54 protein-coding genes, 1 tRNA gene, 1 riboswitch and 2 other annotated features (2 of these 58 running past the window's edge) are annotated in these 57,671 nt (G+C 36.4%); of the genes, 9 read left to right on the forward strand and 46 right to left on the reverse strand.

Going from position 1 to position 57,671, the window contains the following annotated elements; genetic code table 11:
• Positions 1-61 carry the 5' portion of a nitroreductase family protein gene (locus tag AC4NPH_RS02735; protein WP_098196507.1) on the reverse strand. It extends 500 nt beyond the left edge of the window, so only the first 61 of its 561 coding nucleotides appear in the window; the start codon lies at positions 59-61; its stop codon lies beyond the left edge, outside the window.
• Between the two features lie 238 nt (positions 62-299).
• The gene (locus AC4NPH_RS02740) at positions 300-1,592 is read right to left on the reverse strand and encodes a Glu/Leu/Phe/Val family dehydrogenase (RefSeq protein ID WP_013057134.1); all 1,293 of its coding nucleotides are present in this window, start codon (positions 1,590-1,592) and stop codon (positions 300-302) included.
• A gap of 198 nt (positions 1,593-1,790) precedes the next feature.
• Between AC4NPH_RS02740 and AC4NPH_RS02745 the strand changes: the two genes are divergently transcribed.
• On the forward strand, positions 1,791-1,946 hold the full coding sequence (locus tag AC4NPH_RS02745) for a hypothetical protein (protein WP_013057133.1): 156 nt from the start codon (positions 1,791-1,793) through the stop codon (positions 1,944-1,946).
• 9 nt (positions 1,947-1,955) lie between these two features.
• Here AC4NPH_RS02745 and AC4NPH_RS02750 read toward each other — a convergent pair whose 3' ends face one another.
• The 5 genes from AC4NPH_RS02750 to pdxR all read right to left on the reverse strand — a co-directional run bounded on the left by AC4NPH_RS02750 (position 1,956) and on the right by pdxR (position 8,111).
• A complete protein-coding gene (locus AC4NPH_RS02750) occupies positions 1,956-3,890 on the reverse strand; it encodes an alkyl/aryl-sulfatase (RefSeq protein WP_098314952.1) in 1,935 nt (644 codons plus the stop codon).
• 394 nt (positions 3,891-4,284) lie between these two features.
• Positions 4,285-4,482, reverse strand: coding sequence for a ChaB family protein (locus tag AC4NPH_RS02755; RefSeq protein ID WP_013057131.1), 198 nt, complete (start codon positions 4,480-4,482; stop codon positions 4,285-4,287).
• A gap of 65 nt (positions 4,483-4,547) precedes the next feature.
• Complete coding sequence (locus AC4NPH_RS02760; protein WP_013057130.1) at positions 4,548-5,393, reverse strand: DUF2971 domain-containing protein; 846 nt, start codon at positions 5,391-5,393, stop codon at positions 4,548-4,550.
• Positions 5,394-5,531: 138 nt separating this feature from the next.
• Positions 5,532-6,164, reverse strand: a complete 633-nt coding sequence (locus AC4NPH_RS02765; RefSeq protein WP_013057129.1) for a hypothetical protein — start codon at positions 6,162-6,164, stop codon at positions 5,532-5,534.
• Between the two features lie 513 nt (positions 6,165-6,677).
• Positions 6,678-8,111, reverse strand: a complete 1,434-nt coding sequence (gene pdxR / locus AC4NPH_RS02770) for a MocR-like pyridoxine biosynthesis transcription factor PdxR (RefSeq protein WP_098196505.1) — start codon at positions 8,109-8,111, stop codon at positions 6,678-6,680.
• A gap of 136 nt (positions 8,112-8,247) precedes the next feature.
• Between pdxR and AC4NPH_RS02775 the strand changes: the two genes are divergently transcribed.
• The gene (locus AC4NPH_RS02775; RefSeq protein WP_029321870.1) at positions 8,248-9,147 is read left to right on the forward strand and encodes a DMT family transporter; all 900 of its coding nucleotides are present in this window, start codon (positions 8,248-8,250) and stop codon (positions 9,145-9,147) included.
• A gap of 160 nt (positions 9,148-9,307) precedes the next feature.
• Here the strand turns inward: AC4NPH_RS02775 and AC4NPH_RS02780 are convergent, their stop codons facing one another.
• Positions 9,308-9,538, reverse strand: coding sequence for a hypothetical protein (locus tag AC4NPH_RS02780; protein WP_255286321.1), 231 nt, complete (start codon positions 9,536-9,538; stop codon positions 9,308-9,310).
• 179 nt (positions 9,539-9,717) lie between these two features.
• Positions 9,718-11,019: a GH25 family lysozyme gene (locus AC4NPH_RS02785; RefSeq protein WP_013057124.1), complete on the reverse strand. Its 1,302-nt coding sequence runs from the start codon at positions 11,017-11,019 to the stop codon at positions 9,718-9,720.
• A 229-nt stretch (positions 11,020-11,248) separates the two neighbouring features.
• Here AC4NPH_RS02785 and AC4NPH_RS02790 point away from each other — a divergent pair, with 229 nt between their 5' ends.
• Positions 11,249-11,797 (forward strand): HD domain-containing protein, encoded by a 549-nt coding sequence (locus AC4NPH_RS02790; RefSeq protein ID WP_063671633.1) that lies wholly within the window; start codon positions 11,249-11,251, stop codon positions 11,795-11,797.
• 106 nt (positions 11,798-11,903) lie between these two features.
• Positions 11,904-11,975: transfer RNA gene (locus tag AC4NPH_RS02795), tRNA-Ala, on the forward strand.
• A 117-nt stretch (positions 11,976-12,092) separates the two neighbouring features.
• Here AC4NPH_RS02795 and AC4NPH_RS02800 read toward each other — a convergent pair.
• The 4 genes from AC4NPH_RS02800 to AC4NPH_RS02815 all read right to left on the reverse strand — a co-directional run bounded on the left by AC4NPH_RS02800 (position 12,093) and on the right by AC4NPH_RS02815 (position 15,131).
• Entirely contained in the window at positions 12,093-12,242 is a 150-nt protein-coding gene (locus AC4NPH_RS02800; protein ID WP_013057122.1) for a hypothetical protein, read from the reverse strand.
• An 863-nt stretch (positions 12,243-13,105) separates the two neighbouring features.
• A complete protein-coding gene (locus tag AC4NPH_RS02805) occupies positions 13,106-13,327 on the reverse strand; it encodes a DUF6143 family protein (protein ID WP_041816565.1) in 222 nt (73 codons plus the stop codon).
• 19 nt (positions 13,328-13,346) lie between these two features.
• On the reverse strand, positions 13,347-13,799 hold the full coding sequence (locus AC4NPH_RS02810; RefSeq protein ID WP_013057120.1) for a hypothetical protein: 453 nt from the start codon (positions 13,797-13,799) through the stop codon (positions 13,347-13,349).
• 132 nt (positions 13,800-13,931) lie between these two features.
• Entirely contained in the window at positions 13,932-15,131 is a 1,200-nt protein-coding gene (locus tag AC4NPH_RS02815) for a phosphoglycerate dehydrogenase (RefSeq protein WP_013057119.1), read from the reverse strand.
• A 168-nt stretch (positions 15,132-15,299) separates the two neighbouring features.
• Positions 15,300-15,378, reverse strand: a riboswitch (ZMP/ZTP riboswitch).
• A 210-nt stretch (positions 15,379-15,588) separates the two neighbouring features.
• Here AC4NPH_RS02815 and htpG point away from each other — a divergent pair.
• Positions 15,589-17,466 (forward strand): molecular chaperone HtpG, encoded by a 1,878-nt coding sequence (htpG, locus tag AC4NPH_RS02820; RefSeq protein ID WP_063671631.1) that lies wholly within the window; start codon positions 15,589-15,591, stop codon positions 17,464-17,466.
• Between the two features lie 107 nt (positions 17,467-17,573).
• Here htpG and AC4NPH_RS02825 read toward each other — a convergent pair whose 3' ends face one another.
• The 6 genes from AC4NPH_RS02825 to trhO form a co-directional block, all read right to left on the reverse strand.
• The gene (locus AC4NPH_RS02825) at positions 17,574-18,056 is read right to left on the reverse strand and encodes a tubby C-terminal domain-like protein (protein WP_255286322.1); all 483 of its coding nucleotides are present in this window, start codon (positions 18,054-18,056) and stop codon (positions 17,574-17,576) included.
• A gap of 55 nt (positions 18,057-18,111) precedes the next feature.
• Entirely contained in the window at positions 18,112-18,918 is an 807-nt protein-coding gene (locus tag AC4NPH_RS02830; RefSeq protein ID WP_063671629.1) for a DUF817 domain-containing protein, read from the reverse strand.
• Positions 18,919-19,066: 148 nt separating this feature from the next.
• Positions 19,067-20,503 (reverse strand): 4-hydroxyphenylacetate 3-monooxygenase, oxygenase component, encoded by a 1,437-nt coding sequence (hpaB, locus tag AC4NPH_RS02835; protein WP_098196503.1) that lies wholly within the window; start codon positions 20,501-20,503, stop codon positions 19,067-19,069.
• A 139-nt stretch (positions 20,504-20,642) separates the two neighbouring features.
• Positions 20,643-21,005 carry a group I truncated hemoglobin gene (locus AC4NPH_RS02840; protein ID WP_025751868.1) on the reverse strand — a complete coding sequence of 121 codons (363 nt, stop codon included), beginning with the start codon at positions 21,003-21,005 and terminating at the stop codon, positions 20,643-20,645.
• 224 nt (positions 21,006-21,229) lie between these two features.
• Positions 21,230-22,087: an SMP-30/gluconolactonase/LRE family protein gene (locus AC4NPH_RS02845; protein ID WP_053487279.1), complete on the reverse strand. Its 858-nt coding sequence runs from the start codon at positions 22,085-22,087 to the stop codon at positions 21,230-21,232.
• A gap of 208 nt (positions 22,088-22,295) precedes the next feature.
• Complete coding sequence (gene trhO, locus AC4NPH_RS02850) at positions 22,296-23,264, reverse strand: oxygen-dependent tRNA uridine(34) hydroxylase TrhO (RefSeq protein WP_055990891.1); 969 nt, start codon at positions 23,262-23,264, stop codon at positions 22,296-22,298.
• Between the two features lie 334 nt (positions 23,265-23,598).
• On the opposite strand from trhO, the gene AC4NPH_RS02855 reads away from it, so the two are divergent.
• Positions 23,599-24,402, forward strand: coding sequence for an alpha/beta fold hydrolase (locus AC4NPH_RS02855; protein WP_176519031.1), 804 nt, complete (start codon positions 23,599-23,601; stop codon positions 24,400-24,402).
• Between the two features lie 80 nt (positions 24,403-24,482).
• On the opposite strand, the gene AC4NPH_RS02860 is transcribed toward AC4NPH_RS02855, so the two are convergent.
• The 4 genes from AC4NPH_RS02860 to AC4NPH_RS02875 all read right to left on the reverse strand — a co-directional run bounded on the left by AC4NPH_RS02860 (position 24,483) and on the right by AC4NPH_RS02875 (position 27,418).
• Positions 24,483-25,262: an MBL fold metallo-hydrolase gene (locus AC4NPH_RS02860; RefSeq protein ID WP_013057110.1), complete on the reverse strand. Its 780-nt coding sequence runs from the start codon at positions 25,260-25,262 to the stop codon at positions 24,483-24,485.
• A gap of 183 nt (positions 25,263-25,445) precedes the next feature.
• On the reverse strand, positions 25,446-25,781 hold the full coding sequence (locus AC4NPH_RS02865) for an ArsR/SmtB family transcription factor (RefSeq protein ID WP_013057109.1): 336 nt from the start codon (positions 25,779-25,781) through the stop codon (positions 25,446-25,448).
• Positions 25,782-26,210 carry an SRPBCC family protein gene (locus tag AC4NPH_RS02870; RefSeq protein WP_491938555.1) on the reverse strand — a complete coding sequence of 143 codons (429 nt, stop codon included), beginning with the start codon at positions 26,208-26,210 and terminating at the stop codon, positions 25,782-25,784. It abuts the gene before it with no gap.
• 188 nt (positions 26,211-26,398) lie between these two features.
• Positions 26,399-27,418 (reverse strand): STAS domain-containing protein, encoded by a 1,020-nt coding sequence (locus AC4NPH_RS02875; protein WP_098314949.1) that lies wholly within the window; start codon positions 27,416-27,418, stop codon positions 26,399-26,401.
• Between the two features lie 294 nt (positions 27,419-27,712).
• On the opposite strand from AC4NPH_RS02875, the gene AC4NPH_RS02880 reads away from it, so the two are divergent.
• A complete protein-coding gene (locus AC4NPH_RS02880; protein ID WP_063671622.1) occupies positions 27,713-28,444 on the forward strand; it encodes a GntR family transcriptional regulator in 732 nt (243 codons plus the stop codon).
• Positions 28,445-28,485: 41 nt separating this feature from the next.
• Here AC4NPH_RS02880 and AC4NPH_RS02885 read toward each other — a convergent pair whose 3' ends face one another.
• The 9 genes from AC4NPH_RS02885 to AC4NPH_RS02925 form a co-directional block, all read right to left on the reverse strand.
• Positions 28,486-29,328, reverse strand: a complete 843-nt coding sequence (locus AC4NPH_RS02885) for a fructoselysine 6-kinase (protein WP_491938556.1) — start codon at positions 29,326-29,328, stop codon at positions 28,486-28,488.
• A 15-nt stretch (positions 29,329-29,343) separates the two neighbouring features.
• Complete coding sequence (locus AC4NPH_RS02890) at positions 29,344-30,228, reverse strand: carbohydrate ABC transporter permease (protein WP_491938557.1); 885 nt, start codon at positions 30,226-30,228, stop codon at positions 29,344-29,346.
• Positions 30,228-31,109, reverse strand: a complete 882-nt coding sequence (locus AC4NPH_RS02895; RefSeq protein ID WP_098196498.1) for a carbohydrate ABC transporter permease — start codon at positions 31,107-31,109, stop codon at positions 30,228-30,230. Before AC4NPH_RS02895 ends, AC4NPH_RS02890 begins: the two co-directional genes overlap by 1 nt.
• A 15-nt stretch (positions 31,110-31,124) precedes the next feature.
• Positions 31,125-32,411 (reverse strand): ABC transporter substrate-binding protein, encoded by a 1,287-nt coding sequence (locus AC4NPH_RS02900; protein ID WP_491938558.1) that lies wholly within the window; start codon positions 32,409-32,411, stop codon positions 31,125-31,127.
• A 116-nt stretch (positions 32,412-32,527) separates the two neighbouring features.
• Positions 32,528-33,514 carry an SIS domain-containing protein gene (locus tag AC4NPH_RS02905; RefSeq protein ID WP_029714330.1) on the reverse strand — a complete coding sequence of 329 codons (987 nt, stop codon included), beginning with the start codon at positions 33,512-33,514 and terminating at the stop codon, positions 32,528-32,530.
• A gap of 79 nt (positions 33,515-33,593) precedes the next feature.
• Positions 33,594-34,742 carry an ABC transporter ATP-binding protein gene (locus AC4NPH_RS02910; protein WP_098314948.1) on the reverse strand — a complete coding sequence of 383 codons (1,149 nt, stop codon included), beginning with the start codon at positions 34,740-34,742 and terminating at the stop codon, positions 33,594-33,596.
• Positions 34,743-35,036: 294 nt separating this feature from the next.
• On the reverse strand, positions 35,037-35,201 hold the full coding sequence (locus AC4NPH_RS02915; RefSeq protein ID WP_170959518.1) for a hypothetical protein: 165 nt from the start codon (positions 35,199-35,201) through the stop codon (positions 35,037-35,039).
• Between the two features lie 264 nt (positions 35,202-35,465).
• Positions 35,466-38,135 (reverse strand): MMPL family transporter, encoded by a 2,670-nt coding sequence (locus AC4NPH_RS02920; protein ID WP_335448376.1) that lies wholly within the window; start codon positions 38,133-38,135, stop codon positions 35,466-35,468.
• A complete protein-coding gene (locus tag AC4NPH_RS02925) occupies positions 38,132-38,593 on the reverse strand; it encodes a MarR family winged helix-turn-helix transcriptional regulator (RefSeq protein ID WP_013057096.1) in 462 nt (153 codons plus the stop codon). Before AC4NPH_RS02925 ends, AC4NPH_RS02920 begins: the two co-directional genes overlap by 4 nt.
• A gap of 256 nt (positions 38,594-38,849) precedes the next feature.
• Here AC4NPH_RS02925 and AC4NPH_RS02930 point away from each other — a divergent pair, with 256 nt between their 5' ends.
• Positions 38,850-40,058 carry an MFS transporter gene (locus tag AC4NPH_RS02930; RefSeq protein ID WP_013057095.1) on the forward strand — a complete coding sequence of 403 codons (1,209 nt, stop codon included), beginning with the start codon at positions 38,850-38,852 and terminating at the stop codon, positions 40,056-40,058.
• Positions 40,059-40,124: 66 nt separating this feature from the next.
• Here the strand turns inward: AC4NPH_RS02930 and AC4NPH_RS02935 are convergent, their stop codons facing one another.
• On the reverse strand, positions 40,125-41,525 hold the full coding sequence (locus AC4NPH_RS02935; RefSeq protein WP_013057094.1) for an amino acid permease: 1,401 nt from the start codon (positions 41,523-41,525) through the stop codon (positions 40,125-40,127).
• A gap of 385 nt (positions 41,526-41,910) precedes the next feature.
• On the opposite strand from AC4NPH_RS02935, the gene AC4NPH_RS02940 reads away from it, so the two are divergent.
• The gene (locus tag AC4NPH_RS02940; RefSeq protein WP_098314946.1) at positions 41,911-42,117 is read left to right on the forward strand and encodes a hypothetical protein; all 207 of its coding nucleotides are present in this window, start codon (positions 41,911-41,913) and stop codon (positions 42,115-42,117) included.
• A gap of 172 nt (positions 42,118-42,289) precedes the next feature.
• Here the strand turns inward: AC4NPH_RS02940 and thrS are convergent, their stop codons facing one another.
• From thrS to AC4NPH_RS03005, 13 genes are all read right to left on the reverse strand, one after another.
• Positions 42,290-43,507 (reverse strand): threonine--tRNA ligase, encoded by a 1,218-nt coding sequence (gene thrS / locus AC4NPH_RS02945; RefSeq protein ID WP_053487274.1) that lies wholly within the window; start codon positions 43,505-43,507, stop codon positions 42,290-42,292.
• 54 nt (positions 43,508-43,561) lie between these two features.
• Positions 43,562-43,790, reverse strand: a binding site (T-box leader).
• Positions 43,791-43,829: 39 nt separating this feature from the next.
• Positions 43,830-44,055 (reverse strand) — a binding site (T-box leader).
• 1,232 nt (positions 44,056-45,287) lie between these two features.
• Positions 45,288-45,746: a cell wall hydrolase gene (locus AC4NPH_RS02950; RefSeq protein ID WP_029321830.1), complete on the reverse strand. Its 459-nt coding sequence runs from the start codon at positions 45,744-45,746 to the stop codon at positions 45,288-45,290.
• Between the two features lie 192 nt (positions 45,747-45,938).
• The gene (locus AC4NPH_RS02955) at positions 45,939-47,240 is read right to left on the reverse strand and encodes a valine--pyruvate transaminase (RefSeq protein ID WP_013057088.1); all 1,302 of its coding nucleotides are present in this window, start codon (positions 47,238-47,240) and stop codon (positions 45,939-45,941) included.
• A 15-nt stretch (positions 47,241-47,255) separates the two neighbouring features.
• Positions 47,256-48,491, reverse strand: a complete 1,236-nt coding sequence (locus tag AC4NPH_RS02960) for a DUF6421 family protein (protein ID WP_098196495.1) — start codon at positions 48,489-48,491, stop codon at positions 47,256-47,258.
• Between the two features lie 27 nt (positions 48,492-48,518).
• Positions 48,519-49,457 carry a DMT family transporter gene (locus AC4NPH_RS02965; protein ID WP_013057086.1) on the reverse strand — a complete coding sequence of 313 codons (939 nt, stop codon included), beginning with the start codon at positions 49,455-49,457 and terminating at the stop codon, positions 48,519-48,521.
• Positions 49,458-49,489: 32 nt separating this feature from the next.
• Positions 49,490-50,050, reverse strand: coding sequence for a hypothetical protein (locus AC4NPH_RS02970; protein ID WP_028408503.1), 561 nt, complete (start codon positions 50,048-50,050; stop codon positions 49,490-49,492).
• Between the two features lie 15 nt (positions 50,051-50,065).
• On the reverse strand, positions 50,066-51,328 hold the full coding sequence (locus AC4NPH_RS02975) for an ATP-grasp domain-containing protein (RefSeq protein ID WP_063671604.1): 1,263 nt from the start codon (positions 51,326-51,328) through the stop codon (positions 50,066-50,068).
• Between the two features lie 550 nt (positions 51,329-51,878).
• Entirely contained in the window at positions 51,879-53,084 is a 1,206-nt protein-coding gene (locus tag AC4NPH_RS02980) for an MFS transporter (protein WP_097812477.1), read from the reverse strand.
• A gap of 180 nt (positions 53,085-53,264) precedes the next feature.
• A complete protein-coding gene (locus tag AC4NPH_RS02985) occupies positions 53,265-54,437 on the reverse strand; it encodes an iron-containing alcohol dehydrogenase (RefSeq protein WP_098794096.1) in 1,173 nt (390 codons plus the stop codon).
• Positions 54,438-54,627: 190 nt separating this feature from the next.
• A complete protein-coding gene (locus AC4NPH_RS02990; RefSeq protein WP_013057080.1) occupies positions 54,628-55,089 on the reverse strand; it encodes a GNAT family N-acetyltransferase in 462 nt (153 codons plus the stop codon).
• Positions 55,090-55,128: 39 nt separating this feature from the next.
• Complete coding sequence (locus AC4NPH_RS02995) at positions 55,129-55,386, reverse strand: SunI/YnzG family protein (protein ID WP_098794097.1); 258 nt, start codon at positions 55,384-55,386, stop codon at positions 55,129-55,131.
• 66 nt (positions 55,387-55,452) lie between these two features.
• Positions 55,453-56,199 (reverse strand): MBL fold metallo-hydrolase, encoded by a 747-nt coding sequence (locus AC4NPH_RS03000; RefSeq protein ID WP_279824572.1) that lies wholly within the window; start codon positions 56,197-56,199, stop codon positions 55,453-55,455.
• Positions 56,200-56,437: 238 nt separating this feature from the next.
• Positions 56,438-57,671 carry the 3' portion of an amino acid permease gene (locus tag AC4NPH_RS03005; protein ID WP_029321808.1) on the reverse strand. 248 nt of this gene lie beyond the right edge of the window, so only the last 1,234 of its 1,482 coding nucleotides appear in the window; the start codon falls outside the window, past its right edge; its stop codon occupies positions 56,438-56,440.

Raw genomic sequence — 57,671 nt, forward strand, 5'->3', positions numbered from 1 at the left:
CGTCTTTGTCTTGCATAGCCCCAATCGTTCTTCTGGCTTTAATAATATCTAATACGCTCATGCTTTTTGTCTCCTTTTCTACATTCAATTTATTAGTATAGGTATGTATATATCTTATATATAGAATAATTGAAAATCATTCTCACTGTCAATTGTTTTGCCCTCATTCAGGTCGCGATAAATAAATATGCCAATTTTTTAAGCGTGTTTGTTTTTTTAGCAGGTTTTCTTTTAATTATTTGGCAGTTCCGGTAAATAAAAAACGATTTGGAACATAGAGTCCAAATCGTTTTTTCATCTTATACCCAGCCGCGGAAACGAGAAGCTTCAGCTGATTTTTTGATTCCTGCCATGTAAGCAGCAAGTCTCATATCTACGTCATTTTCTTGAGAGATTTGATAGATCGTCTCAAATGAATCCACCATTACCTTGCGTAATTTGTAAGCTACTTCCTCTTCAGACCAGTAGTAGCCTTGATTATTTTGCACCCATTCGAAGTATGAAACCGTTACACCTCCAGCACTCGCTAAAATATCTGGCACTAAAAGCACGCCTTTTTCATCTAAAATACGCGTGGCCTCAAGCGTAGTCGGTCCGTTCGCTGCTTCGACTACAATAGAAGCTTTAATGCGATGAGCGTTGCGAACCGTAATTTGATTCGAAATGGCTGCGGGCACTAAAATATCACATTCTTTTTCTAATAGTTCTTCGTTTGTCATTACATTTGTAAATAAATTCGTTACGGTACCAAAACTGTCGCGTCGATCAAGCAGGTAATCAATATCAAGACCAAGCGGATCATAAAGAGCTCCGTATGCATCTGAAATGCCAATTACTTTTGCTCCTGCATCATGCATGAACTTAGCGAGAAAACTGCCGGCATTTCCGAAGCCTTGAATAATAATTCGCGCTTCTTGCAAGTTAAGGTTTTTCTTTTTAACAGCTTCTTCTATACAAATGGTTACTCCTTTAGCCGTTGCAGTTTCGCGTCCTTGAGATCCTCCGAGTACGATAGGTTTTCCGGTAATAAAACCAGGAGAATCGAACTCACGCAGTCGGCTATATTCATCCATCATCCACGCCATAATTTGAGAGTTTGTATAGACATCCGGTGCAGGAATATCTTTAGTAGGCCCAACTATTTGACTGATGGCTCTTACATAGCCGCGGCTGAGTCGTTCTAGTTCACCAAAAGACATGTTTCTTGGGTCGCATACAATTCCGCCTTTACCGCCGCCGTACGGAAGGTCGACAATTCCGCATTTTAAGCTCATCCAAATAGATAATGCCTTCACTTCCTCTTCATTTACTTCAGGATGAAAGCGTACGCCTCCTTTAGTAGGCCCGACAGCATCATTATGCTGAGAGCGGTAGCCGGTGAAGACTTTTACCGATCCGTTATCCATTTTAACCGGAATGCGAACCGTCATCATGCGCAGCGGTTCTTTCAATAAATGGTATACTTCTTCACCATAGCCTAGCTTTTGAAGCGCTTCTTGAATAACCGTTTGAGTAGATAAAAATAAATTAAGTGATTCCTGTTCTTGCTGCTGTTCTTTTTTTAATTCACTAGCTGTTTTTGTAATGGACATTCTGTTCACCCCATATTAATCATTGAATTTTCTCAACGATTTAACATGCAATTCCTGTGCCAATTTCTGCTGCTTAACAACGCTTTTATATTATAAATAATCTGTATTAGCAAGCCTTATATTCCCTGCATAGGCTGATATTAGTATATACTTAAAGAAATAAGACAAACTATTTATACTGCAAAGGAGGAAAGTGCTATGTTAAATGAAAGAAAAGAACAAGAGCGAAACAATCACTGTATAGAATGCTGTTCCATCTGCGGAGAAAGGCTAACATCTTTTCAAGAAAAAGAAATATTCACATGCGACAGCTGCTTTGAACAAAAAGTCAACGATGTGCTTTCTGAGCTGTAATCAGATACTCTATTTTTCAGAAACAGGTGTCACAATATTAAAGTTTGGATCGACAGAATCCTGACAAGACAAAAAGAAATCCCATTTTGATTTATCTCCTTGAACAAATATGACCGAGCTATAAGAGTGATCATTTGTAGTTGTGAGTCGATATAAGGTATCTTGCCACATCGTTACCGTCACCTCAGCTTTCTTTCGCGTATCTCCGAGATACCTAAAGATTCCATGCTTAAGTTCTGTGAGAGCTACTTCATTACGATCTGGTATTACAAACAATATACGATAGTTACATGCACCTACCTTTAATCCATCTACGCGAATGCTAAATAGTTCTAAAATATTTTTTAAAGGAAGTGTATCCCATACTTCTTTTGTGATAATGTTGGCAGGCAGCGGTATATTACCTAAACGAAGTTCTTTGGCTCCTGTTAAATATTCATTTCGCCAAGGGCCAGATTCCGCTATATACCCTAATTGTTCAAGCGCGTCTGCACATAAAAGTTTTGCCTTTACATGGTGAGGATCAGCATAAATAACTTGTTTGGTCACTTCAGCTACCCATTGATAGTCGCCTTGTTGAAAACAGCGCTGCGCTTTTTTGACAATGTTGTCCGCTCCACCCATATACTCTACATACTTCTTAGCTGACTCTTCAGGAAACAGTTTATTTAAATCTACAGGATTGCTGTTATACCAGCCCATATAGCGCTGATAAACCGCTTTTGCGTTGTGGTTAACCGTTCCATAAAAACCGTTGGTATACCACTCGTGAGATAGGCTTTCTGGCAGCTTCATCATTCGGCCGACGTGATCAATGGTATATCCTTGATTCATGAGCCTTAATGTTTGATCATGAATATATTGATAAACATCTCGTTGATTTTCGATATAGGTAATACACGACTCGTTTCCGAACCTTGGCCAATTATGTACCCCAAATACAGTTGTTAGTTCTTGGCCAAATAAATCGATTGCTTGCTGCAAGTATCTTGCCCATGCTGCTGCGTCTCTTACTTTTGCTCCTCTGAGCGTATAGAGGTTGTGCTGAGTGGCCGTACAGTTTTCTGCAATACACAGAGACTTTTCACTAGGAATATAGATGTTCATTTCAGCAGGCGCTTCCGTTCCGGGCGTAAGCTGAAACTGAAATGAAACGCCGTCAATTTCTTTACTTACATAAGAATGATGTTGGGAAGGGCGAATTTCTTCTATTCCTTTAATAAGCGTAATTGTTCCAAACGAAATTTCTTTTCCGATACCGTTGTCAATTAAGCCTTTTTCATCGCGTCGCAGTCGAATACCGTACATGTATTGACTTCTTCGTGTCATTGCTGTTGCCGCCGTGACGTTTTCATCGATAACTGCGTCCATAAACCCAGCAGGAGCATAAACTTTACTATTTTTATTTTGTGTTGAGTCAGGTAATATCCCTAGAACTCCGCCGTAATGGTCTATATGCGAATGAGAGAAGATAACGGCTTTGATAGAGTGTTTACCGCAGTGCTGGTTTACTAGTTTAAGTGCTTCTTCTGCTGTTTCTTTTGACGTCAAGCAATCAATAACAATCCATCCCGTTTTCCCTTTAACAAATGTAATATTAGCCATATCAAAGCCTCTTACTTGAAAGATATATTCAGTTACTTGATATAAGCCGGCTTGTACATTTAATTTTCCTTGTTCCCACAGTTTAGGGTGGACAGTAGCAGGTGTAGATTGTTCAAATAAAAAAGCGTACTTTCTTAAATCCCATACAGGATACAGCTGATTTTTTTTGAAAATCAGAGGAAAAGGTACGCCCACAAGAGCTTGGTAATCCGCAAGATTTTGTTCTACTTTCACTTGTTCCCAGTCTATGTTTTTATAAGTCTCAGCATTAGTCGCTGCAGTCTTTTGAGTAGCATCTTTTCTGTGAATCGTTAACTCCTGTTCATAATCAAACAGCATAACCCCCTCCTTTTTATTACTTTATGCGTAAAAATAAGACGAAGTACAAAAAGGGAGGGAAAATAGAGTCAATAAAAAAGAAGATGCGCTTAGCACGCATCTTCTTTTTATACTGAATGTTATGTTTGAATAGTCGAGTATTCTGTCTGAATTAGACAGCCTAGCACTTAGTATAACGATTGTTTACCAGTGTGCCTTTTGTAATCAAAACAAATCTTCCTTCTAAGGTGCTCAATACGTTTCTTGAAGTCGCTGTAAAACAATGCATGTGTACAGTCTCTCCTTTCTTGTATTGGCCTTACATAGAATGTATACCCTCGAAAAAATAATTGAAACCTAATTGGGAGATTTTTTCAAAAAATAATAATTCCATTATGGTTAGGCTCTTTTGTCACTATTTTTTCACCCAGTTGTCATTATCATCTTTTTTGTACTTCGTTTTCACCGCGTTCCAAGCAACTTTGTGAGCGGTAGCTTCTTCTTGGTATTCATCACTTGCTGAATTGAATGCTTCTTTATAAATTTCCTGAGCGTGATGAGGAAGATTATCTCTTACTCCATCCGGCAGTTCTTTTAATGAATTGTAAGGCATGATAGTATTCCTCCTTGAAAACATCTTTTACTACTGATTTACCTGTTTTCAAATAACATAAACATTTAATAAATATAGTCCCTATACAAGTCGGACTGAGTGACCTTTTTATAAGCGAGTCCGTGTTTTTTAGCAAGGGCTTTTACTTCATCTACACAGCTTTGAGCGCTTCTTGGGGACACGTAAATTTCATTGATAAGCTGATGTAAATTACATGTAAGGAGGTTACCATGCTCATGAGAAAACTCATACGATCTTTTTTCAAGGATATCCATTCGTTTTTGCCATTGATTTGCGGAAATACCTTGAATTTCGAATAGCTTTTGCAGTTTCCAAGCGTGTATACGACTTGCTACAATAACAAGCCTCAATTCATTTTCATGCTGATAGGATTTACGCTTGTAAAATAACGTGTCATATACAGAGTGACTGACCATTTCTTTTTGGAAGTCTATGTACTGCACTTTGCCAGAGAAGATTTTATAGCGTAAATCTTTAATACTGCACAATAAATTTTCATAGGTGGTTTTAATAGCTACGCCATCATTCCCCTTTAAATATAGATCCCACATTCCAGCGGCTTCGTAATCATTGATATGCCAGGATGAAACAGCAGAAAATTCATGGATTTTTCTTATATAGGTTCTAGAGGTACGGTTATGACGTTCGCCTTTTTTTCTTAACTCTTCTATGTTCCACATTGAAGAGCATCCTTCAAGGGGGTCCGAAAATGCATCAGGTTTTGCGAAAAAAAGCGCATTGGTTTCCAGTAAATCTTGAAAATCAGACAGCGGCATAAATCGCCACACCGTCGGATTATTGTGCAACTTATACCGTTCATCATAATCGTCATAGCTAGATTCGAATCTTTTGGCATATTCGTAAGCTTTATCTCTATAAGCTAAATCCATTGATTTTCCTCCTCTGAATGCATATTCATACTTGAATTATAGCACTTAATTGTTGTAATTTTCAAAATTATCCACCTGTATTAAGAGAGTTCTGTTATCAGAAAAGAAGACACGCCTCAACATCTACAGCGTGTCTTCTTATTTAATGAAATGAATGTTTTGCTTAACACTTTCACTTTCTGGCTGATTTAATTCCAATAAATAAATTTCATCCGCTCGAAAATCAGTATTCTTCATTTCTTTTTTTAAGGTACGAATAAAGGCAGCTGAACTTTTTCCGTAGGCTTCAAAATAATGAAACGTGTGTACAACAAATAGAATGGATGCTCCACTGTAATCTTTTTTGCTCTTTTTTTGGATGTTTTCTAGCACTTTTTCTATATACTCTTCTACAGAACCTTCCGTCTGGATACGGGGTAGAGCAAAATTTCCTGAATTCACCCTCTGTGCATCTTCAAATTCCAGTTTCCCATCTTTGTAAGAAGTAATTTCAATTCGTTTTTCAGTACCATCCGGCTGAAGAATTAATCCGTCGTATCCTTGACTTCCAATAATAAGCTTCAATTTTGAATTCCTCGGACAATAGGAAGATTGGCTGAAGCAATAAAGCGGATAAAACTCTTCAAAAAACTTTTTGAAACGCCCTTTTTTAAGTCGAGCTAATTTTATATATTCTCTGTTTTGATGAATCATTTGCTGCGTATGTTCAAAATACTGCTTCATTTCTTCTTGCGTCCTGTACACATCAAGATCTTTAAATAATTCATCCATCTTTTTCACCTTCAATCCCACCAACTAAAAAAGTCTTCTTACTTAGTAGATACATATTCATAAATGTGTGTGACAATTTTCTTTTTTTAAAGATATAGCTTTTTTAAAACAAAACGTGCACACTTTTCATTTTTTTGCATATCCTGTTATTCGTGCGTTCAATCATGAGCGTAAATTTCAGCCTTTAGTTGTAAAAGATGAACCGCAAAGTTACAGCTGATGGCGGATGATATGCGTCTGATTATTTCATAAACTATAACAAAAAGAAAATTTAACAATAATTGAGGTGTTGAAAATGTTTGATAATGATTACGTAGTTAAAACCATTCACGATTTACATGTAAAACGTGCAGAAAGCAAATTAAAAGTCTTCTTAACTTATTTTTATCATAAAAAATAACATGTATTTATAGACGGTAATATATAGTCAGCTGTTAGTTGGAGTTTTTTATAGGAAGAAGAGTTTGATACAAATAAAAAGGAATAGTGGGTAATCCACTACTCCTTTTTTTACTATACTTGCAATTCCCGAATAAGTTCAGCAAGAATTTTAATGCTTCTATCGATATCTGGTAAAGAAGCATAGGCGTAAGAAAGCCGAAGATAACTGCCGGTTTCTTGTGCATAGATACTCCCAGAATTAAGCAATATTCCTCTTTTTAAAGCACGAGAGTATAAAGATTTCATTGAAATAGAAGGTTGAATATGCACCCATATAAAAAAACCTCCTTCAGGATTCGTCCATGTTGCTATATCTTCTGCATATGTTTCTAAAGCATTCAGCATAACTTTTCTTCTTGTTCGCAATTCCGTTCGTACCGTTTCCATATGCAGTTGATATAAGCCATTTTCAAACCATTCTGCTGCCACTCTTTGAGACAATGAGCTGGATCCATAATCTGTTTGCATTTTAATATCCGCCAAACGCTCAATGACTGGTTCTGGGCCGACTATCCATCCGATACGTAATCCCGGGCTTAATGTTTTAGAAAGACTGCTAACATATAACACGTGTCCATTTTTATCTAAAGCTTTTAATGGCAACGGAGGCTGTTTATTTAGCCATAATTCGCGGTATAAATCATCTTCAATAACAGGAAGCTGATGTTCCTCACATTCTTTCAGCAAATCGTAACGCCTTTTTTGGGACATTAATGTTCCCGTTGGGTTATGGAAACATGGATTTGTATATAAAATAGCTTGCCCTTCTTGAGGGTCGGCGCGTTTTATAGCTGTTACTTTTATTCCTTCCTCATCCATAGAAAGACCTTTGAGTTTCATTCCAGCTGATTGAAATACATGTAAGGAGTATAGATAAGAAGGTTTTTCTAGCAAAACCGAAGAGTTCTTTTGCAGCAGTCCAATTGAAATAAGCTGAAGAGCTTGAAGAGCGCCGGAAACAATTAAAATAGAATCTGGAGAAGATTCAATCCCCATTGTTTTCATATACGCACTTAACTCTTTTCGTAAAGGAAAATACCCCTTTGGTTCTTCGTATCCCAGAACCTCCATGTTTTTTGCTACTTTTTCCATAGCGTATTTCATTTTATCTTTAGGGAATATGTCAGGTGAAAGCTCTCCTTTGCTTAATTGAATAAGGTTTGAGTTAAATTCGGATTCATTAATATCTTGTACCATTGCTTGACTCGGACGATGCATACCTGATTTCACATGAACATTCCAATCGGGCGGAGTCGTAGCCAAAAGCGTCCATGTATTATTTATAACGATTGTTCCCTTTCCCATCTTACCTTCAATTAAACCGTCCGCTGTTAATTCCTCTAATGCCGTGATGACCGTACTTCGGTTAACATCGAACATAGAAGCAAGCTTTCGCTGACTAGGAATTTTACTTCCAATCGGCCATTCTCCACGCGCAATTTTCTCTTTCATAAAATCAATGATTTGCTTGTATTTTGGATAACTCGCACTGTTCTCTTGATTCATACATTTACTCCTGTTTTTAAAGTGGTTGGGTTAATTGCTTTTAAACTGGTTGAAGACATTTTATCAAATGTTTATTAACATGGGAACCGCAATAGATACTGGTTGGATTAAAAATAAAAAATGGAGATGAATAGACATGAAATTAACGTTTAGTCTGGTGTTCTTACATATACTGATGATTAGCTTATGGGCTTCAGCATTTCCAGTTATTCAAATAGGGCTAGAATCGTTTTCTCCTCAGCACCTCGCTTTTGTTCGGTTAAGTATTGCTTCTTTAGTGCTGTTAGTTATTGCAATAGCCACACACATGCGCTTGCCTGATATAAAAGATATTCCATTTCTTTTAGCACTCGGTTTTTTAGGTTTTACCGTATATCACACGGCATTAAACATTGGGGAAAAAACGGTGAGTGCGGGTATTGCGAGTTTACTGGTCTCGACTACTCCTATTTTTTCTTCGCTTTTAGCTATTTTTCTTTTTCAGGAGGAGTTCGGAAAAAGAAAATGGGTTGGATCTGCAGTAAGCTTTGCAGGTGTTGCACTTTTAACCTTCAGCAAAGAGAATTTTGTACACTCAGTTAATGGAATCTTACTGATTCTGCTAGCTGCCCTTGCAGAAAGCATCTATATAGTATGTCAAAAAAATTTATTGAAAAAGTATGGTTTCCTTTCTTTTGTGACGTACAGTATTTGGGGAGCTACAATTTCTATGCTTGTTTTTTTACCTGGGTTAGAAACGGAACTTGCACATATCTCTGTCAGATCAGCAATAAGCGTGATATATTTAGGATTATTTCCAACCGTTATTCCCTATATGGTACTCGCTTATCTGACATCGCGTATAGGTTCTGCTGAGGCTGCCATTTCTCTTTACTTAACTCCTGCGCTGTCCTTTTTCTTAGCGTGGCTGCTTTTAAAAGATATCCCGAGTGCAGCTTCCATTGTTGGAAGCATCATTACGTTATGCGGCGTGTTGCTTACACATAGTAAAAGAAAAGTAGTGGTAAAAGAGACAAAGTTCACAATGCAAAGGTAATGTGTATGTTTTAAGGAATTCTCTTAGATGCTATGTGTTTTATTTATATATTTTATTTAGAACATACTTTAATTTCTTCTTTTTGCAGTTTAATTAATAATTAATAAAAAAGCGCCTTTCTTTAATCTTGGTTTAAGATTTAAAGAAAGGCGCTGCTTTTTTATGTAGTTTCTAATTCTGCTTTTATTTTCCCAGCCACTGCGTGAGTCAGCTGCTGAAGATCGTAAATCTCTTCTCCTGAAAGTACTACATGTCCGTTTAAAACATGGTTATGTTTATATACTCGATACGTCACTTCAATATTTTTTATCGCACGCTCTACTTCGTCATTCACCATAATGCTTTCGTAGTGGTAGGACAGTGTTTCAATTCGAATCTGCGTATTTTTCATATTCATTCACCCTCCATGAGCTGTTGACTAAAAATATGACTGCTACAGGTGAACTATACATAGAATCTTTTTGGTTACCACTTCTTTTATTATTTAGAACATATTTTAATTACTTAATTGATGTCTGCTATCTTTTTTATTAAATCCCAAGACAAAATCCCACTCCGAAGAGCGGGGTTTTATTGTTTATAATACCAGCCTTTTTTATCTAAAAACTGCTTAACTTTTACAAAATCTAGTCCAGCTGCTGTGATTTTAGCTGATGGATTACCTATTGCATTTACATGTAATTCACTGTCAATTCCTTCATTTTTTAAGAAAGCACGAAATTCCGCTTCCATGTCTTTACTTAATCCACCTGTTTTAATTGTAACTGAGATAGGTTCTACATCTTTTATTTGCACAAATCCACCTGGCACAGCCCATGCTGCATACGTATAGCCATATACGCTAAATATCGTATCTTTTTTTATAGTTCTGAAATTCTCTGTTACATTCGCATACTTATAGACCTCAATATCCTTCTTCGCCTTTACTTGGAAAGAATATTTATCTCCCAGTGAAGTAACCTTCGGTAATGATTCTTCTATAGGATTACTTATACCTTTAAGCAATTCCATCATTTTAGCCAATGTTCTTTCATCAGCTTTTCCAGTTGACGTTAATCCATACTTTTCTTGAAAAGCTTTAACAGCTGCAGTAGTTTCATTTCCATATTGACCATCGGTTCCGTGTTGAGAAAGGTCAAATCCTAATTTAGTTAAATTTTGCTGCAGTTCTTTTACAGCTAGTCCGCTATCACCTTGCTGTAATTGTGCTGATGGCTTATTATTTTCCACCACCGTAACACCTGTATTAATACTATTAAAGAAATCGAGATCCATTTCGTTAATATCAACATTTCCGTTAATTCCTTTTACCTTTCCTTGATCTGTATATTGGAACATAGCCCATCTATTCCAAATCGCTGTATTCCCCGGATTAGCAAACCCCTTAGAACGGTTACTTCCACTGTACCGGGCTACCCATAGCGGATATTTTGCTACAGCGCTTGTAAAGTTGGATTTAATAAAACTATATCCCGTGTAAAGAATAGGTGTAATGCTTGTTTTCTTTTCAATATACTCCATCCATCTAACTGCAAAGGCTGTGACCTGCGCTTTTGTTTTCCCTTTGTTTTCTTCCAAATCTAAGCAATGAGGCAAATCAACCTTCATGCTGCCCAACTTATTTAAAAAGAAATTAACTTCTGCAATAGGATCATTATCAGCATGAGCAAAGTGATAAAAGCCTACACGTAGACCTGCATTTTTTGCTCCTATATAATTATCATATGATTTTTTATCTAAGAAGGTTGTGCCTTCTGTTAATTTAATATACGCGCCTTTTACACCATCCGACGCCACTTTTGCCCAATCAATTGTTCCGTTGTGATGAGAAACATCAATGACCTTAATATTTTGATTATTACGGTTTTGCATTGCTATCACTCCTTCATACAAACTATGAATAAAAAAGGAAATGGCAACTGATACAGGCCTATTAAATAGATATTAGGCTTTATAAAAAACCGTACAATAACAAGGGCTTTTAATAGCCTTACCTTATTATGAGAAATGAATTTGCGCAATTTTATAAAGTGAGGAGAGCTATATTCGTTTATACTAATAATATGAAGATATACTGTATAAAAAAAAGTGGAGGAATATGATGTCTTTAATAAAAGAAGCACTTAGATATGCAGAACACGCTCATAGCGGCCAAATGCGCAAGCTGTCCGATACACCTTATATTGTTCACCCTATTAACGTAGGTAATATTTTAGAAAAAGCGGGTTTTAGTGAAGAAGTAATTGCAGCAGCTTATCTGCATGATGCTGTAGAAGATACAAGTGTAACACTCGAAGAAATTGTACAAAGATTTGGTTTAGAGGTAGCGGGGATTGTTGAAGCTCATACAGAAAACAAATCAAAAAGCTGGGAAGAACGTAAACAGCATACAATTCAAATTGTGAAAACTGGTTCTCTTGAAGTGAAATCTTTAATTGTAGCAGATAAATTAGACAATTTACGGTCTTTAAAAGAAAGCTACGATCAGCAAGGAGATACGATTTGGAATAGCTTTAAAAGAGGATTCGAAAAGCAGAAATGGTACTACGAATCCATCAGCAAATACGCTGCAAAAGGATTGGAACCAAGCCAAATTCCAAGCTTTTTTTATACGTACAAACAAGAAGTAAATGATTTTTTTAGAAGTTAATATTCATATGAAGAAATTAGAAAACACTGAAAATAACTATTGCGAACGCGCGGCATACGTATTAAAATATAGTAGAGTCAACACGCAATAAAGGCTCTACATAATCGGGACTGTAGTTCAGTGGGAGAATACTTGTCTGGCAGACAAGGGGTCGTGGGTTCGAATCCCATCAGTTCCATAAAACCAGTCGTATCAAGAGTTTAAAATACTTTAAAACTCTGCAGGATGGAATGGTTGCAATACTATTTCATCTGACCTCTTCATGATTTCCATGAAGAGGTTTTTTATTTTCTTTTTACGATTGATCCTCATGATTTTTATGATTATTCTTTTCACTGCTCCTGCTGACAATTTCTCTAAGTTCGCCCTCGTCGCCTTTTGCATTGATGATTTCAAAAAGCTGATTCAGCCCTTCACTTGTTTCATCATTTGGTTCTTTGCCCATTCTATCCCCTCCTTTTGCTTCTAGGATGCCCATTTTTTTCACATTGTTTCATGTGAAAAGCAATTCATCAATATTAATCGGCCGTAAAAGTATACCTTTACGGCCCTTGTGCAATTACTGGTTATACAGATATACTCAATCAATTTCTTAAATTTTGCAGCATTTTATAGGGTTTCTAATACTCATCTATAATGAAATGATCATCACAAACTTCGTTAAAATCGTTCTCTTCGGGGAGATCTACTTCTTTATCTTTAGATATCTCGGTTTCTTGTGTAAATAGTTTAAAAAGCTTGTTTAGCATTATTCCACCTCATATCTTTCATTAATACATTCAGTATGATTAATTTATATGAAGCCAGTATGAATTGAAACTTAAGATAATGTGAATTTAGACATTAACGTGAGATGTTAAGGATGCTTACCCTTACCTGGACAAAAAGGTTACTTCATTCTACAAAGAGGTGATTAGTATATCAGCTGTATTTGGCATTCGTTCTATAACAGTCGTCTTTTTGCTTCCTCCCTGCTGCTATATAAAAAATACGGCATTCGTTTTTTATACAGTGTTAATCGATTTACTATTGTACTAGGTGGCTTAGTTTTATGTATTATCGCTTTAATCCTTGAGTCCTCAACATCCTTAAATACCATTCAAATCGCTTATTTAGTCGGAATTATACTTTTGCTTGCTTTGTTTTTCTTTGGTTATATCCACAATCGAACGAAAAAACGCAAGCTATAAAAAAGAACTTTGTATGCTGCTGCAAAGTTCTTTTCATAAACACTTACTGTTTGTTAAGAACTGTACTAAATATGAAATAGCTCATACACTTCTCATACAATCGCTAAGACCTATTCAGTTAACATTCCTTCTTACGTTTTTTTTCAAAACATCTATATGCAATTTCAGCTTTAATTTCTTTATTTCCCGGAGAAACTAGAAAAATAACGTAGGAACCGTTATTTGAAAAGATAAATTTACCGTCTTCATTACTTACTAATGTCCTCGTCGGCTGCTGGTATATAAACGGATTGTTTTGTAATTTTATATTCCAATGCTTTTTTAATATTTCTACTATCACTTCTTAAAGTAGTAATCACCTATTCTTTTGTGGTCATAAAATGAAGAATCCTTACCTTTTTTTCACAATATTCAACAATTTTATAACAGGTTGTGAGGATATCATGTCTAGACAGTTCTATTTCATCAAATACAAACTTTGAAAGCTGCTTCTGCAGAACCTCCAACTTTTTGCTGTCTTCTTCATCGATCCATAGTCCTTCCGTAATACACACATCTGCTAGTTTATTAATAGATTGAGCCGTCCAGTTTAAGCCGGATGAAGAAACGGTTTTTGTAAGTAAATCATTTTTTATAGCTAGAATAACTTGACACACATGGGTATAGGCATCAACTTTCTTTTGGATAAATGCTTTGCGAAGCTCTTGTTTGTATTGCTCTTTCGACATCACTATAGCTACGACAGACGTAATGAATGTTCCTGCCAGCGCGATGAGCGACCCTATCAAAATTCCTATCAGTTCTCCTGACAAAACGTTCACCTCTTTAAAGGTATTTCTATATGCTATGAGAATAAAGGAAATGATATGAGGTAAACACCATGTAAAAACAGCCCTAACTTAGAAAAGTTAGGGCTGAAACACTAAAATATGATGGGAACCAAATTAGATAATACGACTTGTAATAATTCCTTCAATTTGACCAATTTTTTCTTCTAGCTCAGGCACAATCTCGTCACTTACTTGATTGTCAATATCGATCATTGTATACGCATATTCACCGCGGCTTCTGTTCACCATATCTGCGATGTTTAAATTGTAGTTTGAGAATACTTGCGTAAGTTGTCCTACCATATTCGGCACGTTGTGATGGAAAGCAGCTACGCGTTTTTTCCCAGTGTAAGGAAGAGATGCATTCGGGAAGTTCACTGAGTTTTTAACGTTTCCTGTTTCCAAGAAATTTTTCACTTGACGTGCTGCCATTACCGCGCAGTTTTCTTCTGATTCTTGAGTTGATGCCCCTAAATGAGGAATTGGCACAACATTTTTCATGTTCAAGACATTTTGATTTGGGAAATCTGTAATGTATCGGCCAACTTTTCCACTTTCAAGAGCAGCTTTCATATCTTCTTCGTTTACAAGCTCACCGCGTGAGAAGTTCAAGATATGAACATCTGGTTTCATGATGCTAAACGTTTCTTTATTGAAAACACCTTTTGTATCGTCCGTTAATGGAACGTGAACCGTAATATAGTCAGATGCTGCAAATAGTTCTTCTAGAGACATTGCACGCTGTACGTTGCGAGACAAATTCCAAGCTGTATTAACAGAAATGAATGGATCAAAACCAATTACGTCCATATCTAAATCAAGCGCATCGTTTGCTACAAGAGCACCAATTGCACCTAAACCAATAACGCCTAACGTTTTACCTTTGATTTCTTTTCCAACAAACTGTTTTTTGCCTGCTTCAACTAACTTAGGAATTTGATCACCTTGGCCGTCTAATCCTTTTGTCCATTCAACTCCAGCAAATAAGTTACGAGAAGAAGCCATAATTGTAGTTAAAACCATTTCTTTTACTGCGTTTGCATTAGCTCCTGGCGTATTAAATACAACGATACCTTGCTCCGTGCAAGCGTCCACTGGTATATTATTAACCCCTGCTCCAGCTCGTGCAATAGCTTTTAAATTTTGGTCAAATGCCATGCTGTGCATGTTAAAGCTACGCACGACAATCGCATCTGGGTTTTCGCTGTCATTGTCAATTTGATAACCTTCTTGATTAAAAACATTTAGACCTTTTTGTGCAATGTTGTTTAATGTTTTGATTGTTTGTACTTTTTCCAATGTTAATGTGCTCATTTTGTACTCTCCTCTGATTATCATCGTAGTTTTACATGTTTTTACCTTTGAATAAAGGAACTTCGTTTTTAATTTTTTTAAAAGTCTGGTTTTTTAGCCTACATGTCTGGTAACTTCTATATCCTCTCCCCCTAAACAGAAAGAGGTAAGAGATATGTATTAATCCCTTACCTCTGCCCAGGCGAACGGCTACGTCACTATATGCTTCCTCACGGTTATCCGCGTTTCGCCAGTCACACATAGTCTTTGAAATTAAGTATATTCTAGCAAACTCTTTCAGAACGTTCAACCTTTTTTTAAAAGTTTGCTTTTTTCAGTCTAATTTTTAATCTCTTTAGTGAATCTCCTAATATATTGACAAATATCCTAATACATGTTAAATAAGAAGAGTGATTAGCACTCTATCCACTCAAGTGCTAATTGTTTTACAAGCCCTATTTGGAAAGGAGAACTTCTTATGTCAAAAAAAGAATTCAAAGCCGAATCAAAGCGATTATTAGAGATGATGATTAATTCCATCTATTCTCAAAAAGAAGTATTTTTGAGAGAACTTCTATCAAATTCAAGCGATGCAATCGATAAAATTTATTACAAAGCTTTAACAGACGAGTCCTTGCGTTTTAACAAAGAAAGCTATTACATAAAAGTAACACCAGATAAAACTAACCGTATCTTAACCATTACGGATACTGGGATTGGCATGACGCAAGAAGAGCTTGAAAGCAGCTTGGGCACAATTGCGCGAAGCGGTTCCCTTGCGTTTAAAAACGAAAATGAAACAAAGGACGGGCACACGATTATCGGCCAATTCGGCGTTGGGTTTTACGCAGCGTTTATGGTGGCAGATGTCGTAACGGTGATTAGTAAAGCGTTAGGCAGCGGTGAAGCCTATAAATGGGAATCTACTGGTGCCGATGGTTATACAATCGAACCTTGCGAAAAAGAAACGGTTGGGACTCAAATCATTTTAAAAATTAAAGAAAATACAGAAGATGAAACATATGATGAGTATCTAGAAGAGTATCGTTTAAAAGAGATCATTAAAAAGTATTCAGACTTTATCCGCTACCCGATTAAAATGGACATAACGGAAAAACGTCCTAAAGAAGGTTCTGATAACGAGCTAGAAGATTATACAGAAGAGCAAGTTATCAACAGTATGGTACCGATCTGGAAGAAAAACAAAAATGAATTGACTTCAGAAGACTATGAGCAGTTTTATTCAGAAAAGCGCTACGGATTTGATAAACCGCTCACTCACCTTCATATTAATGTGGATGGAACGATTCGCTACAATGCCATTTTATTTATTCCAGAAAATAGTCCGTTTGACTACTACTCAAAAGAATTTGAAAAAGGGCTTGAACTGTATTCAAACGGCGTCTTAATTATGAATAAATGTGCAGACCTTCTTCCAGATTACTTTAGCTTTGTAAAAGGTATGGTAGATTCTGAAGATTTATCTCTTAATATTTCACGTGAAATTTTGCAGCAAGACCGCCAGCTTCAGCTGATTGCCAAAAACATCGGCAAGAAAATCAAAAATGAATTAAAAAGCTTGCTTAAAAACGAACGTGAAAAGTTCGAGAAGTTTTATAAATCATTTGGCCGCCAGCTGAAGTACGGCGTTTACAGTGACTTTGGCAGCAACAAAGACGTATTAAAAGACCTGCTTTTATTCTATTCTTCTACAGAGAAAAAGCTCGTAACACTAGATGAGTATGTATCGCGCATGCCTGAGGATCAAAAGTATATCTATTATGCATCAGGCGAATCGTACGACCGAATTGAAAAACTTCCTCAAGCAGAATTGGTTGCAGATAAAGGGTACGAAATTCTGTATTTTACAGAAGATATCGATGAATTTGCCATTAAAATGTTAATGACGTACGAAGAAAAAGAATTTAAATCTGTTTCAAGCAGTAACTTAGGGATTGAAGCAGAAGAAGAACAGATCAATGAGTCTGAGGAAAGAGAAAATAAAGAGCTATTTGACTATATGAAAAAAGCTTTGGCGGGAAAAGTAGGAGATGTCCGCGCGTCTAAACGTTTAAAAACACATCCCGTTTGCTTATCAGCTGATGGTGAAGTAACGATTGAAATGGAGAAAATTTTAAGTGCTATGCCTGATAATCAGCATGTAAAAGCAGAAAAAGTGTTAGAAATTAACGTAAATCATGATGTATTCGCTTCTTTAAAAGATGCATTTGAAAATGATAAAGGGAAATTAGACCTTTATACAAATTTATTATATAACCAAGCTCTTCTAATTGAAGGCTTATCTATTAGTGATCCCGTTGAATTCACAAATGATATTTGTAAAATCATGATATAAAAATCAGGCGCAGAATCATTCTGCGCCTGATTATATGTATGGCATAATAAAAGTAGTTATATAGTAAGAAGCGATAAAAATGGGTACGGGCAGTTCTTCTATTACTCTTATTGAGTGTTTGCCTTCTTTAAAATGAAAAAGGTCTGTTTTAAACTCTGCGACTTTTTCTCTTTTTTGATTAAAATACACGCTTCCTCTACGGCTTCATGACTGCTTAACATGTAGACGTTATTTCCCCATCTAATTTCTTGTTGTCCTTCGTTTTTAATTATTCCTTTACCTAATAGATCCCCCACTGTTTTTCCATTTTCTTTTATCACCCACCGGTGTTTTTTCACGTGATCAATAAGCACCGTTCTTCCTTCCCATTGAACTTGTAAATGTACCTTTAAGCCGCAGGAAAAGATAGGAAACCAAGAAATAGAATCTAAAACTGGAAGTCCATCACGAGTTAAAAAATCAATACTTTTAGTCCACATATTTTTATGCATTCTCTTAAGTTGTCCGACGTTTTCTCCATTTTCATTTGTAACTGCTACGGTCTTCCCCGCTGATTTAAAATAGGGAAGATAAAAAATATATTCTTGCATATAAGCCTCCAAAGATTCTGCACTTCATATTAACAGCGTGTACATAGTTATGTTTCTATCTTTCATATATTTCGTTTGTTTCTTTTGATTTCTTCCTTTGTTTAAATTGGCTTTGATTTTCTTTTAAATGCTTTAGTAAAGCAACAATCAAGAAACTAACAATCACAAGAAGAAGCCAAGAGCTAATTTTACTTATATGAACCATTGTCCACTGCTGCTGTTGATCTGGATACTGCCATGCCCCGAAAAATGTTGCGATATTTTCAGCGATCCAAATGAAAAAGCCAATCAGTATAAAAGACAGTGCTACAGGCATGCGATATGTACGTTTGTTAACCGTAAAATATACAAAAGTTCGATAAAAAATAAGTAAAGTAAAAAGTTTTAAAAACCAGCGGAAGTCGTAAATAAAATGATGCGTGAAAAAATTAAGATAAATAGCCATACTTAGTATACTGACGATCCACGTAGAAGGCCAATTCGTAAGCTTTAATTCAAGCCTTCTCCACACTTGGCACATGTAGCTGGCTACACTAGCATACATAAATCCGCTGTACAGCGGAACACCCCAGACTTTAGTGAAAGCTTTTTCTGGATAGCTCCATGATCCCATATGAACTTTGTAGAGTTCTAACGCTAGTCCAATTAAATGAAATACTGCGATGACTTTTACTTCATCAAGCGTTTCTCGTTTAAACATCACCATTAAAACTTGAGTTCCTAGACAGACTAATAAAATAAGGTCATATCTGGAAATAAACGGTACTTCAATTATTTTTGTCATGGCCAATGTAAGAAAAATGATAACAGGAAAAACACAAGATTTTGCTTGTTCTAAACCAAAATAGATTAATTGCTTCATTGTAACATCCTATCTTTATGGTATTCCTTAGTATTTTCACAGAAATGATTCCCTGAAAATTATTGCAGATTTTTCAAATTTATTCAATAAGCATCTCCGCTGTTTTTGTAACTAAACTATCATACCCAGCGGAGATTCGTTTTCTCCGTTAACTTTTCAAAAAATCGGTTACTCTCTGTACATAGCGCTCTTTATCATAAGATAAGTACAGATAACTGGTTAACTGTACAGGCTCCCCAAAGAAAAAACGTTCATACAGCGTTTCTCTTGTGCCAAACGGACTCATAGTTAAATCCCACGCTAGTCGAAAAAGCTTAATTCGATCTTCTGCCCCTCTTGTTTTAGCTTGCAAATAACGCGTAATATCTTCTTTAACCAATGAGCGGCTCGTATTTTCTGTTGGTATTGCCATTAGTCCGCTTGCACCTAAAAGCTGGATAATCTCTGTAAAGGTAGGATATGTTTTTGAAAATATATTTGCGGCAATACGAAGTGTAGTTTCATTCGGACGCATGTATCCCCATGGATCAATCTCCGCTTCTTCTTCTGCTTTCATCACGAGGGCTTTCATCGTTTCTAACGCAATAATAAGCTCCGTTGCTTTTTCTCGCACATGCGGATAGTCCGTAATGTTAATGGTCTCAATCAGAGATTGTACAATCCCTAATACAAACTCTGTTTTGACAATTCTCCTTGAACTTACTTGATGCAGAGCAAAAGCTGAGAAGGAACTAGAAGAAAGAAATGTATTTGATACGTCTACATTTTCATAGAAAAACACGCGGTTCCACGGTACTAATACATGGTCAAAGACAACAATTGTATCCATTTCTTCAAATCTAGAACTTAATGGATAATCAAACGTCGAATCTTTTCCTGCAAATGATTCTCTACAAATAAATTTAATTCCTTTTGTATTACTTGGAATCGAAAAAGCAAATCCTTTTTCTTTTCCTTGAATGCCCCCTGAAGACAGTACGAGTAGCTCATCCGTCATTCCACCCTGTGTAGCAAGCAGTTTCGCGCCTTGGATAACGATTCCCTCATTGTTTTTATCAACTATTTTTGCTGCTATCGGTTCGTCGTTTTGCTCGTAATAAAATTGGATTCGATTGACTTGAGGATCGATGAATGTATGAGTGAGCGATAAGTCGTGCTCTCTCACATATTCATAATAAGAAATGATGTTTTCAGGAAAGCAATTTTCTGTTCCTCTCAGGAGTTCTGCAGAGGATGCAAAAGCCATCAATACGGTATTCATATAATCTGGACTTCTTCCCATCATGCCATGGGTTAATTGCGCCCATTGCTGAGTCATCTCTCGTCTTTTTTTTAACTCTTCTTTTGTTTTAGGCTGTAAATAAGATGTACCAACGAATTTCTTAGAAGCCGGAGATTGGTATGTCATGATATCTTTGATTTTTTTATCATGCTGAAGATCATAAAGCTTAGCTTGACTGTTAATGGCTCCTTTAAAAGCCGGATGTTCTGATATATCGCCTGTTACGAGCTTGCCATCAACCCATACATTTGCTTTTAATTGATTAATTCTCTCTACGTATTGCTTCCCATTAATTGCTGACATACTCCCACTCCCAGACTTTCGATGAATATTTTCACCTATTGCATTTTTATCATATTACGATGTCTTTTCCATGTTTCCTTCCTACATCACAGCTTTGAGCATAAAAAAAGAAGGTCACAGTAACCTTCTTTTTTATGATTTATTTATATTGAATATCATTTCTTAGGGATTCAACTTTACTTAATGCTTGGTCAATATCAGGCTCTTCAACATTAAAGTGAGCAAGTGCATCGTGAAGATGCTTAGCAATTGCATTAAAATGTTCGGGTTGAATATTCATATTTGCATGTGCTTTGGCCATGGACTTTCCTGAATATTGATTCGGGCCACCTAAGGCAAAACTTATAAACTTGGCTTGATGTCGACGCTGTTTATCCATGTCCGTATGCTCGAAAAAGTGACTGACCGTTTCGTCTTTTAATACGAGTTCAGAATAAAAATAATCAACTACTTTTTCAATAGCTTCTTGTCCGCCCACTTTTTCATACAATGTTTGTTCCAAAACAATTCCTCCTTTTGTACCTTTCCCCATTATTACCCAACAGAAGTGTTCATATTCTTTAAAAGGCTTCTTTATGGAAATTCGTTGTCCCCATATTTTATTCCTCTTCCACATAAAGAATAAAATGTAAAGAAGTGAACACAATGTAAAGGAATTGTAGAAGCTGCATGTAAAATCTCTCGTTACTGGTCTTTAGGAATCATTACATTTTGATAAGCGCTTATCTAATATACGTAAGTATAAGCCGGCACGCCTTTTACTCCTACTCGGCATGAAAAAAGAGAGCCGGCAGCTTCTTCGTATTTTTCTTCTTCCTTAGCTGTGGTGATAAATAAGGTTTGTAAATCGTCTCCTCCAAATGTACAGCAGGTTACATTGGAAACAGGAAGATGAATAGATTCTATAATTTCTCCTTTATCTGGATCTACACAAATAACTTTGGAACCTCCCCAAAGCGCTACCCATAATCGGTCGTGTTCATCAATTGTCATTCCATCAGGAAACCCGTCCATATCTGAAAGGTCAATCACCACTTTTTCATCTTCGAGCCTTGTTGTTTCTTTCGAAAATGAATAAGACATAATTTTATTTTTCGGTGAATCGACTAGAAAGAATTTGTCTCCTGTTCGATTCCAAGCTAGCCCGTTTGACACGCTTAATCCTTCTTTAGCACTCTTAATTACACCTTTTTCATCTACTACGTACAGCTGGGCTTTTCCTTCTTCATCTTCTTCACTCATCGTTCCAATCCAAAAGCGATTATATGGATCACATTTCCCGTCATTAAAACGCATGGTTTTTTCAAGAGTATCTAAACGGATATACTCTTCATGATTCTTTTTGTTTTTATCAACTAAAAGCAGCTGATTATGGGTGGAGACAATCAATTTTGAATGATTGGTTTTAGAAACGCTTGTAACGACTGAAGGAAGAGTAATATCTTCTAAGGTTGTCGTTTTTGGATCGTACGTAAGAAGCTTTTTATCTAAGATGTCTACTAGTACTAATTTTTGATTTTCTTCATCCCATAGGGGTCCTTCAAGCAAACGGCCATCGTACTTTTTTTCAATTTTTGCTTCCATTTTTAAGCTCCTTTTTCGTTTTTATGTACAACCATTTTTTTTATAATCGCTTTCTCAAAAAAATATTCTTTTAAACAAATTAAAAAAGCTAGGAATATCTTTCCTTTTTCATAAATACCCGTTGTATGACATTCTTTAAACACGAGGTTCTAAGAGAATCTTTTCATAAAAAAAGCAGCACGCTTTGTATAGCGTGCTGCTTTTTTTATTATAAAGTTACGTGTTCTTTTTCAAGCTCTTTAACACGTGCTGCAAACTCTTCTTCTGTTAAACCGTGTTCTTTTACATAGCGGTTACGAGGGCTCACTCGGCATTCATGTGAACAAGCGCGTAAATATTTGTGTTCATTTTCTTCAGAAGCTAAGATTTTCTTATTGCATTCTGGGTTTGCGCAGTTAACATAGCGTTCACAAGGCTCGCCGGTAAAGTGGTCTTTTCCGACAATCACATGCTCTTTTTGGTTAACTGGTACGCTGATGCGCTCATCAAATACATAGCACTGACCGTCCCATAGTTCACCTTGTACTTCAGGATCTTTTCCGTATGTTACAATACCTCCGTGAAGCTGGCTTACATCTTCGAAACCTTCTTCAAGAAGCCATCCAGAGAATTTTTCACAGCGAATACCGCCTGTGCAGTACGTTAAGATTTTTTTATCTTCAAACTGATCTTTGTTGTCGCGAATCCATTCAGGAAGCTCACGGAAGTTTCGAATATCCGGACGAACAGCTCCTCGGAAGTGACCTAAATCGTATTCATAATCGTTTCTTGCATCAATTACGACCGTATTCTCATCTTGCATCGCTTCATAAAATTCTTTTGGGCTTAAGTAATTACCCGTTACGCGAAGAGGATTCACATCTTCTTCTAGTCGAAGAGTTACTAATTCTTTGCGGTGACGCACGTGCATTTTTTTGAACGCATGTTCATCTGCTTCGTCTATTTTAAATACAATACCTTCAAAACGAGGATCATTTTTCATCGTTTCCATGTATTTATCTGTTTGTTCAACTGTTCCTGATACCGTTCCATTGATCCCTTCAGCCGCAATTAAAATGCGTCCTTTCAATTCAAGCTCTTTACAAAATGCCAAGTGCTGAGCTGTGAACTCTTCAGGATTTTCAATTGGTGTGTACAAATAATATAGTAGTACTTGATATGGTTTTCTTTCAGTCATGTTGCTTCTTCCACCTATCTGTTTATATTTGCAAGATATAATGCATGTAGGTCGGTTATTGTGAACCGAATTGATGGTAACAATTCATTACTTAAAGGTACATTACGACAAAAACAACATCCTTTTTATAAGGATGCTTCTATCTAAAAAGTATTACAGTGAATGATTGTTTCAAAAACATACAGTATTTAAGCCTGTAATAGTATAACATATCAAAGCGTTCACTTCTAGGATTTGTTCTTCAATAAAAATTTTATTGACTCGATACGTTCTACATGAATTTTCCCGCGCATACATGATGAGATATAAATCTTTGAGGTGGGGGGCGAAAATGATGCCTTTTTATACATTAAAAGACGGTGCAACGTTGTACTATGAACAACAAGGGGGAGGAACACCTATTATTTTCATTCACGGAGTTTGGATGAGCAGTCGTTTTTTTCATAACCAGCTTTCTTTTTTTTCAAAGCAGTATCTAACTATTCTTTTGGATTTAAGAGGACATGGAAATTCAAGTCATACTCCATATGGCCATACAATTTCCACTTATGCTCGTGATGTGCATGAGTTTATAACCACTCATCAATTAAAAGACGTCATATTAGTAGGCTGGTCGATGGGTGCTTTTGTTGTGTGGGAATATTTGGAACAATTTGGTCAAGAAAATGTAAAAGGGAATATTATTGTAGATGAAATGGCTTCAGATTTTAAATGGCCCGACTTTCCGATCGGTGCATTTGATTTACCTGCGCTTATTTCGCTTATGCAGGGTATTCAGCTTGATCGAACAAGTACATTAAAAAATTTTATTCCGCTTATGTTTAAGGATGAATTAACTGAAGAAGATAAACATTGGATTATGAAAGAAGTAACGAAAATGCCTGAGTCAATAGCCAGTGCTATTTTGTTTGATCAATCCATTGTGGACTATCGAGATTTTCTCCCGTTTATTACAATCCCTACCTTACTGTGCTTTGGAAAAGAAGAAAAACTCATTCCGGTAGCAGCTGGAAGACATATTCAAAAGCTGGTTTCAGGTTCTGTACTTGAAGTTTTTGAGAACAGCTGCCACTGCCCTTTTCTCGAAGAAAGCGATCGGTTTAACAAAGTTGTGATCGACTTTATCGAACATATCTAATTTACAAGTTTAAAGAAGCAGCGCTTTACCTCCGCTGCTTCTTTAAATGAAACCTTTTATGCGTTTATGTATTACTATACTTAGGGTAATAAAATCTCGCGTCCGTCATAGGCAAAGCTTACGTTTTCATCTGAGAGCATCTCGGCGTGCTTTCGGATATCGATATCATGTGATAAATGAGTAAACACCATGTTTTTTGCCTGTAGCTTCGCTTTGATCTCCATTGCCTCTGTCACGTCATATACGGATCTTTTTTCTTTTTGAAGATATTCTTTCCAGAAAGATGTACCAAATATCAGTAAATCTAAGTGGTAAAAGGGCTGCCACTGTTCTTTTGTCACATTAAAAGAATCGGATACATACGCCCAGCGTTCGCCTTGTTTTTGATGAACCACAATGCCGTAGGAATGACCGTTAAATCCGTGATTTACTTTATGAAACGTAATGGTTGTTTCTCTACTATCCCATTTTAACGTTCCTTTAAAGGTAAGCCCTTTTCTTTTTGCGAGATAAGGAAATCTTTCGGTTAACTCGCTGATGACTTCAGGCGCTCCTACGACTTCTGTATTTACATTATTCCAATAGCATAAATCAGCTAAATCTCCTAAACCAGCCACATGGTCATTGTGAGGATGAGTAATAAAAACGGTAGAAGGGATTTTTTTGTTATTGTATAAATGAAATTGATGTTTAAAATCAGGTGATACGTCAATCAAAAACACGTTACCGTCCATTGTAAACTGTGCACTAGGCCTTGTGCGCTGATTTAATTGATCTTTTTGTGTACATACTTTACAGTCACATAATAATCGAGGCACTCCTTGAGCATCGCTCGTCCCGTAAAATAAAAGCTTGTTCATTGCTCTGTTTCCCCCTTTTTTCTTCTAAAGGTCTATCTTTTTATTTCAAGAAATGTCCTATGTTGTTCTGCATCTTTCTTTTATTTATCCTTCTAGAATAAAACCAGCTTTTATGTAAAACAGCCAGTCTTTTTAACGACTGGCTTTGCTATATTCCCTATAAAAAACGTTTTTATGCTTTTTCTATTGATTTCCTTCTTCATCTCTTTCAACAATATGCTGAAGAATAGATAATTTGTTCGTCCAAAATTGCTCGTAGTAAGAAAGCCAATCTTGTACTTCTTTTAAAGGCTCTGGCTGAAGATAATACACTTTTTCTCTGCCTTTTTTCTGTCCATGGACTAAGTCTGCTTCTGAAAGTATATGAAGATGCTTGACAATAGCGGTACGGCTTATTGAAAAATGAGACGTTATTTCTGAAATAGGCAATTCTTTTTCAGAAAGCAGCTCAAGTACTTTTCTTCGAGTAGGATCAGCAATGGCTTGAAAGATATCATGCTTGGGAGCTGATGAAGTCATTTAGTTTTCAACAACCTTTCGAAGTTTTTCATTTACGAGACTAATCCACCCGTAGCTCATTCTATCTCGTACTACTGAACTCTTTTCGTTTGCTTTTTCAAGAAGTGTTTCAGCTTCTTTCCACCCGCTATGAATAAGCGTAAATTCAGTTCGATTACCCATTTCTTTTAAGGTAAACGAAACGACCCATCCATCCGTATCCCAAGAGAAAGAAAGATAGTTTGGTGCATCTATTTCTAACACTTTACACGGAGATGGTCCAAAAGGCGATTGCAAATGAAATTCACATCCTACCTGAGGCTGAAAATCATTAGGCATGAACCATTGTTGGAGCCCTTCTGCGGTTGCTACTTTATCCCAAACTTTTTGAATCGGCGCGTTAAATATTATCGTCTGTTTTACATCTTCTACTACACTTTTATCATTCATCGTTATCTTCATTCTCCTTTTTAAAAAATAACACCAAAAAGTTTTATATAAAAATAATATAACACCTTTTGGTTTCATGTCAATTCCTCTTTTGAAAAATAAAATCCTTCAATACATTTCCGTTCTTTGATAAAGAGATTTGTTATAATGCTGAATGAGTGCATTTTGTTATATTTCAAATATATCTTTTAAACGATGCTTCGTCCGCTTTGTGCCAATGCATAATGAATGCCGTGCTGCAATGTTTGAAAACAATCATATTTTGATAAATCAATATGGGTCTCTGATATAACTAACCCTAAGTCAGCAGAAATTCCTACTAAAATTGTTTTCGTACCAATCAGGGACGCTGCTGCACCTAATTTTTCAATAAGACTTGCCGTATATTCAGTAAGTTCTTTATCCAATCCGGTTAAATCCAGCACAAGATAATTAGCCTGATGTTTTGGGAGGTTATTTAATGTATTGACAATCAAATCTTCCGTTCGATCCTCGTCGTATTTGCCAATCAAAGGAACGACGACTATGCCTTCCAAAACCGGAATAATAGGAGAAGAAAGCTTTTTAATAAGATCTTTTAACTCTGCTGTTTTTTCTGCTACAACGTTTTGCAAATATTCTATTTTCTGCGCTTCTTTTCTTCTGGCTAATTGATGAATATTTTGATTGATATCAATGTTGGAAGGGAAGTATTCTACTGTGGTGCATTCATGCCCTTCTATTTGATGTTGAATCACCTTGTACCAAATATTTGTTCCGAATAGTCCTGTAAAAATCCCTGCATAATGGGCCGGAAGAAAATTTCCTCCCTTTGTTTTCTTTTGCGCAACGTTAATTTTATGTTCCCAACTGTCTTTTAATTCAGCAGATAGAGTTTTACTTTCAGGATTTAAATATTTGATAGTGGTTTTTCCCCATCCAGCCGAAGCATATGTATCTGTAATTAACTCAGCCGCTTCAAAAACCGTTACGCCTTTCATATTTTGAAAGTACTCTCCTACTACTAATCCCTGTCGGAAACCAGTGGTTTCCAGTACTATAGAAGCTGCCTCTTCTCCAGATATTTCTTCGATTGTGTCAAACAATGTTTTCATCGCAGAAGAAATCCAAAAAAGGATTGCATCTTCTCCTTCAAAGCTAAATTGTCCTTTTTCTAAATCCCAAGCAAAACTAAGACCACCTATATCAATATTCTTTTTTTCACCCATGGCGGAATCTCCTTTTTATAAAGTTCTTACCTTCTTTATATTTTATCTTATGTTGAAGAAGCTGGTAATAAAAATTGTTGCATATTTTCTATTGCTTGTCTAACCATTACCCATGTTTTCAATTAATAGAAAAGAAAGGTAAATGCTATAGAACTTTGAATTCGCCAACCTTTCTTTCTTTTGTATCAAACATACATGATAAAAAGGAATAAAAGCAAATTGTAATATAACATCACATTACGTTATAATATAATTATATTCAAAAGAAAGTATTTAGAAAAGAGGAGGAAAAAGATGAAGCTAAATACTCATAGCTCTACGCCTTTATATATGCAGTTAAAACAGGCTATTACAGAAGATATTAATAAAGGAGTTTATACTCCGGGTGAAAAACTTCCAATTGAAACAGATTTGTGCGATATATACGGAGTAAGTCGGATTACGGTAAGAAAAGCCGTATTAGATTTAGTAGAAGAAGGCCTTCTAATACGTCAGCAAGGAAAAGGAACCTTTGTTCAATATCCAAAAGCTAAAAGAGAGCTGTTTGCTGTTAATGGGCATACAGAGTATATGTCGGAATTAGGGAAAGTACCGCAGACTAAAATTTTGTCTTTTGGTATAAAAACTGTAAAAGCTCATGTGGCAAAGATGTTATCAATCCCTCCAGAAAGTGAAGTCCTTGAACTGCAGCGCATCCTGTATTATGACGACCAGCCTCTTACCTTAGAAATTTCTCACTACTCCTTAGAATTGTTACCACACTTAGATCAGCACGTCCATAATTCAGTTTCAATGTACGATACTATAAAAAATAAGTACAATATTGCTCCGGTTCATAATAAAAAATTATTGAACATGGTATTTGCAAACGTGGATGAAGCAAAACATTTAGAATGTGAAGTCGGAGAGCCGCTGTTTAAAGTGGAAAAAGTGGCGTATGATGCACAAAAAAGACCGATTCATTCATCTTTTCTACACTACCCTGCGAATCGCGTTACGTTCACTATAGACAGTTCTAATTCTTAATAAAATAGCGCCTTGCTTTAAAAGCAAAGGCGCTATTTTATTCATTTTAAAACCATCGCACAGTCTGCATTATATTCTTTTCCATATCCAAATGCTCCGTAATTCTGACAGGTTTGTGATGCCACCAATGATCCATTATGGAGGGCTTTGGCTATGTTTTTTTCTGGTAGGTAAGAAGAAAGAAAACCAGCTATAAAAGAATCTCCAGCCCCAAGCGTATCCACTACATTTGTAGGAATTATAGGCTGTTTAAATAATTGGTTTTCGACTGATAATAAAGCTCCCTCTTCTCCTCTTGTCACGCATACGACACTGGTTCCTAACAAGTGTACTCGCTTTATTAAATTCATACACTCTTCTTCTGGCAGGCTGCTTCCTGAGAAAAATGCATAGCTGATATATGGACATACTTGCTGTAAATATTCCTCATCGTATCTCGTAGAAAAATCAAAGGAAATATCAACAACTTTATGTAACAGTGGAAGGTCAGATTCTAAATGACTAAAAATGCTCGTATGAAGAAGATCGTGCTGACCAATATAGGTTAAATCCGATTCATTCAGCATTAGTTTTAATCTAGATTGAACGCCCCCTTTATTTGATCCTACAAAAATCCGATCACCTTGTTCATCAAGTGTTACAACCGCCATTCCATTCTCTCCTACAGCTCTTCTTACTCTGCTAATATCCATCTTTTCTTGCTGCAGAGTATTGACTACATGCTCTGCCGATTCGTCATTCCCCACGATTCCCATATAGGAAGACTGATGATTGCTCAATCTATTATAAAATACGGCCACATTTAGTGCGTTGCCGCCTGGATAGATCTTTCCTTGGTCTTTATAGTAATCTACTACATTATCCCCTACTCCAATTAGTTTCATCTGCTTATCCTCCTATTATTTAACACTCCCGTTAGCAATGCCACGGATAAAATATTTTTGCATAAATAAAAACAACATAACAATCGGTGCTGCTGAAATGGTCAGTCCAGCTAGTAATACCCCCCAATCTGTTTGCAAAGCGTCTCTGAATTGCATTAATCCTGCTGGGATTGTACGCAAACTGTCGTCGTCGATAAAGATAATGGCAAACATAAATTCATTCCATGTGTAGTAAGCTGTCAAAATTGTCGTTGTTAATAAAATGGGCGTGCTCATTGGAATGAAAATCCGAAATAAAATCCCCAAGCTTGTACATCCATCTAACCGAGCTGCTTCCTCCAGTTCTTTTGGAATCGAAAGAAAATAAGCTCGAATTAACAAGATGGTTAAAGGAATTCGATAAGCAACATAAGGCAGAATCAGTGCCAAGTGTGTATTATAGATTCCAAGTTTTTGAATAATGCTATACAAAGGAATTAAACTTACCTGAGGAGAAAGCATAAGTCCTCCGAGACATATAATAAGGACAAAAGCTTTTCCTTGAAACTCAAAGCGTGATAGCCCATAAGCTCCTAACGCACTGACCAGGACCGTCAAAAAACAAGACGCGCCCGTGACGATCACACTGTTTAAAAAGTAAGAAGATATTCCGCTTTTCCACGCTGTCACGTAATTTTCAATTAGCCAAGTATGGGGCATAGACCAGCTGTGAGTAAAGATTTCATCCGTGCTTTTAAAAGAACTTATAATCATCCAAAGCAAGGGATACGCAATGACGATAAAATAGATGATTAATCCGACATATACTATCGTTACACCTGTGTACCTCTTCTTTTTTCTTTCTTTATTGGCTGTATTGACAACATTAGGTAAGGTGACATTTGTTTTAGGCATCTGCATCAAGCGTCTTCCTTTCCTGTTTTAAATGCTTTCATTTGAACAAGAGAAATCAACAGCGTAATAATTAAAATGACAGTAGCAATTGAGGAAGCGTAGCCCATCATATCTTTCGAAAAGGCTGTTTTGTATAAATACGTACTTAGGACTTCAGATGATGTACCCGGTCCGCCTCCAGTTAAAATATAAGGTTCATTAAATACTGTAAAAGCACCAGTGAGCGTTAAAATAACAGCAACAAATGTCATTTCTTTTGTTTGCGGTACAGTAATATGAAAGAACATTTTAAATTTATTAGCGCCGTCTATTTCAGCTGCTTCATACAATTCAGGTGAGATTTTTTGTATCGCTACAATATACAGCATGGCGATATAGCCGATAGACTGCCACTGAGATACAGCAATAACTGCATAAATAGCTGTATTACTGTCTCCTAGCCAAGGTTTTGCCAATGAGTCTAATCCGATCATTTTAAGCACTTGATTTAGAAGCCCTACTTCAGGGTTGTAAAAAAAAGTAAACAACAAGGCAATAACGGTCATCGAGACGACTACTGGTAAAAAATAAACCGTTCGAAAAAAAGGAGAAAACTTTCGAATAAGTTTATCTTCTAAAACGGCAGCCACAATTAGACCGCCTCCCACTTGAAAAATAATTGAAATGACCGCATAAAGAATATTATTTTTGAGTGCCTGATAAAAAACAGGGTCTTTAAATAAGTGCACATAATTATCTATTCCTACAAAAACTTTGTCTGGTGAAAATGTGCTCCACTCATAAAGACTATCCCAAATATTCTGAAAAATAGGGATATACACAAGTAGTAAAAAAGCAAAAGCAGGAAAAAGATATAAATAAGGGGTTAGCTTATTGCGTTTTAACATCGCTTTTTCACTTCCTTACTTTTTAGATTCAGCACGAACACTCGCTGCAGCTTTTTGCACATCTTTCATTACTTCTTTAGGGGTTTTATCACCATTTAGCATAAGCTGAGCCCCTGTTAAATAAGCATCTGCAATTCGAGCATCGATTGCCATATCAAACCATGGAGCCATCTCTTTGGCTTGTAAAATATTATCTACTGCTTCTAATTGCTCCGGTGTTGAATTACTGCTGTTAGCTGTATCATTTACTGCACTGTATTTCCCTACTTCTTTTACTAGCTTTTCACCCATTTGTTTTGATGTTAAAAATTCAAGAAATTCCATCGCTTCTTTTGGATGCTTTGTTTTAGAAGAAATCATAAACCCTTCAGGTGATCCTGTTAAATTAGTAGCATTTCCTTTTCCATCCTCTACTTTAGGAAAATTAAACATGCCAATCTTAAATTTCGTTGGACCGAAAAGCTTAATTTCAGCGGTTTCAGCATAAAACATAGCTGCTTTTCCATTTGAAAATTGTTGTCTTGCATATTCATGATCAATCGAATTTGTATTTTTATTAAAGTAAGGAACTAATTCTTCTAATTTTTCTAGAGCTTTTACATAGCCTTTATCCGTGAATGTCCCAGTTTTTGAATTATAGTCTTTTGAAAGAACGTCAGGCTTTATCATGCGCTGATTTAAGGTTCCTACGTAGTGAGAAATGGTCCATGTATCCTGGCTTCCAAATTCTAAAGCTGTATAATGCTTCTTTTTTAACACGCTTAAAACATTTAGTAGCTCGTTCCAGTTTGTAGGCGCTTTTAATCCTAATTTATCGAAGATATCTTTGTTGTAAAAAAACATTTTCCCATCCATTGTGACAGGAACACCGTAAATTTTCTTATTAACGGTATATGGTTTAATTTGAGATTGAACAAGCTTGGAAGACCACGCTGAATCCTTCTTATAATAAGAGGTTAAATCTAAGGCTTTGTTTCCTCTGACAAATTGTCTAGCAAACTCATCGCTCCAAGAAAAGTACACATCAGGAGGGGTATTAGTGCCTGTCATAACTTTAATTTTGTCTTTATATGAATCGTTTAAGACCGCTTCTGTTTTAATATCAATATCAGGGTGCTGTTTTTCAAATTCTTTTACAACTTCTTCAAAGTAGCTTTTTTCAGGTTCTTTTGGCCATCTGTGAAAGAATGTTAATGTTGTCTTTCCTGTGCCTGAGTCTGAAGACGTTTGTTTTCCAGCACACCCCCCGAGCATTAAAGAACAACTTAAAAGTGAGGCTAAGATTAAATTTGTCTTTTTCATATAGAAACCCCCTTATTGTAAGTGCTTTCATATATAAGTTATACTATAATGTTTTATAACATTATAGTATAACTCGTAAGGAAAATATACAGATTTCTATCTTTATTAGGAGATTATTAATATTCTACTTTCCACATGTAGCGTCTTTTACTTAAAGGATGATTGCGTGCTTCAGCTAATTCTTCGGCATACTGACGCAGTACACGGTTTAATACAAGAGGAGCAATATACCCTTGCACATCTTTATCAATTCCTTCGAAGTCATATGCTTTTGCATCTAGAACAGTTAATTTCTTTCCATATCGTTTAGAGAATGATAAGGCGCGTTCTTCTAAAGGTCTCGTTTCGTCTAGTCCAGCTAAGATGATAAACGGTACGTTTTCATCAATAATTTCGAATGGACCGTGGAAATACTCTCCAGCGTGAATAGCGTGAGAATGAATCCACTGCATTTCCATCAAGATACAGATGCTGAATGAATATGCTGCTCCATAGTTCGAACCGCTGGCCATTGTATAAATAACCGGTTCAGACTTATGTGATTCAGCAAATTTTCTTGCGTTGCTCGCTTCGTATTCTAGAGCTTTTTCATAAACAGACTGTAGATTTTCTAAGCTAGTAACTAACTTTGCAAACTTATCATTTTTTTCTGCTACGTATAATAGACCAAATACAAGCTGATATAAAACGCCTAAGTTTGTTTCAAAAGCATCGATATCATTGCCCCATTCATACTTAATAAAAATATCTGCGCTGTGTGCTAAAGGTGAAGTAGGTTCATTTGTTAAGGCTACAGCATAAGCGCCTTTGCTTTTAGCGAACTTAGCTGCTTCTGTAGTCTCAGGAGTTGTTCCTGACATGGAACATAAAATAACTAAGGAGTCTTTTCCTAGCTGCTGCGGATTGCGGTGGATAAATTCGTTCGAGCTATACAAATCGGATGTAATATGTTGAGCTTCTCGATCTAGTACATACTTAGCTGGATACATGATCGCAGAAGATCCTCCACATGCGACGAAAAACACATTACGAATTTGCTTGCTTTTTAATTCGTTTAATACGGCTTGCACATCACTTTTTACATTCACTACTGTTTTGCTCATTTTCCCCACTCCTTAAATAAAATATGATATACAACATTATGTAATGTTATATATTGTTATATTAAACTGCAATCGTTAACTAGTCAATACATTTATCAGAATATTTAACTTTTTTATCTACATTTGTAGAAATGCGCTCTTCTGTTTCTCCATCAAAGAAATGCACGTAGGTTAAATTCAACGAAAAAGCGCCTTTGTCCCCTGCTTCAAACTCACATAAAAGAGGCACTCGAGCGACAAACGTTTGCTTTTCTAAACTAGCATATAAAATTGTTTCAGCACCTAGTACCTCTATCATATCTAGTGTCGTAGTGAAGCAAAACTCATTGTTCAACTCTCTCTTACTATCCTCTTTATGATATACAATGTGTTCAGGACGCGCACCCATTATGACCTCTTTCTCATTATGACCTTGAGAATGTAAAGCGTGTATTAGAAAATCAGGAAGCTGTATTTTAGTTTTTCCCATTATAAAATAAGTGCCTTGGAGATACCCTCGAAAAAAATTCATTGCGGGCGATCCAATAAAACTGCCTACAAATACATTCCTAGGATGGCTGTAAATATCTTGAGGAGTTCCGATCTGTTGAATAATCCCGTCTTTCATAACAACTAGGCGAGTAGCCATTGTCATAGCTTCCACTTGATCATGCGTCACATAGATTGTTGTTGTTTGCTGCCTTTGATGCAGTTTAATAATCTCAGCACGCATCTGTACTCGCAGCTTCGCATCCAAATTAGATAATGGTTCATCCATTAAGAAAACTTTTGCTTCCCGAACAATAGCACGACCTAAAGCAACTCGCTGACGCTGACCTCCTGACAAAGCTTTTGGTTTTCTCTCTAAATATGTCTCTAGTCCTAGCATTTTAGCGGCTTCATTTACACGTCTATCAATTTCATCTCTCTTTATTTTTTTTAACTTCAAACCAAATGCCATATTCTCTCGAACTGTCATATGAGGGTAAAGAGCATAGTTTTGAAAAACCATAGCGATATTACGATCTTTTGGAGCTACTTCGTTCATATGCTTTCCATCAACGTAAAAATTACCTTTTGAAATTGTTTCTAGACCAGCGATCATTCGCAGCGTAGTAGATTTACCACAGCCTGAAGGTCCAACAAATACAATGAACTCTTTATCTTTAATCTGAAGGTTAAAATCATTTACGGCGATATTCTTTTTATCATATATTTTATATACTTTATCTAAATGTAACGTTGCCATCTAGCATCAGCTCCTCATATTTAATATTCGAAATACAGTATTGCAAGCTACGAGTCTCTTTTTCCTTCATCCTTTCCTCCTTTTTATTTAAATTGCTAACTTGAGACATTAAAGTAACTTAATAACTATACTAATCGAATCTAGTTAGACAGAAAATAAATATGTAAAGGTTGCTAACACAAAACATACAAGCAACCGTTCACCTTCAAAAAAATAAAAACCTTCTCTAAAATAAGAAGGTTTCAGATCATAATCTGCATAGAGACTGCCTTTGCCTTACTTCTGAAGATTTTATTACATATCTTCTTTGCCTTGACAGCTCGGACACTCATAAACATGTACAAAATAAAGTCCAATATGGTGGAATCGTTTCCCTAAGCAATCTGGACATGTTCCTGCTTCGCGCATTTGTTCTCGTCGTTTGTCTCGCTGATTAGCGAATAAATTTACAAATTTCATAAAAGAACCTCCCTCATGTTTTTGACTATAGGTTTTCCTGATAAGAGGTCTTTTATTCGACTAGCTGTATTTATAAAAGCACCTGCTTGATTGTGCTTTTAAACTATACTCACGTTTTCCAATAATACAAAAAGGATAGATAGAGCATTCTTATGACGCTCATCTATCCTTCATTTTTATCCTATATAATGTTTAACGCTATACAGGCGTTTATCACTATTTCCTAACAAATATCTGATTTTTGATACAGCTAGCATATACAAGTTATTCTTCTACTTTGTATTTTTCTTTTTTCCGAATAAACGGCCACCAGTTTCCTTCTCCAAGCGTTACGACAATCGCTGGCATAAGAAGCGGAAGAATGACAAGGCCATAAAGTAAAAGACCAATAATAACAACCGTTGCTACATGAACAAGTGTTAATACACCCGATGGCATCATAGCCCCAAACGTTCCGGCTAAGATAATAGCAGCAGTGATAATAACCGACCCCATCTTACTCATAGACGTAACTATCCCTACTGCTACGCCGCTTTTTACTTCTTCGTTAAAACGGTCTAACAAGAAAATAGAATAGTCAATTCCAAGGGCAACTAAAATAACAAAACTAAAGAATGGCACGGCCCAGCTGATTCCGTCATTCCCCATTATATCCACGAATAGAAGCTCTGAGATTCCCATTGCTGTATAATACGTAAGCAGCAGTGAAGCAATCATGTATACAGGCATTATCATTGAACGGAATAAAATGGTCAGCACAATAAACAATCCAATCATCATAATAACCATTGTGCGTGAAAGATCCGTTGTAGATAAATCTTTTAAATCCGCATTTGAGCTCGATACCCCTCCGTACACAATTTCTGTATGCTCAAACGGCGTATCAACGACTTCGCTTGCCACCGCTTTTTCAATATTTTTTACGGTTGAAATGGCTTCTTCAGAATATGGATTTTGATCGAGCACTACACTGAGCTTAACTCCTTTTCCATCTGCAAAAGAATAGTTATCGATGGATTGTTTAAACCCTTTATCTTTCATCACTTCTGCTGGAAGATAAATACCCGTATCTCTAACTGTTGAGCTGTCACTCATGTTATCAAGCATATCTGTTGCTTTTGTTAAGCCATCTGAGATCTTCGTCAGTCCGTCATTCGCACTTTTAACTCCTTTTGCTAACTGATTGATACTGTCTGATAGCGTTCCAACTTGGCCTTGCTGAGCTGAAAGATTCTCATTTGCTTGTTGGAGACCGGTTTGAATGGCAGTAAGCTGTTTACTGATTGAAACAAGCTGCGGGACCGCTTGCTGCACATTTCCTGTTGTAGAGAGCTGTGTGCTGACAAGCTGCAGCTGTTGATTAATTTGAGCTAATCCGTCTGCAGCAGGTGCAAGCGACCCACCAGATTTCTCTTTAGAAGCAGAACCCGTTTGGTCAGCTATTTGATTTAGCCCTTTTTCAACATCACTTAATCCTTTTTGTACATCTCCGATTCCTTTAACAGCATCTTTGATTCCGTCTGATACAGAGCCTAGCTGTGAATTAACATATAAATCATCAATCTTTTCTCCGGTAGGCTGTGTGATAGTCATAACAGAATCCACGTGATCCACTTTTTCAATTGCTTTGCTGATATTTCCTAAATAAGGAATAACATCCGCCTTTGTTAACTCTTTATCTCCTTTAATAATAACATTGACAGGAAACGCTTTTCCTTCTCCCAGTGCATCACTGATAGCATTTAGTCCTTTTATAGATTTATAATCGCTGCTTATTTCAGCAGTAGAGTCAAACGATACTTTTGAGTCGTACGTTACAATAAAAGGCACGGTAATAATGGCTGTAATGACTAAAAACACGAACGGTCGCGCCACTGCCTTTTTTCCTAAAAAGCCCCACAGCTTATTATCGCTATGAGAAGCCACTTTTTTAGACGGCCAAAATAATTTTTCTCCAAGTGTAACCATAAAAAGTGGAAGCAGAGTAAATAAAATGACTAGCAGTACACCTACGCCCACTGCTACCCCGACAGCGGACTGGAAAATGGCAAACTTGGCAAATCCGATGGCTGCAAAACCAATAAATACGGCAATTCCGCTGATAAATAGCGTTCTTCCTGCTGTCCGATAAGCCGTGATCGTGGCTTCTACTTTATCATGTCCGTTTGCCAATTCTTCACGGAAACGATTAAGTAAAAGAATGCAGTAATCCGTACCAATTCCAAACAAAATAGCTACTAAGAACGTTTGCGTGAACGTTGAAATTGGAAAATCGACATTTTTAACTAAAATCCCTAGTAACGATTGACTGATTAAGTATGTGATTCCCACAATTAAAATAGGAATAAACGGCGTCACTACTGAACGGAAAACGAGTAAAAGCAAACCTAAAATCAAAAAGATAGTAATAAACTCGGTTTTCTTTAACCCTTCTTCTGAACTGTGTGCAAAATCCTGATTAATAAGAGATGCGCCTGTTACATATGCCGTAATGTCTTTTGGCACGTTATCATAAATCTGATTCGCTATTTTTTCAACTTTTTCATCCGATCCACTGACAGTAACCGGAACTAAAACGGTTTTTTTGTCTTTAGACATTAATTGATTACGAACATCTTGATCATCTGTTAAAGGCGTTGTGACATCTTTTACACCTTTAATTTTCTCTGTCTTATCAATGATTTTCTGTATTTGTTTCTCACTATCTTTATCTAATGCGTTATCTAACTTGATAACCATGCTGATGGTATTACTGTCTTCTCCGGCATTTTTTAGAATTTGGCTGGCTCTAGATGAAACGGCATCGTCGGGAAGCTGAGACTGTCCTTTTTCACTTGCGAGCTTTGTTAAATTTGGTGCCGTTAGCATCAATATAACTGTTAAAGCTAAAATGAAGGCCGCAATCACCCATTTAAATTTCACAATAAATTTCATTCTTTGCTTTCCCCTTTTGTAGTTAACTTTTCTTTTGCCATTGTAAGAATTTCAATAAATGTATCTATTTTTTCTTCTTCTACATCATCAAACAAATTCTCAATGATACTAAAACACGCGGCATTTCCGTCATTTATTACCTTTTCGCCTTCAGCCGTAATCTTAATAAGCTTAGAACGTTTATCGCTCTCTAGTTCATTAGCGTCCCACTCCACAAGCCCTTTTTCGAGCAGTTTTTTGATTCGATTCGAAATGGCACTTTTATGAACACCTTGCAAGACTGCAAGACTGCCAGGTGAAGACGGACCTTTAATCATTAAACTATTTAACAAATCAAACTGCTGCCTAGAGACATGTTCAAAGAGGTTATGGCTGATCTCTCTATGAATTACTTCTGTTCCTACAAACAGCACTTCTTCAAAAAGTTCTACAGCTTGATATAATTTGCTTTTTGTCACTGTTTTCTCTCCTTTATTCATTTAGTTTATAGATATAAACTATTCAACTTTAAAAATAGTTTATAGGACTAAACTTTATTCTGTCAATAAATTTATGTCCGACTGTCTTCATATATGATAAAGATAAATAGAAATCCCAAAAGATACCGCTTACATCATCTTTTTTGGTTGTCAAAGCTCCATCACTTAAGTATTATTAGTAATTGACTTCTTTTCAAGGAGATATAAATTTTATACACAGAAAGGGTGATCACACATGAATACAATGCATGCTAATGAGCAGGTCAGTAAGAAAGATTCCTTTCCAATTGCTCTCATCTCGTTGACTCTTGGAGCTTTTGCTATTGGAATGACGGAATTTGTTATTATGGGGATACTGCCTAACGTTGCGGAAGACCTTCATGTTAGCATTTCGACTGCTGGCCAGCTAATTACAAGCTATGCTTTAGGAGTAGCAATCGGCGCGCCAATTTTAACCATTTTTACTCATCGACTTCCTCAAAAGCTTCTGCTTTGTTTACTTATGCTTTTATTTATTCTCGGAAATGCAATTGCTATTATTGCACCCAGCTATGGAATTTTAATGGGAGCTCGTTTAGTTACGGCATTATGTCACGGTACTTTCTTTGGAGTAGGCGCTGTTATTGCTTCACGACTCGTACAACCTCATAAACGTGCAAGTGCTGTCGCAACGATGATGGCAGGTTTAACCATTGCAAATATCATCGGGGTTCCTGTGGGAACATTTATTGGGCAACACTTAGGCTGGAGAGCTTCATTCGGGGCTATTACGATCATGGGGATTATTGCATTTATTGGTATTATTCTATTTATTCCAAAGCTTGGTCAAGACAAATTAACGGGTCTAAAACAGCAGTTTGCTGCTTTTACTCAACCAAAACTTCTTGTGATGCTTCTTTTAAGCGCAATAGGATGCGGCAGTTTATTTACTGTTTTTACGTACATTACACCGCTTCTTGAAGATGTTACAGGAGTAAGTGAACATAGCGTTACGTGGATACTTGTATTATATGGATGCGGCGTTACGCTCGGAAACGTTGTTGGAGGCAAGCTTGCAGACTGGAAGTTAATGCCTTCGGTTGTAGGTATATTTGCTTTTCTTTGTATTGTGCTGACTATTTTTACGTTTACCGTTAAAAGCCCAACAGCAGCAATTATCACGCTTTTTTTCTGGGGAGCAGCAGCATTTGCTGTAATGCCTGGTATTCAAGTAAAAATTATGAACTTAGCACAGGAAGCACCTGCTTTAGCTTCTACTTCGAATCACTCGTTTGCTAACTTAGGAAATGCTTTTGGCGCCTTTTTCGGAGGCGTGATTATTAACCATATGGGACTTACTTCACTTCCTTGGGTCGGCGCCATTTTTGTAGGAACGGCTTTTGTTATCAGCACTTGTCTTTTTATTGTGGAAACACGCAAAAAACATAGTGAACAATCGTCCTAATTCTCTAACAACCGAACAAAAAATAAAAAAAGAGCCTTTCTTTGCTGAAAGGCTCTTTTTTTATTTTTAACTCGCTTTTTTCATTTCTTTACTTGTTAATCGACTGTGTTTACGAGAATAACCGACATATACAAATATACCAAGCACAATCCATATGCTAAAATACAGCCATGTTGTTTTAGGAAGATTAATCATTAAAAATAAACAAGATAATACAGATAAAATTGGTAAAACAGGTACAAACGGCATTGTAAATCCACGTTTTAAAGTTGGGTGCGTTTTACGTAAGATGATAATGCTGACGCCCACCATGCCGAAAGTTAAAAGAGCTCCGATATTTGCTAAATTCGCAAGTTCTTTTAGATCAATAAACCCTGAAATTAACGCTCCGATAATCCCTACTAGCCAAGTAGAAAGAGTCGGAACTCCTGTTTTCTCATTTGTTTTAGCAAATGCTTTTGGCAGCAAGCCGTCGCGGCTCATGGAGAATAAAATGCGTGTTGCTGCATAAATGTAGGCGAAAATAACAGCCATGATTCCAATGACAGCTCCTGCAGCAATAACTCCTGCCACTGCATTTTGTCCTACTGAATGGAGAACATAGGCCATTGCTTCTGGGACATTCAGTTCTTTGTACGAAACAACTCCGGTCATAACAAGGCATACTGCTACATAAATAATCGTGCAGATCACAAGTGAACTAATAATTCCAATGGGCAAATTGCGCTGCGGATTCTTTACTTCTTCTGCTGATGTAGATAAGGCATCAAAACCTAAGAAAGCAAAAAATACGGCCGCGCCCCCTGTCACAACACCTTCAATTCCATAAGGCATAAAAGGAGTCCAATTAGACGGTTTTACATAAAAAGCTCCTACAATAATAAAGAGAAGGATAATAAATAATTTAACCAGCACCATAAAGTTATTCACTTTTTTACTTTCTTTTGTTCCTCTTGAAAGCAGCCATGTAATAAGAAGTGTAATACAAATAGCAGGAAGGTTCACTAGACCTCCATTTGCAGGGATCGTAATCAATTCTTTTGGCAGTGAAAAACCGAAGCCTTCTAAAAAGTTGTTAAAATAAGAAGACCATCCATTTGCTACTGCTGACATTGTTAACAAATAGACAGAAAGCAACGTCCAGCCCATTAAGTGTGCTACCACTTCGCCGATGGTTGCATATGTATAGGTGTAAACACTTCCAGATACAGGTATAGTTGAAGCAAATTCCGCATAGCACAGCGCTGCAAAACCGCATACAATAGAAGCCAATATAAAAGAAAAAATAACGGCTGGTCCAGCATCGTTAGCAGCTACTAAGCCTGTTAATACTAAAACCCCTGTTCCTATTACGGCTCCAATACCAAGAAGAGTCAAATCGAATGCTCCTAATGTTTTGACTAGAGATTTGTTTTGACTTTGTTCTAATAATTGCTCGATTGACTTCTTTTTAAATAGTTTTCCCATTGCACTCTCTCCTCTCTGTTGCCACTCATCCCTTAAAAAAACTTGAAAATGACGTTTTCCCTATTTGGCTGCGCGTTTTTACTTCAGATACAGAAGTAATTATATAGAAATAATTACTAACTTGTCTATTAGTATACTAATATCATTATATATATTTCAAGAGTTTTTGTAAGCGATTTCTTAATATTGCTCTATTTTGGATTTATAAACTAAATAAAGAGATTATCATTGTGCTTATGTATAATAAGTTTGAATAAAAATAATATTCTAAAAAATTATTTTATATATTTTTAGATAACTTTTTTACTAACTATCTTCAGATATAAATTCCTGACCTAGAGATTATTTACAGAACAATGAATGTTTTATCTTACCGGGTGTTATAATGATGAAAACTGAAGTGTATGAAGGGCGGAGAGAGATGCTTAACTTACTTATTGGCTGTATTTTACTAGCATTAGGAGTGTACTTTATGTTTAAATTTCTTTTTTACTCTCCTTCTAAAAAAAAGCGAGATCAGCAGAACATGAACAAACCATCAGATGAGGCTTCAGCTTCATCCTGTACAAACGATTCGAATGGAATAAGATAAATTTTTTTATAAAATACCGGCGTTTGTCTAAGGCAAAAGTTATACTGCTGATATATATTATCTTATACCCTTCTAGTTCAATATTCCCTTCATTTTGGTGTAAGACAAGATGAAGGGAATCACTATCCGACTTAAAAAAATCGGATTTTTCTATTTAGTAAGGTAAATAGCTTCAATAAACTCTGTTTGAATTCTTTTCTTTATTCAAGTGTACAGCTGCCTCTTCCACACTTACTGTTCCTATATTTTTCTTCCCGTGCTTTCGCATAGCAAGCGATTCATTTTCCACTTCTTTATCTCCTATCACGGCCATATAAGGAACTTTCTGCATTTCTGCTTCTCGAATTTTCAGCCCTATTTTTTCAATGCGATCGTCTACTTCAACACGATACCCTTTTAACTCCAGCTCGTGTTTCACTTTATATGCATATTCCACATGCGGCGGTGCAATAGGCAATAGTTTGAGTTGAACAGGAGCTAACCAAAGAGGAAATTGACCTTCGTAATGTTCAATCAAGATGGCCATAAATCGTTCAACGGAACCGTATATAGCGCGGTGAATCATTACGGGACGATGAGGTTTATTGTCTTCTCCAATATACATACAGTCAAACTTCTCTGGCATTAAGAAATCAAGCTGAACTGTTCCGCACTGCCAGCTGCGACCTAAGGAATCTAAAATATGAAAATCGATTTTCGGCCCATAAAAAGCTCCGTCTCCTTCATTCACCTGATAGTCTAAGCCTTTTTCACTTAACACAGATTGAAGCGACTTTTCTGCTTGGTTCCATGTTTCAATATTTCCCATGAATTTTTCAGGTCGTGTGGATAGCTCCACTTTGTAATCGAAGCCAAAATGTGAGTAAAAGTCATGGATAAACGCTAGAATGCGGCTAATCTCAGCTTCGATCTGACTGAGTTCTACGAATAAATGAGCGTCGTCCTGTGTGAATGAACGGACTCTTAGCAATCCGTTTAAAGACCCAGAAAGCTCGTGACGGTGAACTAATCCAAGCTCTGCGTATCGAATCGGAAGTTCTCGGTAGCTTCTTCGCTTGCTGCTAAACAATAAAATGGCTCCCGGACAATTCATCGGTTTAATCGCATAGTTTTGTTCGTCAACATTTGAAAAATACATATTCTCATGATAGTGCTCCCAGTGCCCTGATTGTTCCCACAGCTCCTGTTTCATCATGATGGGTGTTTTTATCTCTTGATAGCCTGCTTTATAATGCTTTTGTTTCCAGTAGTTCTCTAACTCGTTTCGAATAATCATTCCGTTAGGTAAGAAAAATGGCATACCAGGAGCTTCTTCTATTGACATAAACAGTTCCAGTTCTTGACCTAATTTTTGATGATTTCGCTTTTCTGCTTCCATTTGTTTTGACATGTTCATTCCTCCAATATGTTTTTATTTAACAAAAAAAACCGCACTCATCCCTAGTAAAGGGACGAATGCGGCCGTGGTACCACCCTAATTCCGTAAAATACCCATACGTATTTTACGCTTAAAAAGATAACGGTTTTACCGGTTGCGGTTTCAGTGTATACACATTCCCCGCCGCAGCTCCAAGGTGGTAAATTCATTTCGTTTTCTAAGGGTTCTCAGCCAGTGACCCTACTCTCTGTAAAGAAAATTCAAAAATGATTCATGTCCTTTTCATTGCTTGTATATTCTTTTTTTCTACATAAAAAACCGCACTCATCCCTAGTGAAGGGACGAATGCGGCCGTGGTACCACCCTAATTCCGTAAAATACCCATACGTATTTTACGCTTAAAAAGATAACGGTTTTACCGATTGCAGTTTCAGTTATGCACGTTCCCTGCAATAGCTCTAAGGTGGTAAATTAGATGATTTCTTAAGGGCTCTCAGCCAGTGGCCCTATTCTCTGCGAAGAAAACAGCATCTAATTCGTGTCCTTTTCATTGCCAAATACTGTTTATTAGTTGTTAAAAGCGATTATAGTGTATAAATTTAACAGAAGTCAAGAAGTAATTTTTTATTTTTTAATGGTATAGAATTACTTTATGCTTAAATTTTTGAAAAGTTACTTAAGAATACACGGACTGAAAAAGTTTTTTATTATACTATTAACGACTACATTTCATTCTTATTTTCACCTTTATTTTCATAACAATAAAGGCGAAAAAGAAAGATACTATAAGTCCTTATTTGTTTTATCTAAGCGGTATTAACGAAGTGAAACCCAATACTATCCCAAATCAGAACAAATAACATAGCACAAGCATTATCAGGTTTTTTATTTATATACTAAAATATTAAATACATCTTTTTCTGCTCACCCAAATCGTTGACTTCAATCCGTAGAAACTATTTTTTATCTAACTTTAGAGGGAAGCTCATCATTCATGCTTCCACTTTGCGGAAAAATCCGTTTTTTCCTGATTTGTTCTTTAAGAATAACATCAAGCTGCCGCTGAACTTTCCTTGTTTCATTTGTCGAAAAATACGGGTGAGCCAGATTTACTGTTTCTAACGGATCCTTGGTCAAATTGTACATTTCAATTTGATCGGGAACACGTGTTGTTTTAAGGGTAGTAAAACTTACAGGGTAACCTTCTTTAGTTCTTTACTTTCATATAAGGGTGGAAATCGCTCCTCGTCCACGATAATTAACAAAAAATTAGGCTGCTTCTGCATGTTTACTCCTCCGCGTGTTTATCAAATTTTCTGTATTGATAAACTATGTAAAAAGCACTTTTTTTAGAAGAACGGAGTCGATTCATGTCTTTTTATGCCCAAACAAAAAAGACTTGGAGGATTTCTCTAAGTCTTTCATAGCTCATTTCAATACGATATTCCTTATTTTTTGTATGCTTTTAGCTGCTGATTTCGTTTATAGGTACCAATGATACTAGGTATACCTACAACTATGCTTATCATAAAACTCCACATCATATAGCGCCAATCCCCTGTAAAAAGCGCTACTCCCATAAAAAAAAACGAGCTGACCAGCAAGAGCTAACCATGAAGCTATCCAAGCAAACATCATATTCTCTTCCACGTTATCACCTCATATTTTTAAGTATGAATGACTTCTTATATTTTACCATAAAATTCTAATTTTAAAGGTTGTTCTACTGTTTATTTTATGTACATAACTAAAAAAGCTAATAGCAGCGCGCAGCTAGCCATTAGCTTTTTCATCATTTTGCAAATACATGATGTCCTATTTTAATTGTTTCTTGTTTTTGGCGCAGCCATTGATCTCCCGTTTTATCAGGATTAAAGAAGAATAATGAACCTTTTCCTTGACCTTGGAAGTTAATTGCTTCTTCTACAGCTTTTTTTGAATCTGTGTCTGCAGGTTTATTAATTTGACCGTTGCTGACCGGACTATACTGACCTTTTTGATAAATAACGCCTTTTACAGTGTCCGGGAATTTGCTGCTGTCGACTCTGTTTAATACAACTGTCGCCACGGCTACTTTGCCTGCATAAGGCTCTCCTTTGGCTTCAGCTGACACAAGACGAGCTAATAATTCTTTATCATTTTTATTTACTTGAATGTGCTGTTCATGAGCGGGTGCTGCAGCAAATGCTGAGTAACCTGCACCAAAACTTGGGATAAGCATTGCTATAGCAATCACTAGTTTCTTTATCATAAAAATAAAAAGCCTCCTTGCTATTTCTTGACGTGGTTCATATGCTAGCAGAAATATAGGAGTCTTTCATTACAAAAAATTATCCAGTTCCAAAAGAAATTGGATGTTATTGTCTTCTTCAAACAATCTTTAGCTTATAAAACTGGACCTTTTATGATTACGTATTAGTTGCACTTCTAAATCTTAAAGAAATTATATTTTTTCTGTTTGAAATATAAAGTTTGAACTGTATATTTCCTTAACTACTGAAGAAAGAATATCAATTCCTTTCTTTAACTCCTCATCTGCAGCAGTAAGACTTATGCGAATGCACTCCCGGTTGTGAGAAGAAGATTGGCTACCGTGAAAGAATGACCCGCCTGGCACTACAATCAAGTTTTCTGCTTTTAATTTATTGTATAGATCGGTATCACTGAAAGGCAAACCTTCTAACCAAAGCCAACCAAATAACGAACCTTCCGCTTTGTGCAAATACCAAGGAATATCATCCGGCATACGTATAGTTAAAAGATTTTTTAAATAGTCATGTTTTTGTTTATAATGAGTTCTTATATGGTTAGCTGAAATTCCGGCTAACTGCCCGCTTTTTAAGGTGCTAACCACCATTCGCTGACCTAACCTAGAAGAGTGAATCAAAATATTTGATTGAAATGCTTCCATTACTTTTATGAAGTCACTTTTTCCTATAGCAATTCCTATTCTCTCTCCAGGCAATCCGACTTTAGAAAGACTCATGCAGTGAATGATATTATCATGTATGATTGGATCCATTTCAATAAAATTAATAGCAGGAAAAGGCGGTGCGTAAGCTGAATCAATTAGCAATGGAATGTGATAGTCCTTGCACACTTGGGATATAAGCTGTACGGATTCTTCAGAAAGAATGTTGCCGCTTGGGTTATTAGGTCTTGATAATACAACAGCTCCGACGTCTGGGTCCTGAGCTATTTTATCTTTAAATGCTTGTTTGTTAAATTCATAACGAAACGTATGATGATCAAGCTTTGAGAGGATAGGAGGAATTCCTTCTATTACACCTTCCTCAAGCGCGACTCCACTATACCCAGCGTAATCTGGCAGCATAGGTATTAATGCTTTTTTTACTCTTCCTTCTTTACTTGTACCGCAAAACGAATTTAAAGCTAAAAAAAAGAGATTTTGACTTCCCGAAGTGATCAAGACTTGTTCTCTGTCCAGTTTAATACGATAATTCGTAAAGAAATATTCTCTTATGCAATCAATTAATTCATGCGTACCGTAACTAGAACCATATTGGCTAATCAAATTTTTTAATTGTTTGTCGTTCACAATATCCTTTAAAGCTTCTTCCCACATTTCATAAACTTGAGGGAGAATGGCGGGGTTGCCAGCACTTAAATTCACATATTGATTAAGATTGGAATTGAGCACTTCTTGGATATCATGCATAATAGCGCGAACGCCTACTTTATTAGTCATTTTGTTTCCTATTTTACTTAAATGCAAAGCAGTCACTAGTGCACCTTCTCCTTAAAGATTATGGTCATCGAATAGTAAGTATGGAACTTCAATCTTTTTATTTTGCTGATTAATAAAGTAATTGTCCGGGATAATAAATTTATCATCGTTCTCACTAGGTAATAAGTATTTTCGAACATAATGTTCAGCTTCTTCTTTATAGTCAAGGTCACTTTGAATCGTTTCAAGTTCTTCAATTTCTTTTACTAAAAGATCCAGTTCTTTTAAGCATATGTCTAAATCTAAATAAGCATGGTCTCCTTTTCGGGATATTGAACGCCCATTTGCAACTAACCAGCTAAAAAGAAAAAATCCTGTTCCAGAATCAAAGTTTCGGGGTGCATTATGCTGACTAGGGTATCTTAAAAGTCGTTCAAAGAGAACAAATTCCGTTATCTCTTCCCAAAAAGGATATTTTCTTTTATGAAGAGTCAGCACCGTCTGGCAATCTACTTTAACTTCTTCTAGTATGCCTGCAAAAAAATTCATTTTCGCCTGTATATGTTGGTCAAAAGGTTTATTTCCGCAGTGATGGTAATAATCATGCAGATATCCCCAAATCACCCTTGCCTGATAAGTGTCTTCTCTATTCATAGTATGAGATTTAAAGTTAAAATCAGGAAAGATAGAATACGCTCTTTTTAATGTATCCTGATTGTATATGCTGTGAAATTTATTAAAGAAAAATATCGCGAAGTTTTGACTTGTTACCTTTTCTTTTGTTTTTACATTCTCAGGGAAAAATACAATACACTTCCCTTCCATAAATCCTTGAGTACCAGCTAACAGCTTTAAAGATTCACATCCATTTTTAGGATGAGGAAGGTCTGCTTCAATGGATTTCATGATTTCAGGTTCATCACGAACGGCGATAAAGGCTTCTAAATAAAACCCTCTTTTTGTAGGGCCATTAGGCGTTACAATCGGTCCTAAAAAGAACGTCGCCTCCCCGTTTGCAGGCGGGCTATAAGCAATTAACGTTTGATCAAAATAAGGAGCTTGATCGAGTCCTCTTTCAATCCAATCACATACGTCATTTTTTAATGCATTCCACACTACAGGTAAATTTAAAGAGCTATATATTGTTTCAGTTTCAGCAACTACTTTTAATAAGAGTTCTCTAGCTTTTTCGTAATTTCTTTTGACCTCTCCATTTGGGCCCTGATATTTTCTTATCTCATATAGAGCAGGTACTATTTTATCGTTTAATAACTCCACTAAACTTTGGGTATGATTTTTTGTTAACATGATTAAAACCCTCCTTTTTTAGAACAGCTACTTAGCAGAAATATTTTTAGATGATGTAAGAGTAGAGTTATTCGTGTTTTTCTCTACTTGCTTTTTCAAGTTAATAAATATAACCCCTGCTATTACAAATGCTGTACCTATATAGACCTGTTTGTTTAATGTTTCACCTAAAAAGACAAACCCTACATATAAGGCGATAACCGGTGAAATAAATAAATGCGCCGTTGCTTTTGATATATGCCATTTTTTTAATAAATAAATATTAATAGAAAACCCCAAGACCGACCCTATAATGGCCAAATATAATAATGAGATAAGACTAATACCAGAGAAAGTGCGGTTTCCATTTTCTACAAACAAACTAACAATCAGTAAACAAGCGCCTCCACTTAGCATCGAAAAAGAATTAAAGGTCATAATAGGCAAGGATTTTATGCGAGATTGAACTTGAACAGTTATAAAAGCAGAACCTAGCATAGCCATTAAAATGACAATCATAGCTACTATTTGAATCACATTCCCCTGTATAAACAGCTGATTTCCAAATACAACGCTCATACCAATTAAGCACATGACTACACCTATCTTTTGTCCTTTTGTAGCTGGGGTTCCTTTAAATAAGCGATTAAATAAAAGGGCAAACACTGAAATGCTGGCAGCTAAAACGGAAACAAGCCCGCTTGGCAAATAGACGGATGCCCAATAAACAGAACCAAACGGTAGAGCAAAGTACAAAATTCCGTTTAATGCTGAAATAATTACTACTTCTTTTGAAATGGCCATTTTTTTTGTGAGTAAGAGGTAGAGGGCAATTATTAAACTAGCAATTAAAAACCTCATACCTGCTGACCATAGAGGCAAGCTATCCTTTAATCCAGTCTTTTGAAAAGCCCATGTCGTTCCCCCGATGACGGCTAATAGACAAAACAAAAGATGTACATGAATACGGGTTAATTTAGAAATCACTGTTTCACCTTATTTCTTTTTTAAAGTTAAGCCTATTTTCTTCCGTGGAGCGTAAAACACATCGGCACTTCTCCAAAATCTTTTACAACTGTTAACCCCTGCTCGTTAGCGGCTTTACTCGTTGTAATACATGCGTCTACCTTTCCTTCTAAGCAATCAATCGCCGCTTGAGCATTACTATTTACTAACTGAACATTAGGACTGATGGAATGAGCTAAATCAACAGGGGCAGGATGTGAAGCAATTAACAGGTTATTGTTTGTTATCACCTCTTCTTTTGAGGCAAGCACCATGTTATACGTTGGCATAATAAAGCTATCTACTAGCTCTAAACTAGTTAAGTTTTTGAACACAATATCATGTAAGTAAGGATATACCGCGCAGCCTAGAAGAGCAGAACTCTCTGTTTCTTTCACATGAACTAAAGCTTCTTCCAACGTTTGATGTAAAAAGACCTGACCTTGTATGCTTTGGCGTTCGAACCACAGATAGCCTGCTTTTTCACAATTTGTTCCTTCAGGCCCTAAGGTATGGATAATGCTAATTTTTTGAAGCTGCTTATTTTTCTTACTAGACGACTCTGCAACTATCATAGCCTTTGATACCCCCTATGCGTTTACTTTATTTTTATAAACGATTTTTACTTTGTTATCTAAATAGCTGTAATACTGCTCACAGTCGGAATAAGAGTCATGAGTGGTTAAAATAAATCCAGGGTAACCTGAAAAGTGCGGATATGGTAAAATGTCTGTCCCTTTAGTTATAAATTGAATAACCCTTTTTACTTCAGTATCTCTACGCACGTCTTCTAAGCCTCGAATTTCTTTAAAAATCCCATAGCCTTGCACAGGGATAATGTAGTTGCCCACCACTTTCTTTCGTTTTCTTTCATTTTTTAATACAGGAGGTTTTAATCCTAATACATAGTAAAAAACTAGCTCCATATAGTTAATACCTGTACTTTCCTTTACGATATAATGAGAAATCCCAGATCCTCCAATGCGCGCTCCTATTTCAATTACATAAGGTTTTCCCGCTGGATCCAGGCGTAATTCAATATGAGCCGGGCCATTCTCAATCCCTAAAGCATTTGCTGCTCTAGCTGCTTCTCGTGCAATAGATTGCCAAACGTTTTCTTCTAGCTGAGCTGGAGCTATATAAACACCTTCTTCAAAGAAAGGTCCTTTGGAATTTCCTTTATAACCTATAGAAAGTACATAAACTTCCCCTTCTACAGAGAACGTTTCAATAGCAAACTCTGGCCCGTCTATAAATTGTTCAATTACCATGCCCGTTTTATTTTTTGTGAATTTACTTAGGTCTTCTTCATTTACGCGTCTCACTTTTTCTATGCTGTCAATCAGTTCTTTTTTATTATTCGCTCGTGATACACCTTGACTGGAAAATCCGTTAGAAGGTTTTACTACGACAGGATAAGGCAGTGAAAGATTCTTTAATTCCTCCGTATTTTCAACCTCTTTAAAATACGGAGTGTTAAGATCATTATCTTTCAAAACCTCTCTCATCTTCTGTTTGTTGCGACAGTTACTAATCACAAACGGTGATAAACCAGGTAAGTTTAATTCTTCTGTCAGCTGAGATACAAACTCTAATGCAGGCTCATATAATGTCATAATGCCGTCAAAAGGATTTTTGTGATGCTCTGCTTTAATAATCTCAAGAGCTTTGTCTGGGGTGTGAAATAAATCGATGGGTATGAAATTTTGTACGTTTTTAAGATGCTTAGGTTCTACTTCTTCCTGGTTATAAAAAAACGTCACTTTAATTCCGAGAGCTTCTGCTTCTTCAAAAATAAACGGTAAATATGTATTTTGTAACACAACTGCTAGATGCTTATTTTGTAACGGCATTTACTTCCCCCCTACTTTTAAACAGCTCTTCACTGTTCGATGACTAAATTCTAATGACCGCTTCATATATTTGTCAATTTAATTTTATATAACATTAGGAATATATAGAATATTTGATATATTAGTAAAAAGTTAAGAAAAGAATGGGTTATAGGGTTAATACTAAAGCGAAATTAAAAGCAGGAATTTTGCTATTTGATTATAAAGATATTGTTAGAAAAAATTTAATGAGAATTTTTATAAAAAAAGAAAGGTCGACATAGATTCAACCTTTCTTTTTTATATTTTTTATTAAAATAGATATTAACCATTTATAAAGTTACATCTTTTTCAGCCATCTCATTTAGTATTCTTTTTAATGCAATGTCGGGGTTTAATGCGGGATCCTTTATATTCACTTCTTTCATATTGCGCTCCTTTTTCATAGATATATCCATTTTTCACTTTCTTGTTTGAATTTATGTGAACCCTTTTTGTTTACTATAACGAAAGAGAAAATAAAAAGAAAAAGAAGTGAACTTATAATTCACTTCTTTTTTTGACGTAACATTTATTTCATAGGCTGCAAATGATTATTAGCTTTTTGTTTTGCATCACGCTGAACGAAAAAAATGATGCAAAGCGCCAGAAGATATAAACATGCAAAAGCTGTTATGTACCAAAGTGCTGAGGTAATTCCGCTTGCGTCCATAGTAAAGCCAATAAGCGCAGGAAAAATAGCTCCTCCAAGCCCTGAAAAACCAGTAATTAAACTTGTTACAATACGAGCAGATCCGGTAAATGTATGATTAGCATATACCATCGTAATCGAATAGATACCTGACATTGCAAGCCCTAAAAACCCTAATAAAATATAGCCTGCGACAGCTTCTTTTAATACGATAAACAGCACTAAACTCACAATTGTTCCTCCAATGCTGCCAAAAAGATAGCGTTCGTATGTAACGATTCGAATAATCCATCCAGTAGCCACTCGTCCTATTAGCATAGCCACCCAAAAAACGCTTATGCTTAAAGTAGCCTGTGACGGAATTACATCTAGATACGTGATAAAAATAGACGAAAGAAAATTATTCATACTGCTTTCTACTCCGGCGTACATAAAAATCATCACACTAAAAAGAGCAAGTATTTTCCATCTTTGATTTTTAGCAAGCACAGGCGCAGGTTCTGAGTTGGCGTCTGAAGAATCGCTTTCTGAAGTTAAAACAGTCTCTTTTTTAAAAGGAATCATTTTGCAGACCACAACCATTAGTAAAGCTAGTACACTCGTTATAAAAAATGAAAACCTCCAGCTGTTCTGCGAAATCAATAAGCTAGCTACTAACGGCATCAACAGCGCACCTAGACCAAATGATACTTCTAAATAACTCATAACAATAGCTCTTCTACCGATAAATACTTCCATCATTAAAGTAGCTACAACTACTTCCAATGCGGCTACACCAATACCGTTTAAAAAATTGAATGCAATAATCCACTCAAATGGAGGCAATAAAAGCATACCTATTTGTGATAGCGCTATCATTAGTGCGGCAATTGTAAGTAAATTCATTTCTCTGAAGCGTCCTAATAGAAAAGAAGATAGCGGAACTCCTATCAAAAATCCTAAAGAACCTAATAATACAAGCTGTCCGCCAACTGTATAGGACACATGATAATGTGTTAGCAATTGCGGTAAGACGGACCCTACGGCTGTAATGACTAATCCGCCCAGCAAATAAAGCGCATATGAAGCTAGCGCAAACTTTTTCATCTCCCCACTCCCTTAAATTCTCTAAAACGTTCTCTCTGTACTTAATTATAAAGCTTTTCCTTTAGTTGTTAACTGAAATTTGAGAAAAAAACCATTCTTCCTGCTCTACTTAATTTCCAGTCATTTATAAGATAAACCAAAAAGAAGAAGACAGATGTCTCCTTCTTTTTGGTTTTCACTTTACAGTGACGCTTTTAAAATAGCTAAAATATCACCTTTATTTAGTTTTTTAAAGTTACCGAAACCTCCGTACTCCATTTCACGAGCAGCAATTCCAGCAATTTCGTCTAGTCGCTCTTCGCCGATATCGTAATCTGCTAAGCGAGAAGGTGCACCAAGACTGGACCAAAAAGCGCTTAACTTATCGATTCCTTCTAACGCAATTTCTTTGTCGCTTTTACCTGCAGTTTCAATATCGAACATACTTGTCATTACACGCTTCATACGAGTTACATCTTGATCTACAACGTGTCGCATCCAATTTGGGAATAGGATTGCTAAACCGCCTGCGTGAGGAATGTCATATACAGCTGACACTGCGTGTTCAATAGTATGTGAAGCCCAATCTCCAAAGTAGCCCATTTGAAGTGTTCCGTTTAGCGCGATTGTTCCGGAATATAAAATCGTTTCGCGGTGCTCGTAGCTTTGCAGATCTTCTAGTAATTTCGGTGCTGTTTCAATTACTGTTTGTAATACGGAATAGCACATACGATCTTGTAAAGGCGTGTTTTTCACGTTATGGAAATATTGTTCAAATACATGGCTCATCATGTCTACCATGCCGTAGATAGTTTGATCTCTAGGAACAGACATCGTGTTCACAGGATCTAATATAGAAAATACAGGATGCGTAACAGAGCTGCCCCAAACGTATTTTTCATTTGTTTCCCAATTCGTAATAACAGAATCAGGATTCATTTCAGAACCTGTTGCTGCCAATGTTAATACCGTTCCAAACGGCAGTGCTTTTGTAGCCGTTACTTTTTTGTTAATAATATCCCAGACGTCTCCTTTATACTCAGCTCCGGCAGCGATTGCTTTTGTGCAGTCAATAACGCTTCCTCCGCCGACTGCTAACATGAAGTCAATGTTTTCATTTCGGCAAATCTCAATTCCTTTTCGTACCGTAGATAGTCTAGGATTTGGCTCTACGCCCGCTAACTCATGTATATTTACGTTTAACTCTTTTAACAGCGTAAGAACTTGATCGTATAAACCGTTTTTCTTAATGCTTCCTCCGCCGTATACAAGCAAAATATTTTTTCCGTATTTCGGGAGTTCTTCTGATAATACTTGAAGCTGATCTTTTCCGAAGATTAATTTTGTGGGATTATGATAAATGAAATTTTCCATACTATCTGTATACCTCCTAGTTGAATATAAAGTAAGTTGTCGCATTACGCGAACAAGAATGTAAGTATAAATGTAAAACAAAAATTTTTCAAGAGTTAAGTTCTCAAATCGCGTACTTTATTTTATTGAGTAATTAAAATGAAGAAAATGGCTTCTTGGATATAAAAAAGAGAGCAAGTAAATGCTCTTTTTAAAGTTCTTTATAAGCCATTTTTCTATACGTAACAAATCCTTCTTTTTCGTAAAAGCTTTCGGCAATCGTATTATCATTCCAATAATCTAACTCAATTGTATTTATGTCGTTTGTACGAGCAATGCTATAAATTTCTTTCATCAAACTTGAACCAAACCCTTTGTTTTTATAGGATTCTGCGATGTTTATTTGATGCACGTAAATTGACTCGTAAGCTTTTTTAAACACTGTTTCTGAATACTGCTTTATTTCCAGCCAAGCGAACCCTACATGCTGACCTTCGTCTTCTCCTAAAAGAAAGATAAATCTATCGTCTTTCATCACTTTCTTAAAAAATTCATGTACCTGATGAAAATCATATGTTTGAAAATGCTGCGGGTATAATTCTACATGCAGTTGATGAACAGACTGATTAAGCTTGGCAATTTTACCAGCATCGAAAGTACGACTAATCTTCAATTTTTTCTCTCCTATATCTCTCGTATTTAGTAATGGTCGTTATGAGTTTATTTCGTTTAATATAGCCGGTGCGTTTGAGGTAAATAACAGATAGTTTTTATTGGTCGTTTTTATAAAGATGCGGTCAGTCGTTCCGTACGGAGGACCAATTCGAATGGCGTTTGCTTCTTTACCTCCGTACCTGTCATCTTCCGTTACTTCAAGAATGTCTTCTAACGGAACCGTAAAGTGTGAAAGCTGCCATTTTATAATGAGATTATCATTTATTTTTCGGACACTGATAGATGGTGTAAACATTTTATACATCCCCTTTGGTTTTTATTTTCCCTTACTTGTTCTAACAAAAAACAAGTTCATTTCCCCTTAACTTTCTCCCTGTGCAATGTGTTCTTTTATCCTTAAAATTGCTTCTTTCGGACAGCCTTGAAAATACCCTCCATGGTAACAAATAACATGCTCAATGTCGTAGTGTAAGAATTTTCCGAGTGAGTGAACTGCTTGGTCCATATTTAAGGTCGTTTGTTTAACAGGTCCCATTAGTTGTCCATTTGCAAATACTAAAGCATCTCCAGCAACCAGTGTTTTTGATTTTCTTAAATAAAAACTTACATGCCCAGGTGTGTGTCCAGGGGTAAAAATCGGTTCAATGCCTTCACAGTATGGGAGCATTTGACTCCCTTTTAATACTATATCTACGTCAACTTTTGGAGGGTTTGTATACAAATATTTTATTTCATCAGGTATAGCTGCTAGTTCTTCGTTACTCATTCGACTCGCATTCGTTTTAATAAGCGGAAGTTTCCCTTCAATATACGGCTTATCAAATTCATGAGCATATACGATGATATTTTCATTTGATTTTTTTCGTATATCAGTCGCACATCCTATATGATCTAGATCTTGATGTGTTAAAAGAATTACTTTTAGCTGTTCAATAGATATACTCAATTCACCCAAGGCCTCTTTCAGTTGATCGGTTTGCCCAGGCATTCCTGTATCAATTAGAATAGCTTCATCGTTATTCCAAACTAATGTAGGATTTAATATTATATCTTGGTCAAAAGCTCTGGCAGTCAACTGTAGCATTTCAACACCTGCAGAAATTCTCATTGCAAACCCCTTTTCTTATTAAAGTACAAAGATTTTCAGCCTCCATAATCGCTTAGCATGCAGTGGTATTCTTGAATTTTATCAATAAACAAAATAAAAACCAGACTGGAAAAAAATCACTTTTTATGCTATGATATCTATAAAATAAAGCTTACTATGATAAATTTTTATAAATGAAAAGGTGAACCTTGTTGTCCAAGGTTCACCTTTTTTACTTATCGTTAGCCGTATAGCTTTTTTATTTCTTATCGTCTCTTTGGATACACTCATGCAAAGGTACAACCTTGGTTTTCTTTGCTATTTTATATCCCCACCACGTCGCTAAAAAGAGAGGCAGACCGATGTATGAGACCGTCAAGCCGTACCAATCAATTTTGTCAGAAAGTACCGCTTGATAATTCTGACCTAGAATAACGATGAGGCACATTCCAAATGCAAGAACAGGACCTAGAGGAAACCATTTTGCTTTATACGCCAGTTCATTTATATCCTGTCCTGAAGCAACATATGCTTTTCGGAAACGATAGTGGCTGATGGCAATACCGATCCACGCAATAAATCCGCTCATGCCTGAAGCGTTTAAAAGCCACATATACATTTGATCACCAAAAATTGATGTTAAAAAGGCAAGACCGCCAATGATAGTGGTTAAAACAAGCGCGTTTACTGGAATTCCTCGGCGATTAATTTTTCGAAGCGCTTTAGGCGCTTGCCCTTCATTTGCCATTGACCACAACATTCGCGTAGAAGCATATAAGCCAGAAGTTCCGGCTGATAAAACCGAGGTAAGAATAACAGCATTCATCACTGAAGCAGCTGCAGCAATTCCTGCCTTTTCAAAAACAAGCGTAAATGGACTAACAGCAATGTTATCCACGTCTCCTCCTAGAAGAGATGGACTTGTGTAAGGAATGATGAGCCCGATTACAGCAATGGCTGCAATATAAAATAGAAGAATGCGCCAAAAGACTTGGCGAATGGCTTTTGGTATATTTTTTTGAGGGTTTTCACTTTCCCCCGCTGCAATGCCGACTAGCTCTGTACCTTGAAAAGAAAATCCCGCGATAAAGAAAATGCTTAGTACGGACAGAAATCCGCCGTTGACCGGCGCTTCTTCTAATGTAAAATTTTTAAAGCCAATATATTCACCGCCGAAAATGCCAAAGATCGTCAGAAGTCCCACTCCGATAAACACAATGATGGTTACTACTTTTACGAGAGCAAACCAATATTCAGATTCTCCATAGCTTTTTACAGATAGGAAATTAAGTAAAAAAATTAAGCCTAAAAACAAAGCGCTCCAGATAATACTTGGCACATCAGGGAACCAAAACTTCATGATAATAGCAGAAGCAGCTATTTCTACAGCGAGCGTAACAGCCCAGTTAAACCAGTAGTTCCAGCCGAGCGCAAAGCCGAGAGCTGGGTCTACATAATGACTGGCGTACGTTGAAAAAGAACCTGAGACCGGC

The organism is Priestia sp. MDV22-iso46 (assembly GCF_058629175.1).

What these genes read in the sequence shown, in the direction of transcription:
- AC4NPH_RS02785 (WP_013057124.1), bottom strand. Translation starts at nt 11,019, where the DNA reads ATGCAAAACCGTAATAATCAAAATATTAAGGTCATTGATGTTTCTCAT.
- AC4NPH_RS02935 (WP_013057094.1), bottom strand. Translation starts at nt 41,525, where the DNA reads ATGGGAAAACTATTTAAAAAGAAGTCAATCGAGCAATTATTAGAACAA.
- AC4NPH_RS02855 (WP_176519031.1), top strand. Translation starts at nt 23,599, where the DNA reads ATGCCTTTTTATACATTAAAAGACGGTGCAACGTTGTACTATGAACAA.
- AC4NPH_RS02880 (WP_063671622.1), top strand. Translation starts at nt 27,713, where the DNA reads ATGAAGCTAAATACTCATAGCTCTACGCCTTTATATATGCAGTTAAAA.
- AC4NPH_RS02910 (WP_098314948.1), bottom strand. Translation starts at nt 34,742, where the DNA reads ATGGCAACGTTACATTTAGATAAAGTATATAAAATATATGATAAAAAG.
- AC4NPH_RS02915 (WP_170959518.1), bottom strand. Translation starts at nt 35,201, where the DNA reads ATGAAATTTGTAAATTTATTCGCTAATCAGCGAGACAAACGACGAGAA.
- AC4NPH_RS02865 (WP_013057109.1), bottom strand. Translation starts at nt 25,781, where the DNA reads ATGACTTCATCAGCTCCCAAGCATGATATCTTTCAAGCCATTGCTGAT.
- AC4NPH_RS02815 (WP_013057119.1), bottom strand. Translation starts at nt 15,131, where the DNA reads ATGAGCACATTAACATTGGAAAAAGTACAAACAATCAAAACATTAAAC.
- AC4NPH_RS02930 (WP_013057095.1), top strand. Translation starts at nt 38,850, where the DNA reads ATGAATACAATGCATGCTAATGAGCAGGTCAGTAAGAAAGATTCCTTT.
- htpG (WP_063671631.1), top strand. Translation starts at nt 15,589, where the DNA reads ATGTCAAAAAAAGAATTCAAAGCCGAATCAAAGCGATTATTAGAGATG.
- AC4NPH_RS02780 (WP_255286321.1), bottom strand. Translation starts at nt 9,538, where the DNA reads ATGAAAAATACGCAGATTCGAATTGAAACACTGTCCTACCACTACGAA.
- AC4NPH_RS02995 (WP_098794097.1), bottom strand. Translation starts at nt 55,386, where the DNA reads ATGTTTACACCATCTATCAGTGTCCGAAAAATAAATGATAATCTCATT.
- AC4NPH_RS02950 (WP_029321830.1), bottom strand. Translation starts at nt 45,746, where the DNA reads ATGATAAAGAAACTAGTGATTGCTATAGCAATGCTTATCCCAAGTTTT.
- AC4NPH_RS02890 (WP_491938557.1), bottom strand. Translation starts at nt 30,228, where the DNA reads ATGCAGATGCCTAAAACAAATGTCACCTTACCTAATGTTGTCAATACA.
- AC4NPH_RS02905 (WP_029714330.1), bottom strand. Translation starts at nt 33,514, where the DNA reads ATGAGCAAAACAGTAGTGAATGTAAAAAGTGATGTGCAAGCCGTATTA.
- hpaB (WP_098196503.1), bottom strand. Translation starts at nt 20,503, where the DNA reads ATGTCAGCAATTAATGGGAAGCAATACGTAGAGAGAATTAATCAATTA.
- trhO (WP_055990891.1), bottom strand. Translation starts at nt 23,264, where the DNA reads ATGACTGAAAGAAAACCATATCAAGTACTACTATATTATTTGTACACA.
- AC4NPH_RS02885 (WP_491938556.1), bottom strand. Translation starts at nt 29,328, where the DNA reads ATGAAACTAATTGGAGTAGGGGATAATGTAGTAGATTACTATAAAGAC.
- AC4NPH_RS02775 (WP_029321870.1), top strand. Translation starts at nt 8,248, where the DNA reads ATGAAATTAACGTTTAGTCTGGTGTTCTTACATATACTGATGATTAGC.
- pdxR (WP_098196505.1), bottom strand. Translation starts at nt 8,111, where the DNA reads ATGAATCAAGAGAACAGTGCGAGTTATCCAAAATACAAGCAAATCATT.
- AC4NPH_RS02940 (WP_098314946.1), top strand. Translation starts at nt 41,911, where the DNA reads ATGATGAAAACTGAAGTGTATGAAGGGCGGAGAGAGATGCTTAACTTA.
- AC4NPH_RS02800 (WP_013057122.1), bottom strand. Translation starts at nt 12,242, where the DNA reads ATGGGCAAAGAACCAAATGATGAAACAAGTGAAGGGCTGAATCAGCTT.
- AC4NPH_RS02830 (WP_063671629.1), bottom strand. Translation starts at nt 18,918, where the DNA reads ATGAAGCAATTAATCTATTTTGGTTTAGAACAAGCAAAATCTTGTGTT.
- AC4NPH_RS02825 (WP_255286322.1), bottom strand. Translation starts at nt 18,056, where the DNA reads ATGCAAGAATATATTTTTTATCTTCCCTATTTTAAATCAGCGGGGAAG.
- AC4NPH_RS02970 (WP_028408503.1), bottom strand. Translation starts at nt 50,050, where the DNA reads ATGATAGTTGCAGAGTCGTCTAGTAAGAAAAATAAGCAGCTTCAAAAA.
- AC4NPH_RS02980 (WP_097812477.1), bottom strand. Translation starts at nt 53,084, where the DNA reads ATGAAAAAGTTTGCGCTAGCTTCATATGCGCTTTATTTGCTGGGCGGA.
- AC4NPH_RS02860 (WP_013057110.1), bottom strand. Translation starts at nt 25,262, where the DNA reads ATGAACAAGCTTTTATTTTACGGGACGAGCGATGCTCAAGGAGTGCCT.
- AC4NPH_RS02765 (WP_013057129.1), bottom strand. Translation starts at nt 6,164, where the DNA reads ATGGATGAATTATTTAAAGATCTTGATGTGTACAGGACGCAAGAAGAA.
- AC4NPH_RS02740 (WP_013057134.1), bottom strand. Translation starts at nt 1,592, where the DNA reads ATGTCCATTACAAAAACAGCTAGTGAATTAAAAAAAGAACAGCAGCAA.
- AC4NPH_RS02790 (WP_063671633.1), top strand. Translation starts at nt 11,249, where the DNA reads ATGTCTTTAATAAAAGAAGCACTTAGATATGCAGAACACGCTCATAGC.
- AC4NPH_RS02750 (WP_098314952.1), bottom strand. Translation starts at nt 3,890, where the DNA reads ATGCTGTTTGATTATGAACAGGAGTTAACGATTCACAGAAAAGATGCT.
- AC4NPH_RS02755 (WP_013057131.1), bottom strand. Translation starts at nt 4,482, where the DNA reads ATGCCTTACAATTCATTAAAAGAACTGCCGGATGGAGTAAGAGATAAT.
- AC4NPH_RS02920 (WP_335448376.1), bottom strand. Translation starts at nt 38,135, where the DNA reads ATGAAATTTATTGTGAAATTTAAATGGGTGATTGCGGCCTTCATTTTA.
- AC4NPH_RS02845 (WP_053487279.1), bottom strand. Translation starts at nt 22,087, where the DNA reads ATGGAAGCAAAAATTGAAAAAAAGTACGATGGCCGTTTGCTTGAAGGA.
- AC4NPH_RS02975 (WP_063671604.1), bottom strand. Translation starts at nt 51,328, where the DNA reads ATGCCGTTACAAAATAAGCATCTAGCAGTTGTGTTACAAAATACATAT.
- AC4NPH_RS02745 (WP_013057133.1), top strand. Translation starts at nt 1,791, where the DNA reads ATGTTAAATGAAAGAAAAGAACAAGAGCGAAACAATCACTGTATAGAA.
- AC4NPH_RS02760 (WP_013057130.1), bottom strand. Translation starts at nt 5,393, where the DNA reads ATGGATTTAGCTTATAGAGATAAAGCTTACGAATATGCCAAAAGATTC.
- AC4NPH_RS03000 (WP_279824572.1), bottom strand. Translation starts at nt 56,199, where the DNA reads ATGAGAATTTCTGCAGGTGTTGAAATGCTACAGTTGACTGCCAGAGCT.
- AC4NPH_RS02900 (WP_491938558.1), bottom strand. Translation starts at nt 32,411, where the DNA reads ATGAAAAAGACAAATTTAATCTTAGCCTCACTTTTAAGTTGTTCTTTA.
- AC4NPH_RS02960 (WP_098196495.1), bottom strand. Translation starts at nt 48,491, where the DNA reads ATGTTAACAAAAAATCATACCCAAAGTTTAGTGGAGTTATTAAACGAT.
- AC4NPH_RS02985 (WP_098794096.1), bottom strand. Translation starts at nt 54,437, where the DNA reads ATGGAAAATTTCATTTATCATAATCCCACAAAATTAATCTTCGGAAAA.
- AC4NPH_RS02870 (WP_491938555.1), bottom strand. Translation starts at nt 26,210, where the DNA reads ATGAATGATAAAAGTGTAGTAGAAGATGTAAAACAGACGATAATATTT.
- thrS (WP_053487274.1), bottom strand. Translation starts at nt 43,507, where the DNA reads ATGTCAAAACAAATGGAAGCAGAAAAGCGAAATCATCAAAAATTAGGT.
- AC4NPH_RS02875 (WP_098314949.1), bottom strand. Translation starts at nt 27,418, where the DNA reads ATGGGTGAAAAAAAGAATATTGATATAGGTGGTCTTAGTTTTGCTTGG.
- AC4NPH_RS02895 (WP_098196498.1), bottom strand. Translation starts at nt 31,109, where the DNA reads ATGTTAAAACGCAATAAGCTAACCCCTTATTTATATCTTTTTCCTGCT.